Source organism: Humibacillus sp. DSM 29435 (assembly GCF_001758225.1).
Classification (GTDB): domain Bacteria; phylum Actinomycetota; class Actinomycetes; order Actinomycetales; family Dermatophilaceae; genus DSM-29435.
In genome coordinates this window covers 1-57,671 of the sequence record NZ_MAST01000015.1, presented here as the reverse complement: position 1 = coordinate 57,671, position 57,671 = coordinate 1, and the positions used below count along the sequence as shown (strand labels likewise).

Genomic DNA, 57,671 nt, shown 5'->3' with positions numbered 1-57,671 from the left:
CCTGCGCACCATCAACGGGCTGGTGCCGCACTTCACCGGCGGCACGCTCTCGGGCAGCGTCGTCGTCGACGGCCTCGACACGGCCGAGCACCGACCCCGCGACCTCGCGACCATGGTGGGTCTCGTCGACCAGAACCCGACCTCCACGTTCGTCACCGACGTCGTCGAGGACGAGGTGGCTTACGGGATGGAGACGATGGGCCTGCACCCGACGACGATCCGGCGCCGTATCGAGGAGACGCTCGACCTGTTCGGCCTGACCCCCCTCCGGTCGCGTCCGCTGTCGGCCCTGTCGGGTGGGCAGCAGCAGCGGGTGGCGATCGCGTCGCTCTTCGCGGCCGGCCCCAAGGTGCTGGTTCTCGACGAGCCCACCTCAGCCCTCGACCCGGTCGCGGCCGAGGAGGTGCTGGCCTCGCTGCAGCGCATCGTGCACGACCTGGGGGTGACGGTGGTGCTCGCCGAACACCGGCTCGAGCGGGTCGTGCACCACGCCGACCGGGTGGTGCTCGTGTCGCAGGGTCGAACCTCGGGCCTGCTCGACCCGGCCACCGCCATGGCCACCTCGACGATCTTCCCCCCGGTGGTCGGGCTCTCACGACTCGCCGGATGGACCCCCACGCCCCTCTCGATCAGGGACGCCCGCCGCCACGCCGCCACGTTGCGAGCCACCCTCGGCGACCTGGGTGGGGCCCCCACCACCCCCCTGCGCGGCATCGGCCCGGCGGATGCCGTCACGGTCCGCGGCGCCCGCATCAGGCGCGGTTCGCGCGTCGTGATCGAGGGCCTCGACCTCACGGTGGCGCGGGGTTCGGTCACCGCGTTGATGGGACGCAACGGCGCCGGCAAGTCGACCCTGCTCGGGGCCCTCGCCGGTCAGCATCCACTCACCAGCGGCAGCATGCGCCTCGGCCGCCGGGGTCTCGACCCCCACGACGTCCGGGCCCGTGAACGGGTCGCGGTCGTGGGTCTCGTGCCGCAGCAACCCGAGCTGCTGCTCTACGCCGACTCGGTCGAGGCCGAGTGCGCCGACGCAGACCGTGACTTCGGGGTCGAACCAGGCACGACCGCGCGCATGCTGGCCCGCATCTCCGGGCCGATCGACGGCGGTCTGCACCCCCGTGACCTCTCGGAGGGACAGCGTCTCGAGCTGGCCGTGTCGGTGATCCTCGCCGGCGCCCCCGAGGTGCTGCTGCTCGACGAGCCGACCAGGGGGCTCGACTACGGCGCCAAGCAGCGGCTCGGCGCCACCCTCACCGAGCTGGCCGCCCGGGGCACGACGGTTGTCATCGCCACGCACGACGTCGAGCTGTGCGCTGAGGTGGCCGACCGGGTCGTCATCCTCGCCGACGGCGAGATCGTCAGCGACGGGCCGGCCCGTGAGGTGCTCTCCTCCTCCCCCGCCTTCGCCCCCCAGGTGACCAAGGTGCTGCTGCCGCAGACCTGGCTGACCGTCGCCGAGGTCGCCGCCGCCCTGGAGCGGTCGGCATGACAGCGGGCACGACCCGCCGGGCGATCCCGCTGCGCTGGCCGGCCGCGGTGGCGGTGTCGCTCGTCTGCACGGTCGGGCTGCTCGCCTTCGTCTGGCCGTTCGTGGTCTCGGCCGAGTTCGCCACCTCACACGGCAACGACGCCCCCTGGTTCTTCGCGGTGCTGCTCGCACTGCTGGCCCTGGTGTGCCTGGCCGAGCTGACGTCCGGGCGGCTCGACGCCAAGACGATCGCCGTGCTGGGCGTGGCCGCCGCGGCCGGGGGTGGGATGCGGCTGCTCAGCGCCGGCACCGCGGGCCTCGAGCCGATGTTCTTCGTGGTCATCGTCGCCGGTCGCGTGCTCGGGCCGGGCGTCGGCTTCGTCTCGGGCTCGCTGGCCGTCACCACCGGCGCCCTGCTCACCGGTGGGGTGGGTCCGTGGCTGCCCTTCCAGATGATCTGCGCGGGAGCCGTGGGCCTCGGGGCCGGCCTGCTGCCGGTTGCCGCGGGTGCCCGCGCCGAGCGTTGGGTCGTGGCCGGTTACGCGCTGCTCACCGGCCTCGGCTACGGCCTGCTGATGAACCTCTGGTTCTGGCCCTTCCTCGGCGCCAACGCCCCCACCGGCATGGGCTTCGTTCCCGGCGCCCCCGTGTCCGAGAACCTCAACCACTACGGCGTGTTCTACCTGGCGACCTCGCTCGGGTGGGACCTCCCGCGTGGGGTGCTGAACGCGGTCTTGGTGCTCGTGGCCGGCCCGGCCCTGCTTCGCGTCTTCCGCCGGGCGGCGCGTCGGGCCGCGTTCGACGCCCCGGTGGCCTTCGAGCAACCGCCCCTTCGCACCGCCCTTCCGGACGACCCCCGGGTCAGGGCACCGAAGCCGCCCGAGGTGGTGGGGCGATGAGTGTCACGCTCGTCACTGGCCCCGTGCGCAGCGGCAAGAGCCGCCACGCCGAGAGCCTGCTCCGGGGCCATCTCGAGGTGACGTACGTCGCGACGGGGCCTTCCGCTGACGACGCCTTCGAGACGGATGCCGTTGACACCGAGTGGGCGCACCGGGTGCGGCTCCACCAGGAGCGACGCCCCCCAGGGTGGCTGACGCTCGAGACGCACGAGGTGGAAGCGGCGGTCAGGGAGGCCACGACCCCGGTGCTGGTCGACTGCCTCGGCACCTGGCTCACCGCCGTCGTCGACGAGATCGGTTGGGACGACCTCCCGGCGGCCGACCGCATGCTGTCGACCCGGGTGCGCACGCTGACCTCCGCGCTGGTCGCTGCCCAGGTTCCGGTCGTGGTGGTGAGCAACGAGGTGGGCTGGTCGCTGGTGCCCACCACGGCCTCGGGCCGCTTCTTCCAGGACCAGCTCGGCCTGCTCAACGCCGCCGTCTCAGCGATCGCGCACCACGTGCATCTCGTCGTCGCCGGACGCGTGCTCGACCTCAGCGGTGCGGCGTTGGTTCCGCTCGGGTCTCGCCGCGGCGCGCCCGATGCGTGACGGTTGGCGACTCGCCTTCGGCACCTTGACGGTGATCCGCGTGGCCCCTCCGCGGGTCGTCGATGCGCGTACCGCAGGGATCGCGATGCTGCTGGCGCCCGTCACTGCCCTTCCGGCGCTCGTGGTGTGGGCGGCTTTGGCGGCCCTTGTGGTGCACGGCCTGCTGCCCGCAGCAGTCGGCGCCGCTCTGGCACTGGTCGGCACGGCGTTGCTCTCGCGAGCCATGCACCTCGACGGGCTGGCCGACACCGCAGACGGGCTCACGGCCAGCTACGACCGCGGCCGCGCCCTCGAGGTGATGCGGCGAGGCGACACCGGCCCAGCGGGTGCGGCCGCGCTGGTGCTGACCCTGTTGGTGCAGGCGGCGGCCCTCGCGGCGCTGATGCCGTCGACCGTCGGGGTGGCCCTCGCCGGGGCCGCTCTCGTCGCAAGCCGGCTGGCGCCGGCGGTCTGCGCGCGCACCGGCATCCCCGCGGCCCGTCCGGAGGGCCTGGGCCACACCGTGGCAGGGTCGGTGCAGACCGGTCGGCTGCTGGGCGTAGGCGTAGGCGTCGTCGGGGTCGCAGCACTCGGCGCCGGTCTGATGGGCTCGACCCAGGGGCTGGTCCTGCCTGCGGCAGCGGCATCCGTCGCTGTCGTGCTCGTCTCCTGCGCTGCGACGGAGGCAGTGCTCCGGCGCAGCGTGCTCCGTTTCGGCGGCATCACGGGCGACGTGATCGGCGCGTCGATGGAGATCGCCCTGGCGGCAAGCCTCGTCGTGGGCACGTTGGCCCTCGCCCTCGTCTCCACCTGAGCCGGTTGGCGGCAACGGTCGCTGTTCGACCACCTGGTTCGGCAGCGCCGAATGCGTGACCGCGACCCGCCCACCGCCTCCGGCCGCACCAACTGCGCGACGCGCGGCGCGACGCGCATCAAGGGTCGAAACCTCGACACCAACTGCGCGACGCGCGGCGCGACGCGCAGAAAGGGTCGGGAGGCGGGCAGGTGGAGGGCAGGTGCGGGGCGGCTTTCGAGACCCCTACGGCTGGCGCACCTGCACCTGCACGAAGGGCGGCTTGACCACCGTTGCGGCGACCGCGCGTCCACGCACGTCGATCTCGACCGTGGCACCGTCGGCAACCGAGGGAGCCAGCAGGGCCAGGGCGATTCCCTGCTTGAGGGTCGGCGAGAACGTGCCCGACGTCACCTCACCCACGTTGGCTCCGTCGGCGCTGACCGCGCAGTGCGGCCGTGGGATGCCGCGGCCGTCGACCCGCAGACCCCGGATCAGCCGCGTCGGGGCCGCCTTCTGCGCCACGAGCGCCTCCTTGCCCCAGAAGCTCTCTTTCTTCCAGCCGACGGCCCATCCCGCCCGAGCCTCAACGGGTGAGATGTCGAGGGAGAGGTCCTGGCCGTGCAGTGGGTAGCCCATCTCGGTGCGCAGCGTGTCGCGAGCGCCGAGCCCGCACGGTTTGCCGTCGAACGGGGCCATGGCCTCGACGAGGGCGTCCCAGACAGCAGGGGTGTCGTGCCACCGGGGCACGATCTCGTAGCCGCGCTCGCCGGTATAGCCGGTTCGGCAGACGATCACCGGGCGGCCCTGCCAGTCGGCCTCGACGAACGACATGTAGTCGTGACCCGTGGGCAGACCGAGGGTCTCGAGCACCTCGTCGCTGCGGCTCCCCTGCACCGCGATGACGCCGTAGTCCTCGTGCTGGTTGGTCACCTCGATGCCGTCGGGCGCGGCCGCCTGCAGCCGTCGCACCACCTCGGCCGTGTTGGCCGCGTTCGGGATCAGGAAGAGCTCTTCGTCGCTCTTGAGGTAGACGATGAGGTCGTCGACCACGCCTCCCGACTCGTCGCAGCACAGGGTGTACTGGGCCGACCCGGGCTGGATGCGGCGCACGTCGTTGGTCAGGCACGCGTTGACGAAGTCGGCGGCGCCCGGTCCGGTGACGGAGGCCTTGCCGAGGTGGCTGACGTCGAAGATGCCCACCCGCTCCCGAACGGCCGTGTGCTCGGCGACGACACCCCCACCCGGATACTCGATCGGCATGTCCCACCCACCGAAGTCGGCCATCTTGGCGCCCAGGGCGGTGTGGCGGTCGTGAAGCGGAGAGGTCTTCCCCGACGTCGGTGTCGTCATGGCCGCCAACCTACCGCGCCGGCCATTCACCAGAGCGCCATGCCTGTCTGGTCGATACCATCGAGCGCCGCCACCCCCGGCCAAGAGTGGGGCGCCCACATGGAGCGCTCCCGATCGCACCGCAACCAAGGAGCCTCTTCGTGGTCAACCTGACTCTCTCGACCCGCTCGGCGGCCGACGCCCCGGGTGACGCGCTCGTCATCGCGCTGGTGTCTGACTCCGCCGGCACGAACGGTGCCGCCCTTGCGCCGGGGCACGACCTCTCGCGCAAGATCGTCACTCACCTCACGTCGGTCATCGCTGATCTCGAGCTCGGCGGGAAGGTCGGCGAGGTGACCGTCGTGGCCGCAGTCCCCTCGGTGGCGAGCAAGGTCGTGGTGCTGGCCGGGATCGGCGACCTGGGCTCGGGCAGCGACGACCTCGAGAACATCCGTCAGGGCGTCGGCACGGCGATCCGGTCGTTGAGCAAGAAGAAGAAGGCCACTGTGGTCGTGCCGGGAACCACGGCCGAGATCGTCGCGGCGACCGCGGAGGGGGTGGCCCTCGGCGCCTACGCGGTGTCGAAGGCGGGCACCACCAACCAGGATGCCGTCGACGCCGTCGTCCTCGTCGGCCCGGGGGATGCGGCATCCCGCAAGGCGGTCAAGCGCGCAGCGGCGCTCGGTTCCGCCGTGGCCTACTGCCGTGACCTGGTGAACCTCGCTCCGAACCTGCTCTACCCCGAGACGTTCGTCGACTCGCTGGCCGAGAAGACCAAGGGCACCAAGGTCAAGCTCAAGAGCTACGACATGAAGGCGCTGCGCGCGGGCGGCTTCGGTGGCACCGTGGGCGTCGGCCAGGGTTCGGCGAACGAGCCCCGCATCGCCGTTCTCTCCTACGCCCCTTCGCGACCGAAGGCCACGATCGCGTTCGTGGGCAAGGGAATCACCTTCGACTCGGGCGGCCTCTGCATCAAGCCGGCCGGCGGGATGCTCACGATGAAGTGCGACATGGCCGGTGCCGCCGCTGTGGCTGCTGCGGTACTCGCCGTGGCCGAGCTCGGTCTTCCCGTGGCCGTGACCGGCTACCTGGGCCTGGCCGAGAACATGCCGAGCTCGACGGCTCAGCGCCCGAGTGATGTCGTGACGATGCGCGGCGGCACCACGGTCGAGGTGCTCAACACCGATGCCGAGGGCCGCATGGTGCTCGGCGACTGCATCGCCCTGGCGAGCGAGTCGGCTCCCGATGCCATCATCGACATCGCCACCCTCACCGGAGCCCAGGTGATCGCCCTGGCCAACACGGCTGCCGTGATGGCCAACGACGACGCGCTGCGCAGCCGAGTGGTCGACGCCTCGGCCACCGTCGGTGAGGCGATGTGGCCGATGCCGTTGCCCAAGGAACTGCGCTCTGCCCTCGACTCGATCAACGCCGACCTGGCCCACAAGGGCGGCTCCGAGGGCGGCATGCTCACCGCCGGCATCTTCCTGAGCGAGTTCGTCGGCAAGGGCATCCCCTGGAGCCACATCGACATCGCCGGACCGGCGTTCAACGACAAGGGCGCCACCGGCTACTCACCCAAGGGCGGCACCGGTTTCGGGGTGCGCACCCTCGTGGGGCTGGCCGAGTCCTACGTGTGACGCCATGACCCCGTGACCCCATGACTCATGACGCCGAGAGGGCAGTCCGTGTCGGTGAGCGTGGCCCGACGGCGACGCTTCACAGCACGAGCTGCCCTCTCGGCGGATCAGGAGTCGCTCAGCCGCCGGACTTGCGCCGGAACATCTGCTGCGCCTTCGCGGGCCCGTGCGAGCCGTGCACCTTGGAGCGTTCGGTGTCGTCGGAAGAGACGTCCTTGCCCCCGTGCGAGTGCTTCTTGTCGAGGGCTGCGCGGAACTTCGCCTTCATCTCTTCGCTCGGCGCGTTCGCCCCGTCATCCTGCTTGGGCATCTGCCTACCTCCTGCTGCTGAAACGTTCGGTGTGGGTCTCGACCCTCTCACCATCGCAGCCCGGAGGCGTACGTGCCACGGACTTATCGGTGTTCAGGCCTGTGCCGGGATGCCGCTGTGCCACGTTTCGAGCGGCCTCGACTCACGCGTCACCCTTGCGCTTGCGGGAGTTCCACTCGCGCATCCGGTTCGGGTAACCCGTCTGGTTGACGTCGTAGGCCGGCACTCCCAGCTTCTGGCTGAGCGAGAACGCGTCCTTCGGCGTACCGACGGCACGACGGGTCCACTCGCCGTCCCAGGCGATGAGCACGATAGTCGTGGTGGTCACGCTGGTGGCGGGCTCGACGTAGGCCTCGACCCCGCGGTGGGTCTCGACGAACGTCGTGAAGTGCTCGACCACGGCCTTCCGGTCGATCTCCATCTGAGGGCCGTCAGAGCGCAACGCCGCCTTTCCGAGGCCCGCTGTCGAGCCGCGACCCTTGCCACGAGAGAACAAACCCATGGCGGCACTTTACGTGCCCAGACCATGGCACCGGGACAACAGGTGAAAGAGGCGCGCAGCAAACGGACCGGTCTGCTTGTGACGTCGACCACGATCAATGACAAGATGCTCTTGCTGTCGCCCGTTACCTCGCCAACGCCCGAAGGAGCTCCATCACATGCCGGCTGGTGCCGCTGACGACTATGACGTCGTCATCCTCGGTGGGGGCTCGGGTGGCTATGCCTGTGCACTGCGGTCGGCCGAGCTCGGGTTGTCGGTGGCTCTCGTCGAGAAGGGCAAGCTGGGCGGGACCTGCCTGCACGTGGGGTGCATCCCGACCAAGGCGCTGCTCCACGCCGCCGAGGTGGCTGACGTGGCCCGCGAGGGCGCGAGCTTCGGCGTGCACACCCGGCTCGAGGGCGTCGACATGCCGGGCGTCAACCGCTACAAGGACTCCGTCGTCGCCCGGCTCTACAAGGGCCTCCAGGGCTTGGTCAAGGCCGCGAAGATCGACTTCGTCGAGGGCGCCGGCCGGCTCGACGGCCCTACCACCGTCGTCGTGGGCGAGCGTCGCATCACCGGTCGCAACGTCGTGCTCGCCACGGGCAGCTACCCGCGTACCCTTCCCGGCCTCGAGATCGGGGGCCGGGTCATGACGAGTGAGCAGGCCCTGCGACTCGAGGAGGTTCCGCAGCGGGTGGTCGTGCTCGGTGGCGGCGTCATCGGGGTCGAGTTCGCTTCCGTGTTCAAGAGCTTCGGCTCCGCCGTCACGGTGGTCGAAGCGCTGCCGCGGCTGGTGGCCGCCGAGGACGAGGCGCTGAGCAAGCAGCTCGAGCGGGCTTTCCACAAACGGAAGATCACGGTCAAGACCGGAGCGCGCTTCGCCGGCGCCACCCAGCACGCAGGCGTCGTGACCGTGTCGCTCGAAACCGGCGAGACCATCGAGGCCGATCTGTTGCTCGTCGCCGTCGGGCGCGGGCCGGTCACCGAGGGCCTGGGCTTCGAGCAGGCGGGTGTCAACATCGATCGCGGCTTCGTGCCCACCGACGAACGGCTGCGCACGAACGTCGCCGGTGTCTACGCCGTCGGCGACATCGTTCCGGGCCTTCAGCTCGCCCACCGCGGCTTCGCCCAGGGCATCTTCGTCGCCGAGCAGATCGCGGGTCTCGAACCAGCCGTCATCGACGAGTCGGGGATCCCCCGCGTCACCTACTGCGACCCCGAGGTCGCCAGCGTCGGCCTGACCGAAAGTCAGGCTCGCGACAGGTACGGCGACGTCGAGACCTACGAGTACAACCTCGGAGGCAACGGCAAGTCACAGATCCTCGGCACCCAGGGCTTCGTCAAGCTCGTTCGCGCCACGGGCGGCCCGGTCGTCGGCGTCCACCTGATCGGGGCCCGAATGGGTGAGCAGATCGGGGAGGCGCAGCTCATCGTGAACTGGGAGGCTCATCCCGAAGACGTCGCTGGCCTGGTCCATGCCCACCCCACCCAGAACGAGGCGCTCGGAGAGGCCCACCTGGCCTTGGCCGGGAAGCCCCTGCACGCACACGCTTGAGCCAGAAACTCGGAAGAGGAGAGAACACGACATGTCAGAACGCGTGACCATGCCGGCCCTGGGTGAGTCAGTCACCGAAGGGACCGTAACCCGCTGGCTGAAGAACGTCGGTGATCAGGTCGAGGTCGACGAGCCGCTGCTCGAAGTCTCGACCGACAAGGTCGACACCGAGATTCCCTCGCCGGTCGCCGGCACCCTTCAGGAGATTCTGGCCCAGGAGGACGACACGGTGCCGGTCGGAGCCGACCTCGCCGTCATCGGTGACGGCGCGGCCCCAGAAGGCAGTGGTTCATCGTCCGACGGTGCTGACGAGAGTGCCGCCGACACACCGGCCGAGGCGCCCAGCACCGAGGCCGAGCCCGAGGTCGGAACGAGCGAACCAGAGACCGAGAGCAAGACCGAGCAGGCACCGGCCGCTGCCCCCAAGGGCGACTCCAGTGAGTCTGGTGGCTCCGAGGGCGAGACGGTGACGATGCCCGCCCTCGGGGAGTCGGTCACAGAGGGAACCGTGACGCGCTGGCTCAAGGCCGAAGGTGACGACGTCGAGCTTGACGAGCCCCTCCTGGAGGTCTCGACCGACAAGGTCGACACCGAGATCCCCTCCCCGGTGGCCGGCAAGCTGACGAAGATCATCGCGGCCGAAGACGAGACCGTCGAGGTGGGCGGCGCCCTGGCCATCATCGGCGGCAGTGCCGCCGAGGCGGCCCCGGCCGCCGAGCCTGAGCCGGAGAAGGCGCCTGAGCCGCAGGCCGCACCCGCCGCGAAGGCCCCGGAGAAGGCAGCCGAGGAAGCACCCGCCCAGGCAGCGCCGGAGAAGGCGACCGATGCCGCAACCGGCCAGCCGGAGTCGCAGGCGGAGAAGACGGGCGTGGCGCCGACCGCGCCCGAGCCGGCATCCTCGTCTGGGTCATCGTCTGAGTCGTCATCCAACGACTCAGCGGCCTACGTCACGCCGCTCGTGCGCAAGCTCGCGACTCAGCACGGTGTCGACCTCGGCGCCCTCAAGGGCACCGGTGTCGGTGGCCGCATCCGCAAGCAGGACGTGCTCGATGCCGCTGAGGCGGCCAAGACGCCCGAGCCCGCCCCGGAGCCCGCAGCACCGGCGACTGCGCAGGCCAAGCAGGAGAGCGCCGCTCCGGCACGACCCGCGGCCGCGGCACCCCAGGTCTCGGCCAAGCGCGGCACCCGCGAGAAGATGTCGCGACTGCGCAAGGTGATCGCGACCCGGATGGTCGAGTCGCTCCAGGTCTCGGCCCAGCTGACCACGGTCGTCGAGGTCGACCTGACCAGGGTGGCTCGCCTGAGGGCCCGCGCCAAGGCCGACTTCGAGGCGCGGGAGGGCACCAAGCTCAGCTTCTTGCCGTTCCTGGCCCTGGCCACGACGGAGGCCCTCAAGGCCCACCCGAGCCTGAACGCGAGTCTCGACGGAGAGGAGATCGTCTACCACGGCAGCGAGAACCTCTCGATCGCGGTCGACACCCCGAAGGGGCTCATCGTTCCGGTGGTCAAGAACGCCGGTGACCTCAACATCGCCGGACTGGCCCGCGCGATCTCTGACGTGGCGGCCCGTACCCGCAGCAACAAGATCACGCCCGACGACCTGGCCGGTGGCACCTTCACCATCACCAACACCGGCAGCGTCGGTGCGCTCTTCGACACCCCGATCATCAACCAGCCGCAGGTGGCCATCCTCGGAACGGGGGCGATCGTCAAGCGGCCGGTGGTGGTCGCTGACGCCGACGGCGGCGAGACGATCGCGGTGCGTTCGATGATGTATCTCGCGTTGTCGTACGACCACCGCATCGTCGACGGGGCGGATGCCGCTCGGTTCCTCGGCACGATGAAGGCTCGCCTCGAAGAGGGTCAGTTCGAGGCCTCGCTCGGTCTCTGACCGAGAGCCTCAGGGCGCTGCTGTTTCCTGCTCGACACCGTTCCACCAGATGAGGTTCAACCATGGGCAAGCGCGTCGCCGTGACCGGTTCCACTGGACTGATCGGCGACGCGCTCTGTCGTCACCTCGTCGCACGAGGTGACAGCCTCGTGCGTCTCGTTCGACGTCCGACCGAAGCGGCTGACGAGCGAGAGTGGGACCCGGCCCAGGGGCTGCTCGAGCCGACAGCGCTCGAGGGCGTCGACGCGCTCGTCAACCTCGGAGGCGTGGGGATCGGCGACAAGCGCTGGACTGAGGAGCACAAGAAGGCGGTCGAGCAGTCTCGCGTCGACGCGACCGACACCGTCTCGCGAGCGCTCGCCCAGCATCTGTCGAGCACCGGGCGTCGCATTCGTCTCGTGAGCGGCTCGGCCGTCGGCTTCTACGGTGACCGAGGCGACGAGGTGCTCACCGAGTCGAGCCCGGCCGGCGACGACTTCCTCGCTGGCGTCGTGACGAGGTGGGAGGCGGCGGCCGACCCGGCCCGCGACGCCGGGCTCGACGTGGCGCTGGTCCGCACCGGCCTGGTGATGAGCCGACGTGGTGGCGCCTTCGAGCCGATCCTGCGTCTGGCCCGGCTCGGGCTGGGAGGGCCGCTGGGGTCGGGAAAGCAGTGGTTCCCCTGGATCACGTTGGTCGACGAGGTTCGCGCCATCGTTCACCTGATCGACCACCCCGACCTGGCCGGGCCCTTCAACCTGTCTGCGCCCGGCGAGGCCCGACAGAAGGAGGTGGCGACCGCCCTCGGGCAGGCCCTCTCACGCCCGGCGATCCTGCCCGCCCCGCGCTTCGCCATCCGGGTGGCCATCGGTGAGTTCGCCGACTCGGCGCTGGCCAGCCAACGCATGCACCCCGTAGCGCTCACCGCCAGTGGGTTCACCTTCGAGCACCCTGACCTCGCTGCCGGGGTCACCTGGCTCGTGAAGCACTGAGCTTCGGATCGCTGAGTGACTCGAGCCGCCAACCCTGTGGTAGCCACACCAACGAGAAGTCGAGGGTTCGGCCGGGGTCGGCTGATCGCTGCTGCCGCGCACCGTCAGAGGTGACGACCTCGTAGGGAGCCCACCTGACCTTGGCCCGCACGACGGCGTGGGTTCCTACCGTCTCGATGAGCCGCGCCGACTCGACGGACGGACGAAGCGACTCCCAGCGCACGTGCTGGGCCGACAAGGTGTCGATGAGCTTCTCGTCGGCCACCCACGAGGGCGACTGGGTGCGATGCACCTGAGCCAGCCCGGCGCGGTTCTGCCGGGTGAGGGCCTCGGCGCGGGTCGTGGACAGGGCCGCGACGAGCGCCCTGCCGCTCGTCGCGGGCGCCTGTCGGTCGATGCGGACGTCCACCGACGGTGCGGTGGTGGGGGCCGCCAGACGGATGGCCGAGGACGTAGCGGTCACGGTCGGAGCCGAGCTCGATGCCGTGCTGCCGGCCGACACGGCCCAGACAGCTGCGGCGCCTGCGAAGACCACAACTGCGCCGAGCGCCAGAGTCAGCGGCACTGCGCGAGAGGGCTGACTGGTGGCACCGCTCGAGGGTTCACGCTCGATGACGGGCGCCGCAGCGCCCGATCGACTGTCGACACCGACGGCCTCCACCGCAGCGCCGGGCGACCACGCACGCGAGCGACGAAGGATGCGCCTCCACCGGCTCGGCGTGGCGACAGCGGTGGGCGGGTCGTCGGCTGCCTGCACGCGCAGCCGGTGGGTCAGGGCAGCTGCGTCGTCACCGCCCACCACCACCTCGATCGGGTCAGCCCGGGTGGCGTCGTAGAAGAGGCGTGCAAGCGCAGCGGCGTCGGGTCGGCGAGCCGGGTCGGGGTCGATGCACGCTGCGACGACGGTCGCCAGCTCGTGGCCCACGTGGCTGCTCACGATCTCGGGGTCGAGTCGCTGGTCGGTGTCGGGCGCTCCGTTGCCCGTGGAGCAGAACCAGGCCAGCGCGCCCAGCGCGAAGACGTCGCTGCGGGCATCAGGTAGACCGCCCCGCCGCACCTCGGGAGCGATGAAGCCGGCGGTGCCGTAGACCGCTCCGGAGGCCGTGGCGATGACCTGGGCCGCGCCCAGGTCGAGCAGCTGCGGCACCCCCCTCTCGGAGATCATGACGTTGCCGGCGGAGATGTCGGCGTGAACCCCGCCCGCAGAGTGCAGGGCCGTCACGGCGTGACAGAGCGGTGTGAGCACCGTGACCACCTCCCCCGGACGAAGGTGCCCTCGACGACCGACGATGCTCGACAGCGAAGCCCCGCTCACCAGGTCGAAGACGAGCGCGATACGTCCGTCGGTGAGCGGAACGACATCGCGAAGACCTACCAGATGGTCGTGCTCGACGGCCATCAGCACGTGCCGCTCGGTGCTTGCCTGCTCAAGAGCCACGGGGTCGAGGCGGGCGTGCGGCACCTTGATGGCGACGGCTCGGCCCGTCGCGTCACGGCCTGACCAGACGACGCTCGAACCGCCGGAGCCGATGACGGCCTCGAGACGATGCCCGGGCACCACGGGAGGCTCCGGAGCGGGCTCTCGTGCCGGTCGGGTCGGTTGGCTCACACCCCCATGGTGCCCAGGTCGTCGGCGCTCGCGTTCGCGCCATCCACAGGGCAACGGCGCGACCGACTCGACCGGAATGACCGGAGTTACCAGCGTGATCGGCGGTGAAGGCAGCGGGGGCCGACCACACCCGCGGCCACACCCCTGGCGCAGACGGGCTAGGGGGCCTCCCCCGGCGTGATCACCGAGACCACCTGTTGGCCCCGCGCGCTGACGCGCGCCGCGTCGATCACGGCCAGCACGTGAACGGCATCCGACGGGTCGACCGGCATGGCCGACTGCGCGTCGGGGCCGGCCAACGCTCGCGCCACGCTGCGGTAGAAGTCGGCCTGGTCGGCGTCGGTCACCACCGGTCCTGGCTCCCGCTCGTCTCCGCGCACGATCCAGCCGACCGCGTCACCGTCGTTCTCGAACTCGGTGAAGGCGCTCACGTCGTCGACCTGTCTGCCGATCACGTAGGCGCCGGCTGAACCGGCGACCCGGGCCCGGGGACCGGGTGCGCCGTTCACCGAGCTGGCCATCAGATGGCTGACCACCCCTGACGTGTGATGGCACGCCAGGAAGGTGTCGTCGTCGGCGACCGTGGTGCGCTCGTCGATCTCCGCGTAGACACGCTCGATGCGCCCGTGCAGCACGACGGCCTGGTCGACGAGGTGGGACTGCAGGTCGAGCATCAGGCCGCCCCCCTCGCTCGCCGAAACCTGTTCTCGCCACCGCTCCTTCGGAACGGGGCGCCAACGGTCCCAGCGGTACTCGGCTCGCCAGATGTCGCCGACCAGGCCCTCGTCGCGAACGCGCAACAGCGCCGCGTGCTCGGGGTCGAACCGCCGGTTGTTGAACACCGTGAGTGGTACGCCCGCTCGCGCCGCCGCGTCGACGACCTCGATGGCCCGGCTCGCGTCGACCGCGAGCGGCTTGTCGACGACGAGTGGGATGCCGGCGTCGACCACGCGTTCGGCCTGCTCGGCGTGCACCCCGCTCGGGGAGGCCAGCACCACGAGGTCGATCCCCGGAAGGCCGAGCAGCGCGTCGAGGTCGGTCACGACCTTCGTGCCGGGGTGGTCGGAACGCACCTGCTCCGCGCGATCGCCGTTCGAGGTCGACACGGCAGCCAGCTCCAGGCCGGCGCGCACGATGAGCGGCGCGTGGATGCCGCGGCCTGCGGAGCCGTAGCCGACGAGCCCGACACGGATCGGGCGAGGTGAGGAGGCGGGGCTGGGAGGCATACGGCCCAGCCAACCACAGACCGCCTGGGCCGCCCGTGCCGGCGGCGTACCCTGACGGAATGCGCTTCGTGCACCTGGGTCTGAGCCCTGACTTCGTCGACTACGAGGCGGCCTGGCAGCTCCAGCGCGAGACCCACGCCAAGGTGGTGAGCGGTGAGGAGCCCGACACCGTCTACCTGCTCGAGCACGCCGCCGTCTACACGGCCGGCAAGCGCACCCAGCCGCAGGACCGCCCGACCGACGGCACCCCGGTCGTCGACGTCGACCGCGGCGGCAAGATCACCTGGCACGGTCCCGGACAGATCACCGGCTATCCCATCGTGCGTCTCCCCGCCCCCATCGACGTCGTCGGCTACGTCCGCCACCTCGAGGAGATGATGATTCGCGTCTGCGCCGACTTCGGGGTCGACGCCGGTCGCATTCCGGGTGAGAGCGGCACCTGGATCGCGGCCGACGAGCGCGGGCCACGGCGCAAGATCGGAGCGATCGGCATCCGGGTCAGCCGGCAGGTCGCGATGCACGGCTTCGCCCTCAACGCCGACCCCGACCTCTCCTGGGGCAAGGTCATCATCCCGTGCGGAATCGTCGGCGCCGGCGTCACCTCACTCTCCTTCGAGCTCGGCCGCGACGTGCCCGTCACCGAGGTGCTCCCCCACGTGGAACGCCACCTGCGCGACATCCTGCCCACCCTGAAACCGAACCGGCGCGCCATCGCAGTCGGCTCGTGATGACCCTCTAGGGTTTGGCCACCGACCCGCATCGAAACGTCACGGCTCGGCCGGCCAGACTCGACAGGGGAGCTCATGGACGTCGCGGTCCGCACCGTCAACCTTCGCAAGACCTACTGGACCCGCGGCGGCCGGCGCGTCGCCGTCCAGGGACTCAGCATGAGCGTGCCGTTGGGCGGTGTGCACGGCTTCCTCGGGCCCAACGGGTCAGGCAAGACCACGACGATCCGGATGCTGCTCGGGCTGATCCGCGCCGACAGCGGCACGGCCGAGGTCTTCGGCAGCCCCGTGCCCGGCAACCTGCCGGCGGTCATCGACCGGGTGGGCGCGATCGTCGAGTCGCCGAAGTTCTTTCCGTCGTTCACCGGGCGTCAGAACCTCAGCCTGCTCGCCAGCGCGATCGGCACCCCGAACGCGCGCATCGACGAGGTGCTCGAGGCGACCCACCTCGGTGATCGTGGTCGAGACCGCTTCGCCTCGTACTCCTTGGGCATGAAGCAGCGTCTGGCCATCGCGGCCACCCTGCTGAAGGACCCCGACCTGCTCATCTTCGACGAGCCGACCAACGGCCTCGACCCGGCCGGCATCCGAGAGGTCCGCGACACGATGCGCAGCCTCGGCGAGCAGGGCAAGACGGTGCTCGTCAGCTCGCACATCCTCGCCGAGGTCGAGCACGTGGCCGACACGGTGTCGATCATCGGTCACGGCGCCCTGCTCGCCGAGGGGCGGGTCAGCGACATCCTCGGCGACTCCGGTTCCGCTCGCGTGCGGGTCACCGTGGCCTCCCCGGAGCGCGCCGAGCAGGTTCTCGAGCACGACGGGCTCACCGTGAGCCGTGACGGCGAACGCCTGGTTGTGACCACGGAGGACCCCGCGGCGATCACACGGGCGTTGGCCGGGCACGGGCTCTACCTGAGCGAGCTGACCCCGATCCGGGCCGACCTCGAGTCGGTGTTCCTAGCCCTGACTGCCGAGGAAGGCCTGGGTAGCGAGTCAGACCGGGTGGCCGGTGGCGCGAAGGAGGGGGCGGCGTGACGAACCAGACCATGGTTCCGGCTGACCCGCGGCCGCGCGCCCAGGTGCGGCCTGGCGGCATCAGCTTCATCGGCCTCGTGGGGGTCGAGCTGCGCCGCCTGTGGTGGCGCCGGCTCACCAAGGTCGCCATCGTTGGGGTCATCGCGTTCGTCGGGCTCGCCACCTACGGCGTCTACGAGCAGACCAACCCCGAGGCCGTCGCCCAGCGCATCGACAGCTACAACTCGATGGTCGCCGAGATGAAGCAGCAGCAGCAGTCGATGACGGCTGAGGACAAGGCCGCGCAGATCTCCGGATGCCGCACCGACGAGGCTGCGCAGAAGGCGGTCGACCCTAGCGCCGACTTCAACTGCGAGCAGGTCTTCGGCCCGCCCAGCCCCGAGGATTTCGGCCTCACGAACCCCGCGACCGACGAGCTCATCCGCGGGGTGGCACAAAGCGCCGTCTACCTGCTGGGTTTCCTCTCGTTCCTGCTTGCCGCGAGCTTCATCGCAGCTGAGTTCTCCTCCGGCTCGATGGGCAACTGGCTCACCTTCCAGCCGCGGCGCCTGCGCGTGGCCGCCTCGAAGCTCACGGCGAGCACCATCGCCGGCGCCCTGCTGGCAGTGTTCGGCCTCGCGCTTACGGCCCTGGCCGTCAGCGGGGTGGCCACGGTCAACCGGCCCGATGCCTCACTGAAGCTGCCCGAGGCCCTGCCGTCGAACCCGGAACCGCTCGCCCTGGCTCTGCTACGCATCGTCGCGGTGGTGGCGCTCGGCGGGCTCGGCGGGGCTGCGATCGGGCTCATCGCCCGCAGCACAGCCGCCGTCGTGGGGCTGGTGCTCGGCTACGGGGTCGTGGTCGAGGGGTTCATCGCGAACGGCATCGGAGACGGACGCCTGAGGCCCTGGTTCGTCAGCCTCAACATCGACGCCTTCGTGCAGAACGGCGCCACGTACTACGTCAACGTCTGCAACGCCGACGGCTGTCAGGGGCTGCAGCTGAAGAACAGCTTCACCCATGGCTGGGTCTACCTGCTCATCGTCGCCGTCGTCGGGGTGGTCGCCGCCCTGGCCATCTTCCGGCGGCGCGACGTCACCTGACCGGTCACTACGCCGCTGAACCGCCCCACGCATCAGTGACGTAAGAACCCGCCCGCGCATACCCCTGGCTTACTCTCAACGCGGCTGCAGATCAGTCTGGATGCCGGGAGCGGCATCCCGTCGGTTCGGCGCCCGTCTGCGCTCGGGCGTAGGCTGAACCCAGCCCAAAGACCTGGCCCCAAGACCCCTTGGGCATCCGACTCAAGGAGCACCTCTGTGACTGTCGCACCCGACGGCCGCCGCATGCTGCGCGTCGAGGCGCGCAACGCCGAGACGCCCATCGAACGCAAGCCCGAGTGGATTCGCACGACCGCCAAGATGGGCCCCGAGTTCACGGCCCTGCACTCGATGGTCAAGAGCGAAGGACTGCACACCGTGTGCCAGGAGGCGGCCTGCCCGAACATCTTCGAGTGCTGGGAAGACAAGGAGGCCACCTTCCTCATCGGGGGTGACACCTGCACCCGGCGCTGCGACTTCTGCGACATCGCCACCGGTAAGCCCCAGATGCTCGACCTCGACGAACCGCGACGGGTCGCCGAGTCGGTCCAGAAGATGGGTCTGCGCTACTCCACCGTCACCGGGGTCGCCCGCGACGACCAGCCCGACGGCGCGGCCGGCCTCTACGCCGAGACCATTCGCCAGATCCACCTGCTCAACCCGAACACCGGGGTCGAGATCCTGCCGCCCGACTTCGGCGCGATACCCGAGCTCGTCGGGCTGGTCTTCGACGCCCGGCCCGAGGTGTTCGCGCACAACCTCGAGACGGTGCCGCGCATCTTCAAGCGCATCCGCCCCGCGTTCACCTACGAGAAGTCGCTCAAGGTGCTCTCGATGGCACGTGAGGCCGAGCTGGTGACCAAGAGCAACCTGATTCTCGGCATGGGTGAGACCGATGACGAGATCGAGGAGGCCATCGGTGACCTCCACCACTCCGGCTGCGACATCCTGACCATCACCCAGTACCTACGCCCGTCCAAGCTGCACCACCCGATCGACCGATGGGTCAAGCCCGAGGAGTTCGTGCACTGGTCGAACGTGGCGGAGGAGATCGGCTTCAAGGGCGTCATGGCCGGCCCACTCGTGCGCTCCTCCTATCGCGCCGGCCGCCTGTGGGCCACCGCGATGCGCAAGTGGGGGCGCGAGATCCCCCCGCACCTCGCTCACCTGGCGAAGGCGGCCGAGTCGCCCGCCCGCCAAGAGGCCGCGTCGCTGGTGGCTCGAGCCGCCAGCGCCGTATCCTGACCGCATGGCACGCAACCCGTTCGCACGCGGCAAGAACACCGACTCAGGGGCTTCGACTCCCAAGGTGAAGAAGCCTGGGCGCCTTGCGCAGATCCTTGACGTCTACAAGGTCTCCAAGAAGGCCGACCCGGTCATCGGCTGGTGGATGCTGCTGGCCCTGCTTGGCACCTTCGCCGTGTTCCTCGTTGTCGGCGTGCTGATCAAGCTGCCGTGGATCTTCGGCTTCTTCGGTCTGCTCTTCGGCATCCTCGCTGCCACCGTCACGCTCAGCCGCCGGGCCGAGCGGGCCGCCTACTCACAGATAGACGGGCAGGCGGGAGCGGCCGGGGCGGCGCTCACCTCGATCCGTCGGGGCTGGTACACCGAACGCGAACCGGTGGCGGCCGACGTCGCCCGGCCGGGCGACTTCGCCTCTGCCGCGATGGTCTACCGCGCTCTGGGGCGCCCCGGCGTCGTGCTCGTCGGAGAAGGGCCCACGGCCCGGGTGCAGAAGTTGCTGGCTGCCGAGAAGAAGCGCGTGGAGCGGGTCGCCCCCGGCGTTCCCGTCACGCTCATGCGGGTCGGCAAGGGCGAGGGCGAGATCCCCCTGCCCAAGCTGTCGAGCAAGGTGCAGAAGCTCAAGCCGAAGATCACCAAGGACGAGATGTCACTGGTCAACAAGCGGCTCAAGGCCCTCGGCGGCCTCAAGGCCCCGCTGCCACCTGGCGTCGACCCCACGCGCGCCCGGATGGACCGGAAGTCGCTGCGCGGCCGGTGACCCGAGCGCTGGTCAGGTGAGCTGAGCGCTGGTCAGCGAGCACGCACGATGACGGTGTTCGCGGCCTTGTCGTGCAGGCCACGCCCGTCCTTGTCCCAGATGACGGCCGGGATGAAGAGGCAGAGCAGCACGGTGCGGGCGAAAGCCTGCAAGGGCAGCACGCGGCCGCTTCCCGAGAGCGAGCGCACCTGCAGCCCCACCATGCGGTGGCCGATGGTGAAGCCGAGCGTGGCGACGAGCAGCAGGTTCATCACAGCGAAGACGCCCAGCACGGTGAAGCTCTCACCGCCGTTGGTGGCCTGAGCCGAGAAGGGCAGTGGCGCGCGGAACAGGCCGGCGGCGATGACGGTGGCGATGGCCCAGTCGACGATCACGCCGACCAGCCGGCGGCCGAACGAGCCCAACGAGCCCGGCCCGTGCTGCGGCATCCCGAGTCGTTGGCCACGCCATTCCCCGGCCGCCGTGCGTGACCGGGGGCCGTCGAGCCACGAGCCGAAGTCTTCGCGATCCACCACCTGACAAGCCAACCACGACCCGCCCGGCGGCGCTGCACCGACCCCGCACTGTGGGCCATGGGTGAGCCGCCGCTTAACACCGCGGAAACACCCGGGTCATGCACGAGAAACGGCTGCTCGCTACAGTTTCGAACGACAGCACAGGGGTTGTCGTCGGCGCCTGGCGATTCTTGGCGTGTGCTGGCGGCGCCCCTGGCCCCACATCAGGAGGTTGGATGTTCAGCTCAGCTGAAGAAGTGCTCGCGTACATCAAGGACGAGAACGTCGAGTTCGTCGACATTCGTTTTTGCGACCTGCCCGGCGTCATGCAGCACTTCAACGTGCCCGCTGAAACCGTCGACGAAGACTTCTTCACGGTCGGTCAGATGTTCGACGGCTCGTCCATCCGGGGATTCCAGGCGATCCACGAGTCAGACATGAAGCTGATTCCCGACCCCGCGACCGCCTTCATCGACCCGTACCGCACGGCGAAGACCCTGGTCATGAACTTCTCCATCCTCGACCCCTTCACCGACGAGCGGTACAGCCGCGACCCGCGCAACATCGCGACCAAGGCCGAGGAGTACCTGAAGTCGACCGGAATCGCCGACACCGCGTTCTTCGGGGCCGAGGCCGAGTTCTACGTCTTCGACGACGTGCGGTTCGAGACGAAGGCGAACGCGTCGTACTACTACCTCGACTCCATCGAGGCGGCCTGGAACACCGGCCGCGAGGAGGAGGGCGGCAACAAGGGCTACAAGACCCGGTACAAGGGCGGGTACTTCCCGGTCTCCCCCGTCGACCACTTCGCCGACTTCCGCGACCAGATCTGTCGGGAGCTGAAGGACGTCGGCCTCAACGTCGAGCGGAGCCACCACGAGGTCGGCACCGCAGGGCAGATGGAGATCAACTACCGCTTCAACACGCTGCTGCACTCCGGCGACGATCTGATGAAGTTCAAGTACGTCGTCAAGAACTCGTCGTGGGCGCAGGGTCACACGGCCACCTTCATGCCGAAGCCGCTCTTCGGTGACAACGGGTCGGGCATGCACACCCACCAGTCGCTCTGGAAGGACGGCGAGCCCCTCTTCTACGACGAGCGCGGCTACGGCGGGCTGTCCGACCTCGCGCGGTGGTACATCGGCGGCTTGCTCAAGCACGCTCCGTCGCTGCTCGCCTTCACCAACCCGACCGTGAACAGCTACCACCGCCTCGTTCCGGGCTACGAGGCACCGGTCAACCTGGTCTACTCCGCCCGCAACCGTTCGGCCTGTGTGCGCATCCCGATCACGGGCACCTCGCCGAAGGCCAAGCGCATCGAGTTCCGCGTGCCCGACCCGTCGGCCAACCCCTACCTGTGCTTCGCCGCTCAGCTGATGGCCGGGCTCGACGGCATCAAGAACCGCATCGAGCCCCCGGAGCCGGTCGACAAGGACCTCTACGAGCTGCCGCCCGAGGAGCACGCCGCCATCGCGCAGGTTCCCGGGTCACTGCCGGAGGTGCTCGACGCGCTCGAGGCTGACCACGCCTACCTGCTCGAGGGTGACGTGTTCACCTCCGACCTCATCGAGACGTGGGTCGAGTACAAGCGCAAGAACGAGGTCGACCCGATCCGCTTCCGCCCGCACCCGCACGAGTTCGAGATGTACTTCGACATCTGAGCCGAGGAACGAGGCCAGAGGTCGAACGGAAACGCAGCGACATCTGAGCCGAGGAACGAGGCCAGAGGTCGAACGAGAACGCAGCGACATCTGAGCCGAGGAACGAGGTACCACCTTGTGCGCCTGGCACCTTCGAACGTTCGGAGGTGCCAGGCGCACAGCCGTTCGCGCGGTTGGCACCCCTGACGCCTCAGAGGTGTCGGGCGCGCAGCAGACGAGGAACGTGGGCTCGCTGCCAGCCCCGATCTGGATGCCGCTGGGCCAGCGATCGCCGCGTCCGTGATCGGAGCAGAGCGTCAGAGACGGCGCGAGAACACCAAGGGCAGCCGGCGTCGGGCCCCGACTGGGGGTACAGCGGCATCCGTGACGGAGGCACTCGAGCCGCCCGAGCCGGCCGACGTGACCGAGCGCAGCTGTGGGTAGCGGGCCCGTACCGCGATCTCGAACCGGTCGCCCAGTGTCACCCGGGAGGCCGGGCAGTGCGTGCAGGCCCCGTTCATCCGCACCCTGACGTCACCGTCGTGCACGTCGACCAGCTCGATCTGGCCCCCGTGAGAGCGCACGTAGTCTCCGACGTCGCCGTCGATGACCTCGACCACGGCCATCCGCAACACGTCGTCGGGCGTGCCGTCGTAGGAGGGTTGCCAGTGCTCAGGCTCCGCGAGGGCGGCCTGCAGCGCGGTGCGCACCCCGGCGCCGTCGCGGCGCCACGTGAGCCCGGGCCGTAGGCGCAACCGCACTGCCGCCGGCTCCACTGACACGGCGTCGATCGTTCCGTCGTCGAGCAACGACTGAAGCACTCGAGGGAGTCGGGTCGTCGCTCCGACGAAGCCCAGCACGTCGGGCGGCACGATCCAGCGCATCGAAAGGGGGTCACCGTCGACCGGCTCGGCGTGGAGGGGAACGAGGGGAACGAGGGGCGGTACGCCGGCCCGGAGGGCGGCCATGTCAGGTCACCGCCTCGACGACGAGCTTGGTCAGGAACGCCATCCCCCACGCGAGCACGAACATGTAGCCGAAGGCGATCGCCGGCCATCGCCAGGTGCCCGACTCGCGGCGCATCACCCCCACCGTCGACATGCACTGCAGGGCGTAGAGGAAGAAGACCAGCAACGCCGCCAGCACGGGCGCCGTGAACAGCGGTTGACCGGCACGCGGTCCGTCGGCCACGGTCATCGCCTTCAACGCCTCGCTGGGGTTGTCGGGGTTCTCGGCCGAGGCCACCTGGCCGAGCGTGGCGACGAAGACCTCGCGGGCCGAGAGCGACGCGAGGAGGCTGACGTTGATGCGCCAGTCGAACCCGAGCGGCTCGAACACGGGAGCCACGGCCCGGCCGGCGTCGGCGGCCAGGCTGTTGTCGAGCACGTAGGCCGCCACGGCCGTGTCGTTGCTCGTGTCGACCCCACTGGCCTGCATCTCGGCCAGGCCGCGACCAGGAAGGTTGAGCAGCAGCCAGAGGATGACGGTCGTGACGAGAATGATCCGCCCCACCTTGCGCAGGAAGGCCCGGCACGCCTCCCACACCGACAGCCCGACAGCACGCGCCGACGGCATCCGGTAGCTGGGCATCTCCATGTAGAAGGGCAGCAACGGTCCGCGGCCGCGGCCGATCCGCGAGAACACCCACGCCGCGAGCATCGCTGACACCGCGCCCACGAGATACAGCACGAACATGATGGCGCCCTGCGCCCCGAAGGGGCCGAACCGGGTGCCGGGGTCGACGAGCAGACCGATCAGCAGCACGTAGACCGGCAGCCGCGCTGAACAGGTCATGAGGGGCGCGCCCATCATCGTGGCGATGCGGTCGCGGGCCGAGGGAAGGGTGCGGGTGGCCATGATGCCCGGGATCGCGCAGGCCATCGATGAGAGCAGCGCCACGAAGGCCCGCCCTTCGAGCCCGGCCTTGGCCATCACCCGGTCCATCAGGAAGGCGGCGCGAGAGAGGTAGCCGACGCCCTCGAGCAACGCCACCATCACGAAGAGCAGGGCGATCTGCGGCAGGAAGACGAGCACCCCACCGACGCCGCCGAGGAGGGCGTTCGACAGGAAGCTGCCGATCCACGGGTTCGAGACGTGTTCGGAGACCAGCGAGCCGAGGTAGCCGAAGAACTGCTCGACGTAGTCCTGCAGCGGAGCGGCCACGGTGAAGATCACCTGGAAGAAGGCGAACATCGTGACGAAGAAGACGAGCGAACCCCAGACCGGATGCAGCAGCACGGCATCGATGCGCCGGGTGCGCTCGTCGACCTGCGGCACGTCATACCGAGCTGCGGCGAGAACCGAGGTGATCCAGGCGCTGGTCTCGGTCGTGTCGTGGGTAGGGGGCAGGATCGCCGGCGTGGCCCACGACTGCGGCGCGGCGAGCAGCTCCCGCAGCTCGGCCAGGTCAGTGCGCCGGCCGGCGATGATGCTGACCACCGGCACACCCAGGGCGCGGCGCAGGGCCTCGACATCGAGGGAACCCGAACGACGAGCGAGCTCGTCGGCGAAGGTCAGCACCACGCACACCGGGAGCTCAGTACCGAGCACCTGGCTGAGCAGGCCGAGCGAACGGCGAAGCGAGGTCGCATCGAGCGTGACCACCAAACCGTCGGGGGTGGCGACCGCGTCGTTCTGAGGGTCGAGCAGATCGGTGACGATCTGCTCGTCGGGGCTGATGGGGTCGAGGCTGTACGTGCCCGGCAGGTCTTCGACCGTCACAGAGAGGCCAAGTGCCGTGGTGGTGCCCTCGTAGCGCGCCACCGTGACACCCGGGTAGTTGCCCGTCTTGGCCCGCAGGCCGGTCAGTGCGTTGAACAGCGTCGACTTGCCGGAGTTGGGGCTACCCACCAGCGCGATGCGGATGCCGCCGGGCAACGTCGACGACCTCCCACCCGCCGCGCTGTGGCAACCATCACCCGCACCAGGACGATCGCCGGTCACAGGTCGGCAGACACCCCGACGCAACGGGCATGGACACGGCGCAGCGCCACCTCGTAGCCGGCCAACCGGAAGATCACCGGGTCGGCCATCGGGGCTCGTCGCAGCATCTGCACCGGGGCGCCGGGCGCGAAGCCCAGGTCGAACAGCCGACGGGCCGTCGCGGGGTCGGTGCTCGTGCTCAGCTCGACGATGTGTGCGGTGTCGCCCGCGCGCAGATCGGCCAGGGTGAGCCGCCGACCGTGGTCGTTCGCCGGACACGGCTCGATGACACGCTCGCGCAAGGCGGTGGACACGAGGGACATACGGTTGCCTCCGGTGCGGAAATCAGGCAGGGATCGTGGGTGTGCAGGTCGGCTTCGTCGTCGGGCCCGTTAAGGTGAGGCTAACCTCATGGACGAGCCGTCGTCAACCGGTGCCGACGCAGGAACCGCGTCGACGGGAGAGACTGGAGTGTGAACGACTCCGGCGGCCAGGCCGCCCCCTCCACGACAGGTCGCGACGCGTTCGGCGACCGCCCGGCGGGCAGCAGCCCCAGCGAGAGCGTGAGCAGCAGCGACGCCGAGAGCGACCGGCCCACGCCTGCCACGCGAACCGAGACCCCCGACCCGAGGCGCTGGAAGGCGCTGGCCGTCTGTCTCGTCGCCGGCTTCATGACCCTGCTCGACGTCAGCATCGTCAACGTCGCGCTGCCGTCGATCCAGACGGGGATCGGTGCCTCCCCGAGCGACCTGCAGTGGGTGGTGTCCGGATACGCCCTCACGTTCGGGCTGACCCTCGTCGGCGCCGGCCGCATCGGCGACGCGATCGGGCGCCGCACCGTCTTCATCATCGGGGTGGTGCTCTTCGGACTGGCCTCACTGGCCTGCGGCCTCGCCGGGAGCGCGGGGCTGCTCGTGGTGGCCCGGCTCGTGCAGGGCGCGGCGGGCGGCATCCTCAACCCGCAGGTGTCGGGCCTGATCCAGGAGCTGTTCAGGGGCCGCGAGCGGGGCCGGGCGTTCGGCCTGCTCGGAGCCACCATCGGCATCTCGACCGCCGTCGGCCCGATCGTCGGGGGCCTGATCATCAGCGCCCTCGGGCCGGCCGCGGGCTGGCGATGGATCTTCTTCGTCAACCTGCCCGTGGCGGTCGGCGCGGTCGTGCTGGCCCGTCTGTGGCTGCCGGCTCCGAAGCCGCGGTCGCAGAAGTCACGCCTTGACCTCGACCCGGTGGGTGTCGTGCTGCTCGCCCTCGCCGTGGTGACGCTGCTGCTGCCGCTCGTCGAGACCGGTCGAGGGGGCACCCCCAGCGTTCCCTGGTGGGTCGCCCTGATCGGGCTGGGAATCACCGGCGTCTTCGTACAGTGGGAGCGTTTCTACACCCGTCGGGGGCGCAGCCCGCTCGTCGACCTCGCGCTGTTCCGGGTTCCTGGCTACTCCCCCGGCGCGGCGGTCGGCACCATCTATTTCGCCGGCTTCACCGGAATCTTCTTCGTGCTCACCATCTACTTCCAGCAGGGTCTGGGCTACACCCCGCTCCTGGCCGGCCTCGCCGTCACGCCGTTCGCTGCCGGCTCGGCCGTGTCGGCCGCTGTCGGGGGCAACCTCGTCGACCGCTACGGCCGGGTGCTCGTCACGGCGGGGCTGGTCACCGTTCTGGTCGGCCTCATCGCCACCGACGTCGTGCTGGGGCTGGTCAGTGGGCCCTCGCTCGGTTGGGCGCTCGCTGCACCACTGCTCGTGGCCGGCGTCGGCAGCGGCATCGTCATCTCCCCGAACGTCACGCTGACCCTCGCCGACATCCCGGTGGCGCGGGCCGGCACGGCGGGCGGGCTGCTCCAGACCGGCCAGCGGATCGGCACGGCAGCCGGCATCGCCCTCATCGGCGCGGTCTTCTTCGCCTCGAAGGGGGCTGACGGGCCCGGCGGCGCCGGCGGTGCGACCTCGGCCCTGCGCGTCGCCGCGGCGCTCGTCACCGTGGCTCTGGTCGCCAGCCTGCTCGACCTCCGCGGTCGCCGACACCGCGAGACCGTCTGAGGGCGGCACCGGCCGCCATCGGCTCATCCGGCCGGATGCGGCTCGGGAGGGTCGGTGTAGGCCTGCTCGACGGCCGTCTGCATCCGTAGGTGCGGCCACGAGATCGCAGCAGCGGCGATGAGGGCCAGGCAGACTCCGGCGCTGGCGGCGACGCCGACATAGGGGTCGGTGTGCTGACCTATCCAGCCTGCCGCCAGGAAGGACCCGCCGGCGCAGGCGACCGAGACGGCCCCCGCGAGGCTGTACACCCGCCCGCGCAGCTCCGGCGTCGTGACGAGAGCGAAGGTCGACTGCAACGGCACCATGAACGCCTGAAGCATGCCGCTGACGAAGAACAGCAGAGCCACGAGGATCTTGGGTGGGTAGAACGCCGTCATCAACAGCGGCACCGGCATCGCCAGGGCGAGCGGAACGATCAGGCGGTTCTGGGCCTGCACACCACGGCGGGAGATGAGCACGATGCCGACCACGGCGCCGATGATGGGCGCTGCCATCAATGCGCCACCCCATCCGTTCTCACCGGCGATCGGGATGGCCAGAGCCTCAGGGGCCGCGATGCCCAGGGTGGCACAGGCCCCCAGCAGCACGAGGCGAGCGAGCACCGGATGTCGGACAAGGTCACCGACGGCGTCGCCGAGGTCACGCGCGAAGCCCCAGAACCCGCGTCCGCGCTCACCCCGAACGGGCCGCATCTCGACGACCACGGCAATGACGCCTGCAGCCACCACGAAGGTCGCCAGGTCGAGCAGCAGGCCTGTTTCCGGGCCGAGCAGGGCCACCAGCCCCCCGCCCAGGGCCAGCCCGATGGCCTGGTTGACCTGTTCGGACATGGCCCGCAGACCGACCGACCGGGCGTAGAGGTGCCGGTCCTGGAACAGGTCGGTGTAGAGCACCTCGTTCGAGGCCGAGGCGGCTCCACCGATGGCCTCGAGGGCGACGAGCACGCCGAAGATCCCCCACAGCGACGACTGCGTCTTGACGAGCAAGATCAGCCCGACGACACAGATGGCCCGCAACAGATGGGCGAGGATGAGCACCCGTTTGTACGGGATGCGGTCGACGAGCGGGCCCAGCAGGCTGCGACCGAAGAAGGTCGGCAGGAGGCTGACGGCAAAGGTGGTGGCGGTGGCGAGCGGTGAGCGGGTGCGTTCGAAGACGACCGCCGCGATGGTCACTCTCGCGATGTAGTCGCCCCACATCGACAACGCGTTGGCGACGAAGACGGGCAGGAAGCGCGGTGCGCGGAGCACCGCCACAAAGGTCGGCTCCCCACTCTCCCGTCTCTGAGCCGTCGTCACGACTCGACGCTACCGTGCGGTCGGGAGGCGTAGAAGTTGAAATCCGTCGCCTGCCGCGACCGGCGGGCGACCTTGCGCCAGAGGGGTTCGAGCTGGTGCCCGCTACCGGCCGTTCGGCCCATGAGCCGGCTGACCCCCTCAAGGTCACGCAGGTCGGAGGGCACGCTGTCGACGGCTCGTCCCCGCCAGAGCACCGAGGCGTTGCGGATCAGCGATCCGAGCACCCAGGCCTCGCGCAGCGCCCTGGCGTCCTCGACGGGCAGGAGCCCGGCTGCCGTCAGCGCCTCGAGGCCGGCCATCGTGCCCACCACCCTGAGCGTCGGGGTGTCGTGGGCATGCCTCAGCTGCAGCAGCTGCACGGTCCACTCCACGTCGGTGAGGCCACCCAGCCCGAGCTTGAGGTGCTTGCGCGGGTCGGCCCCCCGCGGCAGTCGTTCGGCCTCGACGCGCGCCTTGAGCGTGCGGATGTCGCGCGTCTGCTCTCGGGACAGCCCTTCGGCGGGGTAGCGAAGGGGGTCGATGAGGGCGACGAAGTCTGTGGCCAGGTCGGCCGGCCCGGCGATCGGGCGCGCTCTGAGCAGCGCCTGGAACTCCCACGTGAGCGCCCACCGGTCGTAGTACGTGCGAAAGGAGTCGAGACTGCGAACGAGGGGGCCGGCCTTGCCCTCCGGCCGGAGGTCAGCATCGATGCCCAACGCGGGGTCGGGGCCCGGGCCGGACAGCAGCTTCTTGAGGTTCTGGACCACCTGGGTGGCTCGAGCCGCAACGGCGGCCTCATCTCCGTGCGACCGCAGCACGAACATGACGTCGGCATCGGAGGCGTAACCCATCTCGGCGCCGCCGAAGCTGCCCATCGCCACGACGAGGATCTCGCCGCCCAGGGCGACCCCTTCGTCTCGCTCGACCTGGGACACGGCGGCAGCCAGCGACACCTCGATGGTGGCCGCGGCCAGGTCGCTGAGCGCCGCCCCCACGGAGCGCAGGTCGAGCTCGCCCACGACGTCGGCCATCACGATGCGCACCAGCTCGTGCCGCCTGATGGCCCGCACGGCCGTCACCGCCTCGGCACCCGTCTCGCGCCGGTTCACCGCGGAGGTCATGGTGGCGACCAGCGCCTCGCGGGTGCGAGGCACCAGTCCGTTGGCATCGCCGAAGATCGAGACGCTCTCGGGTGAGCGCACGAGCAGGTCGGCCGCGAAGCGGCTTCGAGCCAGCCCGTGGGCGAGACGGTCGGCGGCCCGGCCCTCGTCGCGCAACATCTTCAGGTACCAGTGCGTCGAACCCAGCTCGTCGGACACGCGCCGGAACGACAGCAGCCCGGCATCCGGGTCTGCCTCATCTGCGAACCAGCCGAGCATGACGGGCAGCAGGGTGCGCTGGATGGCGGCGCGTCGGCTGACCCCGGTGGTGAGCGCCTCGATATGGCGCATCGCGCCCGCTGGGTCACCGAACCCCAACGCCGAGAGTCGCGCCCGGGCGGCCTCCGGCGTGAGTCCGACCTCTTGAGGGGTCAGCTTGGCGGCGGCGGCCAGCAGTGGTCGGTAGAACAGCCGCTCATGGATGCGGCGCACCTCCCGAGCGATCGTCTGTCGGTCGGCGACGACCTGCTTCTCGGGGTGCGTGCGATGGCCCATCAACCGACCCAGACGGCGCAGGTCGGCCGGCGTCTCGGGCATCAGGTGGGTGCGGCGCAGCCGGTGGAGCTGGATGCGGTGCTCGAGGCAGCGGAGGTGTCGGTAGTCGCGGTCGAGGGCCGCAGCGTCGTCGCGCCCGACGTACCCACCCCGGGCCAGTGAGGCCAGCGCCTCGAGCGTGGTGGCCGAACGGAGCCTGGGGTCTGAGCGCCCGTGCACGAGCTGGAGCAGCTGAACGCTGAACTCGACGTCACGAAGCCCACCGGGGCCGAGCTTGAGCTGACGCGCGGCCTCGTTGGGGGGAACGTGGTTCTCCACCCGACGACGCATGGCCTGGACGTCCTCGACGAAGTTCTCGCGACCGGCCGCCTCCCACACGAGCGGCCCGATCTCTGCCTTGTAGCGCAGCCCGATCTCGCGGTCGCCGGCCGAGACCCAGGCTTTGAGCAGCGCTTGGAACTCCCAGGTCTTGGCCCAGCGCTCGTAGTAGGCCCGATGACTCGCGATGGTGCGCACCAGAGGGCCTTGCTTGCCCTCGGGCCGCAGCGCCGCGTCGACGGGCCACAGGCTCCCCTCGGGCGTGGGCGCCGAGCAGGCCCGCATCGTGGCGGCAGCGAGGGTCGTGCCGACGCGCAGGGCGATCTCCTCTTCGACCCCGTCAGCAGGCTCGGCGACGAAGATGACATCGACATCGCTGACGTAGTTGAGCTCGCCACCGCCTGTCTTGCCCATCCCGATGATCGCGAGGCGGCACTGCTCGTGCCCTGGCCCGAACTCCTCGCGCGCGATGACGAGAGCGGCCTCCAGCGCGGCCTCGGCCAGCTCGGCCAGCGCCTCGCCGACGGCCGGCATCTCGGCGAGCGGGTCGGGTGCGGTCACGTCGAGCGCGGCGATGCGCAGCAGACCACGCCGGTAGGCCACTCGCAGGGCGTGCAGAGCCGGTACCTCGCCGCGCCCCGTCCCGACCGCCGCGACGAGGTCGGCCCGCACCTGCTCGCCGGTGGGCCGCGTGGCCGCAGCTGCCAACAGCCAGTCGGCAGGGTGTTTGACGAGGTGGTCGACGATCGCGGTGGAGGCCCCCAGCAGGCCGAGCACCCGGGACCGGGCGACGGGGTCGTCGGTGAGCGCGGCGGCGAGCGCTGTGACCCCGTGACCGGGTGCGTCGGGCCGGGTGGCCAGCGACTCCATCACCCGCACCAGCCCGAGCAGCGCCTGGTCGGGATCGGCGGCCTCGCCAAGCGCCGAGAGCAGCACCTCCGGCACCCCGTCGGGCTCGTGCTGACGACGAAGCAGGGCCAGCGCCGGGTCGCCGAGGAGACCGGCGGCGCGCGGCACGTCGGCGAAGCCGACCCTGGCGAGGGCAGCTTCGACGGAGGAGGTTCGCGATGCCATTCTCGTCAGTGTCGACTCTCAGGATGCTCGGGAGCCGTCACAGGCGCGGGAGGTAGCGGTCGAGCTCGAACTTGCTGACCTCGTGGCGGTAGTCGAGCCATTCCTGACGTTTGTTTCGCAGGAAGAAGTCGAAGACGTGCTCGCCGAGGATGTCGGCCACGAGGTCGCTCTGCTCCATCACCTCGAGCGCTCGACCCAGCGAGGCCGGCAGGGTCTTGATGCCCATGGCTCGTCGCTCGGCATCGGTGAGTCCCCACACGTCGTCCTCGGTCTCCGGAGGCAGCTCATAGCCCTCCTCGATGCCCTTGAGCCCGGCGCCGAGGATGACCGCGAACGCCAGGTAGGGGTTGCAGGCAGGATCGAGCGAGCGCACCTCGATGCGGGTCGACTGGCCCTTGTTCGGCTTGTGCATCGGCACCCGCAGCAGGGCCGACCGGTTGTTGTGGCCCCACGTCAGGTGCGCCGGCGCCTCGCCGCCGCCCCAGAGGCGCTTGTAGCTGTTGACCCACTGGTTGGTGACGGCGGTGATCTCGGCGCCGTGCACGAGCAGACCCGCCATGAACTGCCGGCCGACCTTGCTCAGCTGGTACGGGGCGCCGGGGCCGAAGAAGGCGTTGGTGTCGCCTTCGAAGAGCGAGACGTGGGTGTGCATGCCCGAGCCCGGGTGCTCCGAGAACGGCTTCGGCATGAAGGTGGCGTAGACCCCCTGGGTGAGGGCGACCTCCTTGATGACGGTGCGGAAGGTCATGACGTTGTCGGCCATGCTGAGGGCGTCGGCGTAGCGAAGGTCGATCTCGTTCTGACCGGGAGCTCCCTCGTGGTGGCTGAACTCCACCGAGATGCCCATGCTCTCGAGCATCGTGATGGCGGCCCGCCGAAAGTCATGACCGGTGCCGTGCGGAACGTGGTCGAAGTAGCCGGCGTCGTCGACCGGCACCGGGCGGCCGTCGGGGCCGCGGCCCGGCTCGAGCAGGAAGAACTCGATCTCGGGGTGGGTGTAGAAGGTGAACCCGAGGTCGGCGGCCTTGGTCAGTCCCCGCTGCAGCACGTTGCGCGGGTCGGCGATGCTGGGGCTCCCGTCGGGCAGCTGCAGGTCGCAGAACATCCGAGCCGTGCCCGGGGGGTCACCGCGCCACGGCAGGATCGAGAAGGTGGACGGGTCGGGCTTGGCCAGCATGTCGGCCTCGTAGACCCGGGTCAGCCCCTCCATCGCAGACCCGTCGAACCCGATGCCCTCAGCGAACGCCCCTTCGAGCTCGGCCGGGGCGACGGCCACCGACTTGAGGGTGCCCAGCACGTCGGTGAACCACAGACGGACGAAACGGATGTCGCGCTCTTCGATCGTGCGCAGCACAAACTCTTCCTGACGGTTCATGGGTCGATCCTGCCGCATCGAGGTTTCATCGGTGTGACGGCTCTCCTAGCTGTTGCTCTGTGAGTTTCACCCTGCGACCGCCTGCTGCCAGCCGGTCGGATGCCGGCCTGCCGGCACGGCCGTGGGCCCCCGGGAGTGATCCCGGGGGCCCACGGCGCTGATGCGGTTCGGACCTGGTCCGGCGCCGTTCAGGTCACTTGGTGGTGACGCGAACGAGCATGTTCTCCTTGTTGCTCGAGGTCTGCACGACCTTCATCGTGACCCCCAGCCCGCTGACGGCCGTCGAGGCCCACGGGTTCGAGGCGTCCCAGTAGCCCAGCTGGTTCGTGTCGTCGAACGTGGGGATCGCCGGGGCCGACTTCAGCGTCACGCCGTAGCCGTTGCGGTGGAAGGTCACCATGTCGGTGCGCTCCTGACCGAACGTGGCATCGAACGGCTGACGTCGGTTGCCCAGCAAGGCACCGTCCGGGAACTTGACCGCCTTCGGACGAGCGTCGACCGGCAGGATGAGCCCACCGCCCGGGTGCGCCGAGGTGTTGTTGTCGGCGTACTCGCCGTTGCTGAACCAGACGAGCAGACCGTTCTGGTACGGGAAGCGCTCAACCCACTTCGGCCGGGTGTTGGCCCAACCGAAGTTGTACGGACCCGCCTTGAGACCCTTGTCGTAGTTGCTGTAGACCCGGTTCTCGGCGTAGTAGACGTCTTGGACCTGCTTGGACGTCGTGCCGTCGATGATCGAGAAGCCACTAGCCACCCACGCTCCGGCGCCACCCTCGACGTCGTCGATGGTTCCTTCGACGCCGTCCTTGGTGACCGAGATGTCATCGAGGTAGGCCTCGCTCGCCACTCCGCCGTCGGTGGAGACCCGGAAGCGGAACTGCACCGACTGGCCCTGGTAGGCCGAGAGGTCCCAGCTCTTCTGGGCCCAGGCGAACGCACCGTCGACCGGATCGCCGACCTTGGCCCAGGTGGCGCCGTTGTCGGTCGAGACCTCGGCGTAGAGGAAGTCGTACTCGGGCTCGAGGTTGCCTTCGACCCAGGCGTTGACCGAGGCCGACGTGGCCGCGCCGGTCAGGTCGATCGTGGTGCCGAGCGTCGAGTTCATGTCGTTGCCGAGGCCGCTCCACCATTCAGCGGAGCCCGAGTGCGGGGTGTTCTTCTCGGTGAAGACATCGCGCTTCGGGAGGGGGACGACGATCGCCTGCGGCTTGACGCCGTAGGAGTTCTCGTCGGTGTTCGTCCTGTCCTTGACCGCGCGGTCGGCGGGGCCGAGGTTGACGAGCTTGTTCTTGCCGTAGTCGACCGTGGTGTAGTCGAGCCAGCCGAGCTGCAGCTTCTCCCACGGGCCCATGTAGCCGGGCTTGGTGCCGATGGCGTCCCTGCTCTGGTTGAGCCACGAGCCACCGCTCATGATGGTCCAGAACCCGGTGCCGTTGTCGCCGCCCGCGGTGTCGTACAGGTCGGGCAGGCCGAGGTCGTGGCCGAACTCGTGCGCGAACACGCCCAGGCCGCCGTTCTCGGGCTCGGTCGTGTAGTCGCCGATCCACATGCCGGAGTCACCCAGCGGCACACCACCGAGCTTGTTGAAGCCGGGGCCGGTGCTGCCCTGCCCGTTGGAGTAGGCGTACCAGCGGTGCGACCAGATGGCGTCGGTGCCCTGTGCGCCGCCACCGGCCTCCTCGCCCTCACCGGCGTGAATGGCCTGGAAGTGGTCGATGTAGCCGTCGGGCTCGTTGAAGTTGCCGTCGCCGTCGTAGTCGTAGCGGTCGACCTTGTCGAACTGGGCCAGGTAGGTCTTGATCTGGGCATCGCTCTGCCCGGCGGCCTTCTGCGTGTTGTACCAGGCGGTCGCGGTGTCCTTGATGTAGCTCCAGTAGCCGTCAGTCTGCGCCACCGTGTTCGACCCGTAGCGGGCCTCGTTGTAGGGCACGGTCACCCAGTCGGACACATCGCCCTTGGCCACGAAGCGGCCGTTGCTCTGCTTGAGGTAGAAGTCCCTGAACGAGTCCTTCGCCCCGAACATCAGGTTCAGGAAGTGGTCTCGGCTGAAGTCGGGTACCCAGTAGGTCGAGTTGTCGTCGGTGGCGTTCTTGTCCCACACGCGGTCGGGCGAGGCGATCTCGTTGTGCACCGGGCCCGCGGTGGCCGTCTGGCCGGCCATGGTCTGAGTGCCGAAGTCGGTGAGGATCGTGAAGATGTCCTCCTCGCGGTCGACCGGGTAGTTGATGAAGCGCGACTTCTTGGCGTTCTTACCGCGCTTGTCCTTGACCGTCGAGTCAACCTTGATGACGCGGTTGCCGTTGATCGTCGTGGTCGTGGCCTCGCCCTTGACGAGCTTGGTCACCGCCTCCTTGCGCTCCGCGGCAGCCTTGTCGGCGAGCGGGTTGGGCAGGTTGTCCGACCGGGAAGCCTGAGCGGCAGCAGGATCGCTGCTCACCGGGGCCTTCGGGCTGGGGGTTGCCTGAGCCTGGATCGGAGCGGTCAGACCGGCGGCGACCAGCGCCCCGACTGCCAGTCCCGACACCGCGCTCCATTGGCGCTTGTTCAAGGTTCGTCCTCCTGGTTCCGAGCGCCGACGTGACGCCCCCGGAATAAGACCACGACGAAGGGTCGAAATCGAGGTTCCTTACCAAGAATTTGCCAAGATTCCCTGTTCGCAGCCTGTCAGTTGCCCGACAGCCCCGCCCCACACCGCCAGATATGTTGTGATCACGGCCTTTGACGCCCAGCCTGCGGTCAGGGTGTCGACCCGCGTCGGCGGTGCTCCGCTGCAGCCGGTGGTGGGCCTTGCCATCGCGATCACCGTTGCTCGGTCTCGGAGGCCGTCTCACTATGCTCGGCCGCATGGCCGACGAGACGAGGCAAGGGTTGCCAACGGGTTCCAGAGCGAGAGACGTGGCGCCAGCCGAAGGCGAGGAGCCGGAAGCACCCAGCCCGTACGGCTCCGGGTCTCGCTCGGCCACCCCCTTCTCCACGCCGAGCACGCCGAGCACGCCGAGCACGCCGCGCCGCAAGGTGCGCATCCCGCACCTTCAGGCGATGAAGGCCGACGGTCGCAAGTGGGCGATGCTCACGGCCTACGACATGTACTCCGCCGAGATCTTCGACGAGGCCGGCATCCCCGTGCTGCTCGTGGGCGACTCCGCCGGCAACAACGTCTACGGCTACGAGACGACGGTGCCGGTCACCCTCGATGAGATGGTGCCGCTGGTGCGCGCGGTGGCGACCGCCGCCCGCTACGCCTTCGTCGTGGCCGACCTGCCCTTCGGCTCCTACGGCGGCTCGGTGGTGCAGGGGTTCGACTCGGCCGTGCGGATGATGAAGGAAGGTCTCGCGCACGCCGTCAAGCTCGAGGGCGGCGAGCGGATGGTGCCCCTGGTCGAGACGCTGACCGGTGCCGGAATCCCCGTCATGGCCCATCTGGGCTTCACCCCTCAGAGCGAGCACCAGCTCGGGGGATACCGGGTGCAGGGCCGGGGTGACGGGGCCGATGTGCTCGTTCAGGCGGCGCTCGCGCTCGAAGGTGCTGGTGCCTTCGCCGTCGTGCTCGAGATGGTGCCAGCGCCGGTGGCCGAGCGCATCACCCGCGAGCTGACCATCCCGACGATCGGGATCGGGGCGGGGCCGGGAACCGACGCCCAGGTGCTGGTGTGGAGCGACTTCGCCGGGCTGCGCGCCGGCAGGGCGCCGCGCTTCGTGAAGCGGTACGCCGACCTTCGGGGCACCCTGCTCTCGGCGGCCCGTGCGTATGCCGCCGACGTGGGGTCGGGGGCCTTTCCCGGCGCCGAGCACTCGTTCGACAACTGAGACCCCAACCAGACTGAGGGCGGGGTGGCCTCAGTCGCTGTCGTGGGCGCCCTTCTCGTTCCAGGCCCGGTCGTCGCTGTCCCACTTCTCGGTGTTGGCCCGGGCCTTGTCGAGCGCCGCCTGCGCGTCGGCCTCGGTGGCGTACGGCCCGAGCACCTGCTCGCCTCGACTGCGGTTCGCGTCGGTCTCGACCTGGCCGCTGTCGACGTTGTACCAGAAGCTCATCTTCCGCTCGTCCTCTCCGACCCAGCCGCAGACCGTCCCTCGTGAACGCTGTCGGCTGACACCTAGACTCCACCGTATGCCGCTCCTGCACGCCAGTGTGTCCCCGCACGCGATCAGTCCCCGCCGCTCCGTGCCCAGCTCGATCGAACGCCCGCACTATGTCGACGTGGCGAACCCGCGTGAAGACGGCGACGTGAAGACCAAGAACGCCGAGCTCATCGAGAAGATGCGCGATGCCGGTCGCATCGCAGCGCGAGCAATGGCCGCCGCCGCCGCCGAGATCGCCCCTGGCGTCACCACCGAGCACCTCGACGCCGTCGCGCACGAGTATCTGCTCGACCACGGCGCCTACCCCAGCCCCCTCGGCTACAAGGCCTTTCCCAAGTCGGTGTGCACCAGCGTCAACGAGGTCATCTGCCACGGCATCCCCGACGCTCGCCCCCTGGACGATGGCGACATCGTCAACATCGACGTCACGGCCTTCATCCACGGCGTACACGGCGACACCGATGCCACCTACCTGGTCGGTGCGGTCGACGACGAGTCGCGGCTGCTCGTCGAGCGAACGCACGAGGCGATGATGCGCGGCATTCGCGCGGCGCGACCCGGCCGCGAGATCAACGTGATCGGTCGCGTGATCGAGAGCTACGCGAAGCGCTTCGGCTACGGGGTCGTGCGCGACTTCACCGGGCACGGCATCGGTCTCGAGTTCCACTCCGGCCTCATCGTGCCGCACTACGACGCCGCCCCTTCGTACGCGACCGTCATCGAGCCTGGCATGACCTTCACGATCGAGCCGATGCTGAACCTCGGCACTGCCGAGTGGGAGATGTGGGACGACCGCTGGACCGTCGTCACCAAGGACCGGCGCCGGTCGGCCCAGTTCGAGCACACGATCCTGATCACCGACGACGGGAACGAGATTCTCACCCTGCCGTAGGGTGTGGCGCGACGGCACCGGGGCCCAAGGCCCACCACCTGCGAGGAAGGTCGGATCAATGGCCAAGCACGGCAAGCCCCTGGGCATCGACATCGGCGGTAGCGGCATCAAGGGCGCGCCGGTCGACCTCGACAAGGGAGACTTCGCCGAGAAGCGTCTGAAGATCCTCACGCCCCGACCCGCCACACCGGATGCCGTCGCCGCCGTCGTCGACCAGATCGTCGACCACTTCGCGGAACAGACCGGCGACTCCCCCATCGGGGTCACCGTGCCGGCCGTCGTCATTCGCGGCACGGTGCTCTCGGCCGCGAACATCGACCCGGCGTGGCTCAACACCGACGCCGAAGCCCTGATCCAGGAGCACACCGGCCGTTCGGCCACGGTGCTCAACGATGCCGACGCCGCCGGCCTGGCCGAGATGTACTACGGGGCCGCGAAAGGCGTCAGTGGAGTCGTCATCCTCACCACCCTCGGCACCGGGATCGGGTCGGCCTTGATCAGCGACGGCAAGCTCGTGCCCAACACCGAGCTCGGGCACCTCGAGATCGACGGCTACGACGCCGAGCGACGCGCCGCCTCGTCGGTGAAGGAGAACGAGGGTCTCTCCTGGGAGGAGTACGTCGAGCGCCTTCAGGTCTACTACAACACCATCGAGAAGCTCTTCTCCCCCGACCTCATCGTCGTCGGCGGTGGCATCAGCAAGGACGCCGACGACTTCCTGCCGAAGCTGAAGCTGCGGGCTGCCATCGTGCCGGCCCAGCTGCGCAACAAGGCCGGCATCATCGGTGCTGCTCGCCTCGCCGCCGACCTCGCCTGAGGCGGGCATTCCCGACCTACACCGGGCTGGGGACCGCGATCTGGGCAGCAGAGCGTGACCGGATCGCCGGCCACAGGGCGAGGCCGGCCGCCACGAGGAAGACCCCACTGACGGCTTCCGACCACGGGGTGGTGTCGTACGACAAGCCCAGCAGTGCTCCGGCGATGAAGAACTCGCCGAGAGGTGTACTGACGCTGACCAGACCGACGACCAACAGTCGCCACTCAATACCGGGGCGCGGATCAGCGATCTGGAACGCGAAGACCATGAGGAGCAGGGCGATCGGGGTGAGGATCCACAGCCAGTAGACCCACTCCAGGCCTGGGCCCGCGACCACCCGACCCGAGAGACCCGAGCGCCCGGTCATCACGGCCAACGTCAGCAGCGGGGCAACCAGGACGGCGCCCACGAGCAGCGTCACGACCGGCCGCTGGGCGCCGCCGAGCAACCAGGGCAGAAAGAGCAGCGCAAGACTCAGGAGCACCATGCTCCCAGCCCCGACCTGAGCCGCCGCTCCGACAGGGACCCACGGCTCGGTCGGCGGCAGGAAGTCGAACCGATGGTCTTGAAGCGTGAGGCAGTCGGGGGCATCGAAGTCTCCGAGCCGACAGGCGGGCCACCACCGTTCCCGCGACGCCATGATCATGAGAACCCCCGACCCCGACAGCAGCACCGGCGCCAAGCCCTGCAGCGCCGTTCTCGCGGCATCGGTAGCGCTGCGTGACATGGCCGTGACGGTACGGGAAGCCGGGCCGACAGGTCTGCGAAACGCACGAACTGCGTGACGTGCAGCCGGTGACGTGCTCTCAGTTGGCCGTCAGGCTCGCGAGCAGCTCTGGCGCACGCCGTTCGTAGACGCGCGCCCCGACTCGCACGCCGATCTCGAACAGCATGACGCCCCAGACGAGCCCGACGACGGCTCCCGCCCACACCGCCCACACCGCGCCCGACCAGGCGAGCAGCGCGAGAACGATCGGTGGCGCTGAGAGCACCACGCTGCTGATGGCTGCCACCGTCTGGGCTGCGAGCGTGATGCCGGTGGCGCCGGGCGGTGTCGAGAAGGGGCTCTCCCCCGGCTTCGCCACCGGGTAGGGCAGCACGACGCTGAGCACGCTCGAGACGGCGTAGGCCGTGCCGAGCAGAGCCACTGACAGGCCCAGCACCACTGCCAGCAGGTCGAACCGGGCGGCCAGGGCGGCGCCCGCCACCGCGTAGACGATCACCAGCGGAACCGCGACCAGCAGGCTCGGCACGAGCCGACCGCGACGGTCGGCCAGGCCGGGCGTGCCCGCGGCCACGTGCATCCAGAACGCGTCGGCCTCGTACGCCACGGCATTGTGCTCACCCCAGGCCATCATGAAGGCGAGCAACGGCGCCATCAACAGCGTGACCCACCGCACGTCGGAGGTGAAGTACGGGATGAGCAGGGCGAGCGGAACGAAGGGCGTGAGCAGCATCCCGGCCTGGTAGCGCGGGTCACGCCACCAGTAGACGAGCACCCGCATCGCCACCGCTCCCGTCGGGGTGTCGGGCCCTCGGTCGAGCAGGCCGAGGTCACCATCAGCGGTCGTGGCGGACCCCGAACGTGCCGCCGACCTCGGGTTCTCGACCTGACGAGTCAGCGCACGCAGCCACAGCACCCCCAACGCCCAGAGGAAGGCGACGCCGAGTGCGAGTCGCAGCAGACCGACGACGGTGTGCCCGAGGGCGATGTCGCCGGGGGCGGCCCAGGCCCAGCCCAGGGGTGTCCAACCGGCCACCGAAGAGACCGACCGCACCACCGCCAGGTAGTCACCGCCCGCGTTGGACAGCACGATCAGAACCGGTGAGAGGAGCACGAGGAGGATGAGGGCGAGCACGCCCATGACGTCGTTGCCCCGACGGCTCGACAGCGCGGCGGTCGCGACTGCCGACACCCAGCGGCTCATCGTGACGGCGGTCAAGACCGCGACCGCCGTCGACACGATGCCGACGAGCGTCGACAGCACCGTGTGCGACCACGCCACCATGACCCCCGCAGAGATGAGCATCGTTGCGATGGCCGGCAACCCGACCAGCGCCCCGGCGATCAGTCCGATGGCCAGCTGTCGAGGAGGCACGGCGAACGTGGCGAAGCGCGCGGGGTCGAGCGTGGGGTCAGAGCCGAAGGAGAAGAGCGGAACGAGAGACCAGAGCACCACGGCCACCGCCCCGGCCACCGGGATGATGTCGACGGCGAGACCGAGGTCGACGCGAAGACTGGCGGCCCCGAACGCCATGGCCACGACGAGAAACCCGAAGTAGACAACCGCAAAGACGACCCCGATCGCCTGGGCACGGCTGCGCCGAAACATGTTCCGCAGCAGGGTGAGCTTCAGTCTGACGAGGTGCGCAACCACGAGAGCCCCTCCACCTGGGTCGTGCCGCCGACGAGAGAGACGAAGCGCTGCTCGAGGCTCTGGCCCTCACGCACCTCCTCGATACCTCCGTGGGCCAGCACCCGCCCGTCGGCGATGACCGCTACGTGGGAGCAGATGCGTTCGACGAGGTCCATGACGTGGCTCGAGAGGATCACGGTTCCGCCCGAACCCACGAAGTCGGCGAGGATGCTGCGGATCGTCGCCGACGACACCGGGTCGACGGCCTCGAAGGGCTCGTCGAGCACCAGCACCCGTGGGCCGTGGATCAGGGCTGAGGCCAGGGTGACCTTCTTGGTCATGCCCGCCGAGTAGTCGACGACGAGCTTGCCCTGCGCCGACGCGAGGCCCAATGCATTGACCAGCTCGGTGGCCCGCTCGGCCGCGAGCTCGCGTGGCATTCCCCGCAGCAGACCGGAGTAGGTGATCAGCTGCAGGCCGGTCAGCCGGTCGAAGGTGCGCAGCCCGTCGGGCAGGATGCCGAGCAGCCGCTTCGCCGCGACCGGGTCGGCCCAGACGTCGTGGCCGAGCACGAAGGCCTGCCCCACCGTGGGACGGAGCAGGCCCGTGACCATCGAGAGCGTCGTCGTCTTGCCGGCGCCGTTCGGGCCCACCAGGCCGAAGAACGAGCCACGCGGAACGTCGAGGTCGATGCCCTTCACGGCGATCACGTCGCCGAAGCGCTTGCCCAGGCCACGGATGGCCACGGCCGGCCCGGCGGCGGGACCGCCTCGAGGGGCGGGAAGGTCGGCGGGTGCGGAGGCTGCGGTGGAGGACGTGCCCCTTTCGGTGGTCTGCGACTCGGTCATGCTCGGCTCACTCATGGCTTCCCCTGTCTCGCTCTACCCGTCAGAAAGTGGCCGACTCGTCGTCCCTGAGGTCGACGTAAGTCAGCCCGTCGACCCCGCTGAACGTCTCGATGTGGGTTGCGTACATGCGCCGACCCGCCTCGGACAGCAGCGCGTCGTGGATCGGGATGAAGACCTTCGGGGCGATGCGCGCGACGAACGCGATCGAGTCACGGCTGGCGGCCCACGGCGCGTTGAGGGGGTGGGCGAGCACGTCGACCTCGCCCGGTTCGGCGTCGTAGGCGTCACCGGGGTGGAAGAGGGTCGGCTCACCGTCGGCGCGGAAGACGAACCCGACGTTGGGGATCTGCGGCATGGCCTCGTGGTTGAAGGCGTGCAGCACTCCCACCGGCGACACCGTGACATCACCGACGGCGAACGGCTCGCCCTCGGCGGTGGGCACGGCAGCCAGGCCTTCTTCTCGCAGCTTCTGGGCGGTGAGGGGGTCGGTGTAGACCTCGGCGCCCGGGTTGGCCCGGATGAGCGCCGCCGCCGGCCCCGGGTCGAAGTGGTCGCCGTGGTTGTGGGTCACCACGATGGCGTCGAGGTCGCGCAGCTCGGCGAAACCCTTCGAGAAGCTGCCCGGGTCAACGAGCACCCGGCGGTCGGCCGCCTCGATGAGAAGGCAGGCGTGTCCGAGATGAGTAAGGCGCATACCTCCACCTAATCACGGCACCCGCGCCACGCCGGTGACGCGAGAGCCGACGCTCGGGTATCGACTGCGACACCCCGGGGTGGGTGACGACTCAGACCAGGAGCTCGACCGGCCGAAGGGCATCGTGGACCAGAACAGTCGTCAGTGCGCTGGTGATCGTGCTGTCGGTGGAGGCCTTCGCTCGCGGACTTCCTCGCGTACGTCGTGCGCGGGCTGTTCGTATTCGCGCGCGCCGTTGACAGCCGGCTGACGCTCGCTCTCAGACGTCGATGCTCGACAGGTCACCGTAGCGGTCGCCTGACACCGACTCCCTCGGCACGGCGGCGTCGATGGCGGCCACATCGTCGGTCGTGAGCTCGATGGCGACCGCCCCGACGTTCTCCTGCAGGTAGCGCACCCGCTTCGTGCCGGGGATGGGCGCGATGTCAACGCCCTGCGCCAGCACCCAGGCCAGTGCGAGCTGTGCGGCCGTAGCGCCTTTTTCCTCCGCCAGTGCCCGCAGCCGCTCGACGAGGGCGAGGTTGGCCGACAGGGCCGCCCCCTGGAAACGTGGGAAGTAGGCGGTGCGACGCGAGTCGGACTCGTCGAGGTCGTCGGGCGAGGTGATGGCACCGGTGAGGATGCCGCGGCCGAGGGGCGAGTAGGGCACCAGCCCGATGCCGAGCTCGCGCAGCGTCGGCAGGATCTCGTGCTCGACGTGGCGGGTGAAGAGCGAGTACTCGGTCTGTAGCGCGGTGATCGGGTGAACCGCGTGGGCGCGTCGGATCGTGTTGGGTGAGGCCTCCGAGAGACCGAGGTGGGTCACCTTGCCCGCCGCGACCAGCTCGGCCATCGCGCCCACGGTCTCCTCGATCGGCACGTTCTGGTCGACGCGGTGCTGGTAGTAGAGGTCGATGTGGTCGACGCCGAGCCGCTGGAGGCTGGCCTCGGCGGCGCGGCGCACATACTCCGGTCGGCCGTTGACACCGAGTCGGGTACCGTCCTCGGCGCGCTCGTTGCCGAACTTCGTGGCGAGCACGACCTGGTCGCGGCGATCGGCGATGGCGCGCCCCACCAGCTTCTCGTTGGTGAACGGGCCGTACATGTCGGCCGTGTCGAGAAAGGTCACCCCGAGCTCGAGGGCACGGTGGATCGTCGCCGTGGCCTCGGCTTCGTCGCCGGTGCCGTAGAACTCCGACATCCCCATGCAGCCGAGGCCGATGGCCGAGACGTCGAGGGGGGCTGCGGTGCCGAGCGTGCGGGTGGGGAGGCTCTGCTGGTTCGTGGTCATGACCACCAGTCAAGACCTTCTGGTGCACGTTCGGGCAAGCGGGGGCCCGGATGCCGCCTGGCTCGGGCGGCATCCGGGCATCACCTCAGGCGCGGTCAGGTCTGGTCAGGTCTGGGGCCGCCAACCCCTCGGTGACAGCCTCGATGATGCGTGGGCGCAGCTCGTGCGGGTCGATGACCGCGTCGACCGAACCGACCGAGACAGCGCGGTGGATGCTGTGCACCCGGTCGAACTCCGACGCGACCTCGCCCAGCTTCTCGGAGCGCACCCCACCCCGCAGCTCGGCCATCTCGGCCACGAGCGAGGCCCCCTCGACACCGGTCGACCCCGCGATCCTCGACTCGAGGTCGGTCACTCGAGGGTCCGCGGCCGTGCGCGAGTCGACGACTCGTGCGAACACCACGGCTGCTGCCGGGGCCCCACCGATCACCGAGGCGAACGAGCCCTCGACGGCGAGCACGGTCATCCGCGGGTTGAGGGCCTTCGAGAACACGACGAAGGCGCCGCCGTGGTAGCGCGAGACGACCGTGAACACGATCGGCCCCTCGAAGTTGACGATGGCCCGGCCGATCTCGGCGCCGTACTCCAGCTGAAGGCTGCGCATCGACTCGGGCGAGCCGTCGAACCCAGACAGGTTCGCCAGCACCACGACCGGCCGGTTGCCGCTCGCGGCGTTGATCGCCCTTGCGACCTTCTTCGACGACCGCGGAAAGAGGGTGCCCGCGGTGTAGGTGTCAGGCCCGTCGGTGGGTGGGAAGCCCCGGCGCGGAACGTTTCTCGACTCGATGCCGATGAGGCAGACCGGGATGCCACCCAGGTGGGCGTCCTGCACCACGGCCGTCTCGGCGTCAGCCATGCCGGCCCACCGCTCGAGCGGCTCGCGGTCCTGGTCGGCGACCGCCCGCATGAGGGTGCGGATGTCGAAGGGCTTCTTGCGGTCGGGGTTGGTGCTCGCCGCGAAGATGTCGCCCACCGTCGCGAAGCCCGACTCTGCCGGGTCGTGGGGGTAGAGCGTCACGTCGCGGTCGGTGGGGTCGTCGCTGGTGGCGTTGCGCGGGCGGCTCTCACCGGGGGCGATGTAGGAGTGCTCGTAGTGCGTCATCAGGATCTCGCGCGCACCGGCGAGGTTCGGGGCCCAGTACTGTGCCTGGCCGTTCGGCCCCATCACCCGGTCGTAGCCGCCGATACCGAAGTTGTCCTCGGCCGAGACCCCGCCGGAGAAGTCGAGCGACTGCTTGCCCGTCAGCACCATGGCGCTGTCGGGGGTCATGATGAGCACACCCTTCGTGTGCATCAGCATCGTCGCCTCGGCGTTCCAGTAGGGCTGGGCGCCGACGTTGATCCCCGCGACGATGATGTTGATCTCGCCACCCGTCTGGGTGAACTCGATGATGCGCTTGAGGGCGCGGGCCACCCAGTCCATGTTCTCGGTGCCCGAGTCCATCGAGATGCGCGCTCCGGCCGAGAGCGAGTACCACTCGAGCGGCACCTGCAGCCGTTCGGCGAGGTCGATCGCGGCGATGACGCGTGCGCACTCCGCCTCGGCCACCGACCCGAGAGAGCGCAGCGGGTCGCCGCTCAGCACGACCCGCTTGACCCCCTCGGGATGCCGCACGGTCGGTGTGGTGACGACGGCGACGATGATGCCGGCCTTGTTCATGCCAAGAGCCCGGTCGACCGGAACGAGCACCCCCGCGTCGTCGAGGTCGTGCTCGACGACGGAGCCGCCGTCGCCCGCGATCATCGACTGCACCTCGTAGGGGTAGACGAGCCCACGACGACGCAGGCGCACCACCTTCGAGGTGTAGTCGTCGAGCGGCTTGAGCGGCTCGGTCGGCGGCGGCCCGACCGTGGCCACGACACCCGAACCGGGCTGGTAGTGGAAGCGCCCCGCGATCGGGGAGGGCGCCTCGCCCGGGGCTGCTACCAGCTGGGCCTGCACGAGCACCTCCTCGATGCCGGCGCCGGCCGTGCCGGGCGCGATCTTGCCCTGCAGCGCCGTGAGCTGGCGCAGGTCGGCCTCGATCTCGGGCCAGATCTGCACCCACACGTGGTTCATGTCGAGCTTGCTGCCGCTACTGCCTCGGCTGTTGCGCACGCGGCGGATGGCCTCGAGGCAGTTGGCGATGGCCCGCTCGACGTGCGGGAGCCCTGTCACCTCGCCCGTCTCGTCGCGCACCACGACGATCTGACGCACCTGGGCCAGTGCGACGAGGCGTCGGTCGTCGGCGTTCTCGCGAGCCACGCACTCGTAGAGCAGCACATCGTCGGGGGCGTCGAGGCGGGTGATATCGAAGGCGCGCAGCCGCCACAGGTTGAGGCGCCGTCCGACCATCGGGTGGACGCCGCGAACCAGGGGGTCCTCGGTCAGCTTCCCCTCGTGGTTGGAGTCGGGTCGGAAGGTGAAGTAGCTCACCGGTCGACCGGCGCCCGGGCTGACGGCCACCGCCACCCGTCGCACCTCGTGCGCGAACGGTAGGGTCTCGAGCAATCTGGCCAGCCCTTCGGCCTGCTCGTCGGTCGACTCCGGCCCGTCGCTCCAGCTGAGGTAGAGGTCGACGACCGCGTGCTGGTTCTCGGAGCGGGCGCTGACGTCGGCGGTGACCGAGGCGACGAGGTCACTCCCCGGTACCAGCTCGGCCACGGTGCCGATGGTCGAGGTCAGGTGGGTGGGCCGGTCGTCGAGCGTGTAGTCGGCGACGGCGAAGGGCCGACCGCCGGCCGTCAGGGTCGCCACCCCGTGCAGCCCGTGTTCGCGGTAGTGCCGCTTGATGAGCACCTCGAGCATCGGCTCGTGCTCCGGCATCTCGCGCGTGCCGTCCGCCGGCAGACGCTCGGCGAGAAAGCTGACAATCTGCTCGGGAATGGCCACGAGCTCGTCGATGCGGTCGCCGTGGTCAGCGGCATCCGGGCTCGCGGCGAGGCTGGCAACCTGGTCGCGGACGCCGGCCAGCACGCTCTCGCGTTCCTCGTCGACGAGCGGCTGGTCGAACCAGCGGAAGCGCACGCTACGGGCCATGTCGCCGATGACCGGAAAGCGCAGCTGCATCGCCACGACCAGGCGGTCGAGCACCTCCCGGGCCGCAGTGTCGAGCGGCGGCTCCGGCGCCGGCTCGGAGAGCCAGCGTTGGAGCAGGGAGGTGGCGAGCGCCACCTCGGGCGCGGAACGCTGCTGGGCCAGGAAGATGCGAAACACCGCCTCCTCGAGGTCAGGGGTGCGCTCGAAGTCGGTGATGCCGTAGTGACGCAGCACCCGGGCCAGCTTGTCGCGGAAGTCGGCGGACAGCCCCGCCCGGTCGATGTCGAGACTCTGCAGGAAGGAGTGGAAGTGCTCTCGGGGGCTGTGCACGAGCAGCTCGGTGTGCCGCTCCTCGGCCGCCGGGCGGTTGCGGCTCAGCTCGGCGAAGTCGGTCAGCAGCTCGAGGATGTTCAGCTCGTCGGCGAGCGGAACGACGCCCTCCGCCACCGCCTCGGCTCGGGCGTGGAGGTACTGAGTGAGCCGACGCCGGTCAGACGTCGGGTCGAGGTCGAAACCGAGCACCCCGGCCGAGAGGTCTTCGACCCCGCGGGCCACCCGCTCGCGAACGGTCTGCGCCTGCGACCCGGCGTCGGGTAGGTCAAGGTCGACGGATGCCGGCGGCTCGACCGGCGCTGTGTCATCGGCATCCGCGGTGGGTTCGAGACGCACGAGCGGGGCGCCCGTCTCGACCTGGCTGCCGATGGTCACGAGCAGCTCGCGCACCCGGCCGGCGACGGGGGCGACCAGCACCGTCTCCATCTTCATCGACTCGAGCACCAGCACCGGCGCTCCGGCGGCGACCTCCGACCCGACAGCAGCGGGCGTGGCCACGACCAGGGCCGGAGCAGGCGATCGCACCACACCGCCCTCGTCGCGGGTGACCCGGTGCGTCACACCGTCGACCTCGACGAGGTGCACCGGCCCGTGCGTCGCGGTGATGAGGCGGTGCGTGCGTCCCTCGACGGTGATGCGGCCGGAGTAGTCGTCGATGCGGTCGATGGAGGCGTCGACGACGTGCTCGGCGCCACCGTTGACGATGGACACTCGGAACCGGTGGCTCGCGGTGCGCAGCACCATGACCTTGTAGGCCGTGCCACGCAGCTTCAGGTCGATCGCTCGACCGACGGTGTGCTGCACCTGTGGACGACCTCCGCGCGCAGACTCGAGCAGCCGCGTCAGCTCGATGGCCTCGGCGTCCTCGTAGGCCTCGATGCCGGCGGCGACGAGCGCGATGCCCGAGTGGCGATGGCTGACGAGGCGACCCTCGGCGCGGACCCGGTCGATCCAGCCGGTGTCGGCCGACCCGTCGATGATCTCGGGCTGGGCGAGCAGGTCGAGGATGAAGCTCTTGTTCGTCGAGCCTCCCTCGATGACGACCACCGTCTCGCCCAGCGCTCGCCGCAGCCGGGCCAACGCCTCGTCGCGGTTACGCCCGTAGGCGATGATCTTGGCGATCATCGAGTCGAAGTCGGCGGGGATCGAGTCGCCCTGCGCCACCCCGGTGTCAACGCGGATGCCGGGCCCGGCCGGGAAGCTCAGCAGCGAGATGCGGCCCGGTGAGGGCGCAAAGTCGCGGTCGGGGTCTTCGGCGTTGAGCCGGGCCTCGATCGCGTGGCCGCGCTCGGTCGGGCGACCGGGCGAGGCGCCGGGCCGCTCGTCGAGCCGGCCCCCGTTCGCCACGTGGATCTGTAGCTTGACCAGGTCGGTGTCGGTGACCACCTCGGTGATCGGGTGCTCCACCTGAAGCCGGGTGTTGACCTCGAGGAACGCGAAGAACTTCTCGCCCGGGTGGTAGAGGAACTCGACAGTGCCGGCCCCGGCGTACCCGACGGCGACGGCCAGTCGCTCGGCGCTCGCCTTGACCTCGTCGGCCTGCTCGGCGCTCAGCACCGGCGAGCTCGACTCCTCGATGACCTTCTGGTTGCGTCGCTGCACTGAGCAGTCGCGCACGCCGATGGCCCAGGCCGTGCCGTGCGTGTCGGCGATGACCTGCACCTCGATGTGACGCGCACCGGTGACGAGACGCTCGAGGAAGACCACACCTGAGCCGAAGGCCCGCTGCGCCTCGTCGCGGGTTCGTTCGTAGGCGTCGGTGAGGTCGGCGTCGGAGTCGACCCGGCGGATGCCTCGACCGCCACCACCAGCGGTCGCCTTGAGCATGAGCGGATAGCCGATGCGGGCGGCAGCAGCCTTGGCGAGCTCGAGCGTGTCGACGCCGCCGCCGCTCCAGGGGGCGACGGGAACGCCGACCTCCTCGGCGATGAGCTTGCTGCCGATCTTGTCGCCCAGCTTCCGCATGGCGTCGGGGCTCGGCCCGATGAACGTCACACCGATGCGGCCACACAGCTCGGCGAACGCGGCGTCCTCGGCGACGAAGCCCCAGCCGACCCAGGCGGCATCCGCCCCCGTCTCGCGCAGCGCCTTCTCGAGCACCGCGTGGTCGAGGTAGGGCCGGGCCGAGGCCGGGCCGAGGTCGTAGGCCTCGTCGCTCTCGCGCACGAACATGGCCCGGCGCTCCCCCTCGGTGTGCAGCGCGACCGTGACGATGCGGTGGCCCTCGGGGCCGCTGGCTGCGTTGATGTCACGCACGGCGTGGATGAGGCGCATGGCAGCCTCACCTCGGTTGACGATCGCGATCCGCGAGATCATTCGAGCAGCACTCCTTGTCGTCGCCCCGGTGGGCTCGCGACGCCGGTGGGGGCGTCACCCCGCCACCCTTCCACCCTTGCCCCCCGACTCGCGAGTAGCCACCCCGAAGATCTGCACCGGGTCGTGCGCCCTTGTCGGCGTGCGACAGCGTTGAAGCACCTCGATCAGCGGCAGGCGACCACCGGGGCCGACCTGAGTGCGGATAGGGACGCTCGTCAGCTCGGAGCGGCGGGCGATCAGGTGCCCGAAGGCAACGGCCAACATCCGGTTCGACTCCGCAACGCGGTTCGGTACGTCGTTCGACCGCGACTTCGTCGCCCTGATGGCCAGGGTCGCCGCCGGTTGCGTGGTCACGATGCTGATGTGGGTGAGGGCGTCTCACGCCTCCAGGGCGGTGTCGCGGCTGTGACGAGCCAGGCACCGAGCAGTTGCCGAGCAAGCCCCGTATGGACCGCACTGGCGACGGGTGACTCGACGCTGCAGGCAGAATGACCTCGTGACGCCGCCGCCGATTCCCCCCGACCGGATCACGATTCCGCGGGAGATCTGGATTCTCGTCGGTGCTGCGTTCGTCATCGCCATCGGCTTCGGCATCGTCTCGCCGGTGCTGCCGGCCTATGCGCGTTCCTTCGATGTCGGGGTCGCAGCGGCGTCGGTCATCGTCTCGGCCTTCGCCTTCTTCCGCCTCGTCTTTGCGCCCGTGGGCGGCGAGCTCGTCAGTCGCCTCGGCGAGCGGCCCGTCTACCTCGCCGGGCTCATCATCGTCGCCATCTCCTCGTTCGCCACAGCCTTCGCGCAGTCGTACGTTCAGCTGCTCGTCTTCCGGGGGCTCGGCGGCATCGGATCGACGATGTTCACCATCTCGACCCTGACCATGCTGGTGCGTCTCGCGCCCCCGACAGCACGGGGACGGGTCTCCTCCACCTACGCGTCAGCCTTCCTCATCGGCGGCATGATCGGCCCGGTGCTCGGCGGGGTGCTCGCCGGCTGGGGCCTGCGGCTGCCCTTCATCGTCTACGGTGTGGCGCTCGTGATCGCCGCTGCCGTGGTCGCGGTCGGGCTGCGCGGCGCCCGGCTGCGCCCCGTCGACAGCCAGGGCCAGCGCGAGGTGATGAGACTCGCCGAGGCGTGGCGCTCACCGGTCTACCGGGCCGTGCTCGCATCAGCCGCCGCCAACGGCCTGACCAACTTCGGGGTGCGGTTGGCGGTGCTGCCGTTGCTCGCCGTTGCGGTGCTCGACGAGCCGTGGGTGGCCGGCGCCGTGCTCGCGGCCGGCGCGATCGGAACCGCGATCACCCTCCAGTTCTCAGGTCGACTGACCGACCAGGTCGGCCGGCGCCCGCTGGTCATCGGCGGGCTCGTCGTCATGGGTCTCTCCATGGGGCTGCTCGGCGTCGCGCAGAGCCCCGGACTGTCGGTCGGGCTCGGGCTGGCCGTGCTGTTCGCGCTGTCGCTGGTCTCCGGAGTCGGCGCGGGCCTCGTCAACCCCGCGCAGCAGGCTGCCGTCTCCGACGTGATCGGCCGAGACCGGAGCGGAGGCCGGGTGCTCTCGACTTTCCAGATGGCGCAGGACGGCGGCGCCATCGTCGGCCCGATCCTTATCGGCCTCGTCGCCGACCGTTTCGGCTTCGGCCCCGCTTTCGCGGTGACGGGCCTCGTGTGTCTCGTCGGGGTGCTGCCCTGGCTGGCCGCGCCCGAACCGCTCGTGCACCATGCGACTCCCCCGGCGCAGCCCGACACCGAGGACTGACGGGCTGCCGACGGTGATCGGATGCCAGCAGGTACCGGCACCGGCACCGGCACCGGCGGTCAGCGTGCGTCGAACTTCTGACGCGCGACCGTGAGACCGATGAGCGAGACGACGGCCACGACCATGTAGTAGACGCTGGGCGCGTTGAGCGACCCGGTGAGACTGATGAGCCAGGTGAGCACGAGGGGGGCGATACCGCCCATTACCGTGACTCCCACGTTGTAGGCGACCGAGACGCCGGTGGCTCGCACCTCCCTGGGGAACAGGGTCGTCAGCAGGGCGGGCAGCGGGCCGAAGTAGAACGCCATGATGACGCCGAGCACGCCGATGGCCACCACGAGAACCGGCACGGTCGGTGAGGCGATGACCACGGCGAACAGGGGCCAGGCCAGCACCAGGGCACCGACGGCGGCCCAGAACATGATCTTGACCGGCCCGACGCGGTCGGCCAACCGGCCGACCAGCGGCACCCCGATCATGGTGACCAGACCCGCCACGATGCCACCGAGGTAGGCGGCGCTGGCGGGCACGCCGAGGTTCTTCACGGCGTAGGTGGGCATGAAGAGGATGAGGTAGACCGAGATGGTGGCCACTCCGACGCAGGCCGAGCCGGTCAGCACTCGTCCGAGGTGCTCGGTCAACGTGGCGCGGATGGGCGACTCGTGGGGGGTGCTCTCGGTGAACTCCTTCGTCTCCGAGAGGCGCGCCCGGATGTAGAGGCCGACCGGGCCGATGAGGCAGCCGATGATGAAGGGGATCCGCCAGCCCCAGGTGTAGAGGTCCGCCTTCGACAGGTGCGTGAACAGGAGGTACCCGAAGGCCGAGGCGAGGAACATCGAGATGCCCTGGGCCGCGACCTGCCACGACGCGTAGTACGCCTTGCGGTTGGGGGCGACTTCCACGAGATACGTGGTGGCCGAGCCGAACTCGCCTCCGGCCGAGAAGCCCTGGACGAGGCGCGAGATCAGAATGACGACACCCGCCCAGGCCCCGACCAGTGCATGTGTCGGCGCAGCAGCCATGAGGATGGTCCCCACCATCATCAGCAGCAGGGTGAGGCTCAGCGCCTTCTTGCGACCATGACGGTCGGCATAGCTACCGATGATCATTCCCCCGATGGGGCGCACGAGGTAGGAGATGGCGAAGGTCGCGAAGGTCAGGATCAGGCCCAGCGTCGCGTCGCCCTCGGGGAAGAAGTTCTCCGCGATGATGATCGCGAACGAGGCGTAGACGATGATGTCGAACCACTCGAGCGCGGCTCCGATCGAGCTGCTGAGGACCGCCTTGCGGGCTTCGGCCAGGCGTTCGGGGGTCACGTCTTCGTGCGTGACGGTGTCGAGGGACATGGTTCTCCTTGGGTCGGTTGAGCGGGTCAGCCGCGAAGGTGGGATAGCAGAGCGTCGAGCAGGGCGTCGCAGCGGTGGAGCTGGTCGATCTCGACGAACTCGTCCGGCGCGTGGGCCTGCGCGATGTCGCCGGGACCGCACACCACGGTCGGGATGCCGGCCCGCTGGAACAGCCCGGCCTCGGTGCCGTAGGCCACCTTCTCGGAGCTGGCGGCCCCTCCCAGCCCGGACACGAACTCGATGACGTCCTCGCCCTGCGGCGTGTCGAGGCCGGGTGCCTGGGCACCGATGGACACCTCCACCCGCGCACTGGGGTTCTCCTGCTGCATCGACTGTTCGATGCGCCGCGCCTCGGCGTAGAACTTCTCGATGGTGGCATCGACGTCCACCCCTGCGATGGCGCGGAACTCGAAGGTCAGCGTGCAGACGGCGGGCACCGTGTTCACCGCGATGCCGCCCTCGATCTGGTTGACGGTGGCCGTGGTGAAGGGCACGTCGTGGTGCTCGTCGAACGGTCCTTCCGTGCGGAACTGGTCGGCGACACCTCGCACGAACCGAACCAGCTGTGCCGCATGCTCGATCGCGTTGACGCCGTGCGGGGTTCGTGAAGAATGCGCCGCCACTCCGTGGAACGCGACGCGGATCATCGTCAGCGACTTGTGCCCGGTGATGACGCGCATGCTGGTGGGCTCTCCCACGATGCATGCGCGGGGTCGTAGCTCGCGCCGCACGATCTCGTCCACGAGGGAGATGGCGCCGACGCAGCCGACCTCCTCGTCGTAGGAAAGGGCCAGGTGCACCGGCTCCCGCAGCGGCGCGTCGGCCAGCTCGGGCACTCTGGCCAACACCGACCCGATGAAGCCTTTCATGTCGCACGTGCCGCGCCCGTAGAGACGACCGTCGCGGATCTCAGGGGCGAAGGGGTCGCTCGACCACTGCTGCCCGTCGACCGGAACGACGTCCGTGTGCCCGGACAGCACGATGCCGCCGGTGGTCGTGCCGTCGGCGGCCGGGAAGGTGGCGAGCAGGTTGGCCTTGGTGCCGTCCTCGTTGTGGACGAGCGCCGACTCCACGCCGTGGGCTCGCAGCTCGGCCACCACGAGGTCGATGAGCGGGAGGTTGCTGTCGCGGCTCGTCGTGTCGACGCGCAGCAGCCTGGTGATCCAGTCGAGGCCCACCGGGTGACCGGAAAGGGAACGAGGCTGTGAGGTGGTGTGGCGGGTTGCGCTTTCGGGGGACATGCCCGGCTCCCTGTCTCGAGGTCTGCGTGCAGGCAGTTGATTCGCGTGCACCAGTCGTCGAGACTGACACTTGTGCCAGAAAGCCGCCAGCGGATGCAGCATCGCGCGTCGAATCGTGAGATGACGCAGGAATCCGCCATCGTCGCCGACGAGGTCGACCTGGCGATCGTCAACTGCCTGCAGCTGCAACCGCGCGCGTCGTGGACCGTGCTTGCCGAGGCCCTAGACATCGACCCGGTGACCGTTGCTCGCCGGTGGCAGCGTCTATCGTCGACCGGGATCGCCTGGGTAACGGGCCGAGCCACCGGGCAGGGCACGCCCGAGTCGTGTCTCGCCGTGGTCGAGCTCAGCTGCAGCGCCACCGAGACTCTTGCCATTGCCGAGCGCGTCACCGAACTTCCCCACGTGCTCAGCGTCGAGCACACGAGCGGACCCCGATCACTCACCCTTCTCGTCGAGGTGCGAGATCTGGCGTTTCTGTCCCAGTTCCTGCTCGACTCGGTCGGATCGATACCCGGGGTGGTGGCGACGAGCAGCTACGCCGTGACCAAGGTCTACTCGATGGGCGACCACTGGCAGCTTCACGTGCTCGATGCCGCCCAGCAGGCGGTGATGATGCGGGCCCCGCAAGCGCGGCTCGACGGGCTCACGTCGGCTCAGGCGCCCCTCTCACGGCCGTACGACCTCATCGACCGGCAGATGATTCTGCTGCTGGGTGAGGACGGTCGGATGCCGGTCGCCACCATCGCTGCCCGAGCTCGTCTCAGCGAGAGCACCGTTCGGCGCCGGCTGACCGACCTCGTCAGCAACGGCCGGGTGGTCCTCCGCTGCGACATCGCGCTGCCCGACTCCGGGTGGCCCGTCATCAGCTGGCTGTGGGCGCAGGCCGACGCCCACGACATCGACGCGGTCGCGACGCGGCTTCGACAGATTTCCGGCATCCGGGTGTGCTGGCGCATCTCGGGAGGCCCCGCCAACCTCATGCTCGCGCTCACGACCCACTCGCTGCACGAGCTCTCGCTCGTCGAGGCCCGGCTGGCCACCGAGGTGCCTCAGATGCGGATTCTCGACCGGTCGATGGTGCTGAGGTCGATCAAGCGCATGGGCCGTCAGCTCGATCTGAGCGGCCGCAGCATCCGCTCGGTGCCGCTGGACATCTGGGCCGACCCCGCGAGCCACCAACACCCGTAACCGGAGGCCAGTGGTGACGCGCCCTCGGGCCTCAGGTCGTCAGCCGGTGAGTGGATGAGTCGGCCGATACGCCGGGTTCTGTTCCGCACCTTCGTTGCCGAGTGGTGCGGCGACGGCCATCCATCTAGGCCGACCATTGCTGGCCGGCTCGAGCGTCCTACCCGTGCACTCGACCGGGCCGGCCTTCGCATGCTCGAAAGCACCACGTGCACTGTCTGGACTTGCTCCAGGTGGGGTTTACCGAGCCGCTCCAGTCACCTGGAGCGCTGGTGGTCTCTTACACCACCGTTTCACCCTTACCGACTGCCGAAGCTGCCGGCGGTCTGTTCTCTGTGGCACTGTCCCGCGGGTCACCCCGGGTGGCTGTTGGCCACCACCTTGCCCTGTGGAGCCCGGACGTTCCTCGGCAGAGGTTGCCCCCTGACGCGGCCGCCTGGCCGACTCATCCACGCCAGAGCCTAGCGTCCACATCCCGGTTCGAGGTATTCCACGGCCATGGGCGGTCGCGGAACACCTCGAACCACAGCAGACGGATGCCGGTCAGTCGTCAGTCAGTCACCCTTGACGTTGACGATCTGGTGCAGCGTGTGGCGCACCTCCACGAGATCGGCAGCGTCGAGCATCACCTGGTCGATGTCCTTGTACGCCATGGGGATCTCGTCGATGAACGCGTCGGTGTCGCGGTACTCGATGCCCACCATCGCCTCGCGCAGCTGCTCGCGGGTGAACCGCTTGCGGGCCGCCGACCGAGAGAAGGCCCGCCCCGCCCCGTGCGGCGACGACATCAGCGCGACCGGGTTGCCCTTGCCGGTGACCACGTAGGAGGCCGTGCCCATCGAGCCGGGGATGAGGCCTGCCTCGCCGTGCCGGGCCGAGATCGCCCCCTTCCGCGAGAGCCACACCTGCTTGCCGAAGTGCTTCTCCTGCTCGGTGTAGTTGTGGTGGCAGTTGATCTCCTCCTGCCGCTCCACGCCCTCCCCCACCCAGGCCTCGAACGCGGTGACGACCCGGTCCATCATCTCCTCACGGTTCAGCAGCGCGAAGTGCTGCGCCCACCGCATCTGGCGGATGTAGGCCCAGAACTCGTCAGTGCCTTCGACGAGGTAGGCGAGGTCCTTGTGCGGCAGCGAGATCCACCACTTGGTGTTCAGCGCCTGCGCCACCTTGATGTGGTGCTGCGCGATCTTGTTGCCGACGCCCCGCGAGCCGGAGTGCAGGAACAGCCAGACCCGGTCGGTCTCGTCGAGCGTCACCTCGATGAAGTGGTTGCCCGACCCGAGCGTGCCAAGCTGAAGCCGCCAGCTGCCCACGAAGGATGCCGGGTCGAACTCGGCCCGCATCGCCCGCTCCTCGAGGTCGGCCACCCGCCGCTGCGTGTGCCCGAGCTCGACCGACTCGTTGTAGACGCCGGCCGAGAGCGGCACCGCGGCCTCGATCGCCCGGCGTACGGGAGCGGCATCCGTCGGCAGCTGGTTGCGGGTGAGCTGGGTGCGCACCGCGATCATGCCGCAGCCGATGTCGACCCCGACAGCCGCGGGCATGATCGCGCCGAGGGTCGGGATGACCGAGCCGACGGTCGCGCCGAGACCGAGGTGGGCGTCGGGCATGAGGGCCACGTGCGGGTGGATGAACGGCATCGTGGCCGTGGTCAGCGCCTGCTCACGCGTGGCGGGTTCGAGGATCGATGCCCAGTTGAGCAGCCGACCGTTGATCTTCTCCATGGTTCCTTCTCTTGTGGTGGGAGCCTCGAACCCTAGGCGGCGACCCCATCCCGGTCGATGCATTTGACGGTCGCGCTCGACCGTGGAACACATCGAACCGAGGCGCGAAGCCGTTCAGCGGCACCACACCGGGATGCGGTTGGCGCCCGGACCTCCGTTCACGTTCCTGAGGTAGCGAGCCGAGGCCCAGCTGTCGCTCTCGAGGTAGTACCAGAGGTCGTTGCTGTCGACGCTCTGGGACCGCACCTTGCAGCGGGCCCAGACCGAGCTCCCTGACTGCAGGGGAGCCACGACCTGGTCTGAGGTGGATGGCCCCGATCTCAGAGTGAGTCCGGTGGTGGCGACGGCCTTGGCGTCTCCGGTGGCTCCCGACGGGCACCTCGGAACCGGGCCGGACGCATCGACGTACGCGCCTGTGACCCAGCGGGTTCCGGAGGAGTTCGTCGAGTACCACACGCGGCTGCCTCCGACGCTCGTTCCGGTGGTGCGGCAGTAGAGGCCAACCGTGACCCCACGCTGGTAGGCGAAGGTCTTGGTGGCCTGCGTGGTCGGCGCTTGCCGAGCGTTGAGCCCGCTCGCCGCCGTGACCACACCGGTCGGCCCCGGCCCTGAGGCCTGCGCCGAGGTGGCGGCGCCCACCGTGGCGGCGATGGCCACCGCCGCTGCTACCGCACCGAACCGGATCGCTGTCTTCGAGCTGCCCATGATGTCCCCTGGTGTACGTGGGGCCCTCGGTCGGGGCCCAGTACTCGCAAGAACGCGCTGCGGCCACAGATCCGTTGGCAGCCTCGGGTCACGAACTGGTCACAACGCCAACCTGACGCCGCCTAGCTGTTGTGCCCACAGAGGTTGGGTACGCGCTCGGCTGGTGAGGCGCCCTTGAGTGCGGTGTGGCCGCGGTGGTGATTGTAGGTGTGCAGGAAGCTGGGGAACGCGGCGACCCGCTCGGTTTCGGAGCGGTACGGGCGGGCGTAGGCCCATTCCTGTTCGAGGGTTCGGTTGAACCGTTCGACCTTGCCGTTGGTCTGGGGCCGGTACGGGCGGGTCCGTTTGTGTACTACCGGGCCGAGCGCGGCCGCGAAGTCCTTGGAGCGGTAGGCCGACCCGTTGTCGGTCAGGTCCCGTTTGACCGTGATCCCGCAGGAGGCGAAGTAGGCGTTCGCCCGGGCCCAGAACGCGCAGGCGGTCTCTTTGCGTTCGTCGGTCAGGATCTCGCAGTACGCGAGCCGGGAGTGGTCATCGACGGTGTTGTGGATGAACGCGGTACCCGGCCGGGTGTTCTTCTTGATCCGGTTGCCTTTGGCCCGGCCGTGGATGCGGTGCCCGCCACCGTCGGGGATCCGGCCGAGCTTCTTGACATCGACGTGCACCAGGTCACCGGGGGCCTCGTGTTCGTAGCGTCGCGGCGCGGGTTTGG

At 69.6% G+C, this 57,671-nt stretch carries 46 protein-coding genes and 1 other RNA gene (1 of these 47 running past the window's edge); 20 read left to right on the top strand and 27 right to left on the bottom strand.

Annotated elements, in window-relative coordinates:
* The 4 genes in view from BA895_RS12095 to BA895_RS12080 are tightly spaced (each overlapping or abutting the next) and all read left to right on the top strand, a layout consistent with a single transcriptional unit that may run on beyond the window.
* Window positions 1-1,489, top strand: the 3' portion of a protein-coding gene (locus BA895_RS12095) for an ABC transporter ATP-binding protein (RefSeq protein WP_070192160.1). It extends 134 nt beyond the left edge of the window; the window shows 1,489 of its 1,623 coding nt (coding positions 135-1,623); the start codon falls outside the window, past its left edge; its stop codon occupies window positions 1,487-1,489.
* On the top strand, window positions 1,486-2,367 hold the full coding sequence (locus tag BA895_RS12090) for an ECF transporter S component (protein ID WP_070192159.1): 882 nt from the start codon (window positions 1,486-1,488) through the stop codon (window positions 2,365-2,367). The genes BA895_RS12095 and BA895_RS12090 overlap by 4 nt, the downstream gene beginning before the upstream one ends.
* A complete protein-coding gene (locus tag BA895_RS12085; RefSeq protein WP_070192158.1) occupies window positions 2,364-2,957 on the top strand; it encodes a bifunctional adenosylcobinamide kinase/adenosylcobinamide-phosphate guanylyltransferase in 594 nt (197 codons plus the stop codon). Before BA895_RS12090 ends, BA895_RS12085 begins: the two co-directional genes overlap by 4 nt.
* Complete coding sequence (locus tag BA895_RS12080) at window positions 2,950-3,750, top strand: adenosylcobinamide-GDP ribazoletransferase (RefSeq protein WP_070192181.1); 801 nt, start codon at window positions 2,950-2,952, stop codon at window positions 3,748-3,750. The genes BA895_RS12085 and BA895_RS12080 overlap by 8 nt, the downstream gene beginning before the upstream one ends.
* 225 nt (window positions 3,751-3,975) lie before the next feature.
* Here the strand turns inward: BA895_RS12080 and gcvT are convergent, their stop codons facing one another.
* On the bottom strand, window positions 3,976-5,082 hold the full coding sequence (gcvT, locus tag BA895_RS12075) for a glycine cleavage system aminomethyltransferase GcvT (protein ID WP_070192157.1): 1,107 nt from the start codon (window positions 5,080-5,082) through the stop codon (window positions 3,976-3,978).
* 140 nt (window positions 5,083-5,222) lie between these two features.
* Here gcvT and BA895_RS12070 point away from each other — a divergent pair, with 140 nt between their 5' ends.
* A complete protein-coding gene (locus tag BA895_RS12070) occupies window positions 5,223-6,701 on the top strand; it encodes a leucyl aminopeptidase (protein ID WP_070192156.1) in 1,479 nt (492 codons plus the stop codon).
* Between the two features lie 118 nt (window positions 6,702-6,819).
* Here the strand turns inward: BA895_RS12070 and BA895_RS12065 are convergent, their stop codons facing one another.
* Together BA895_RS12065 and BA895_RS12060 are read right to left on the bottom strand one after the other, a co-directional pair.
* Entirely contained in the window at window positions 6,820-7,011 is a 192-nt protein-coding gene (locus tag BA895_RS12065; RefSeq protein WP_070192155.1) for a DUF5302 domain-containing protein, read from the bottom strand.
* Window positions 7,012-7,153: 142 nt separating this feature from the next.
* Window positions 7,154-7,513 (bottom strand): hypothetical protein, encoded by a 360-nt coding sequence (locus BA895_RS12060; RefSeq protein ID WP_070192154.1) that lies wholly within the window; start codon window positions 7,511-7,513, stop codon window positions 7,154-7,156.
* A gap of 157 nt (window positions 7,514-7,670) precedes the next feature.
* Between BA895_RS12060 and lpdA the strand changes: the two genes are divergently transcribed.
* From lpdA to BA895_RS12045, 3 genes are all read left to right on the top strand, one after another.
* Window positions 7,671-9,050, top strand: coding sequence for a dihydrolipoyl dehydrogenase (gene lpdA / locus BA895_RS12055; protein WP_070192153.1), 1,380 nt, complete (start codon window positions 7,671-7,673; stop codon window positions 9,048-9,050).
* A 31-nt stretch (window positions 9,051-9,081) separates the two neighbouring features.
* Window positions 9,082-10,941, top strand: coding sequence for a 2-oxoglutarate dehydrogenase, E2 component, dihydrolipoamide succinyltransferase (gene sucB, locus BA895_RS12050; RefSeq protein WP_070192152.1), 1,860 nt, complete (start codon window positions 9,082-9,084; stop codon window positions 10,939-10,941).
* A gap of 62 nt (window positions 10,942-11,003) precedes the next feature.
* On the top strand, window positions 11,004-11,912 hold the full coding sequence (locus tag BA895_RS12045; RefSeq protein WP_070192151.1) for a TIGR01777 family oxidoreductase: 909 nt from the start codon (window positions 11,004-11,006) through the stop codon (window positions 11,910-11,912).
* Here the strand turns inward: BA895_RS12045 and BA895_RS12040 are convergent.
* Window positions 11,890-13,521: a serine/threonine-protein kinase gene (locus tag BA895_RS12040; protein ID WP_175442303.1), complete on the bottom strand. Its 1,632-nt coding sequence runs from the start codon at window positions 13,519-13,521 to the stop codon at window positions 11,890-11,892. The two genes, BA895_RS12045 and BA895_RS12040, sit on opposite strands and share 23 nt — an antisense overlap.
* Before the next feature lie 158 nt (window positions 13,522-13,679).
* The gene (locus tag BA895_RS12035; RefSeq protein ID WP_070192149.1) at window positions 13,680-14,747 is read right to left on the bottom strand and encodes a Gfo/Idh/MocA family oxidoreductase; all 1,068 of its coding nucleotides are present in this window, start codon (window positions 14,745-14,747) and stop codon (window positions 13,680-13,682) included.
* A 59-nt stretch (window positions 14,748-14,806) separates the two neighbouring features.
* Here BA895_RS12035 and lipB point away from each other — a divergent pair, with 59 nt between their 5' ends.
* The 5 genes from lipB (at window position 14,807) to BA895_RS12010 (ending at window position 19,591) form a co-directional block, all read left to right on the top strand.
* The gene (lipB, locus tag BA895_RS12030; RefSeq protein WP_070192148.1) at window positions 14,807-15,475 is read left to right on the top strand and encodes a lipoyl(octanoyl) transferase LipB; all 669 of its coding nucleotides are present in this window, start codon (window positions 14,807-14,809) and stop codon (window positions 15,473-15,475) included.
* Window positions 15,476-15,550: 75 nt separating this feature from the next.
* Window positions 15,551-16,510 (top strand): ABC transporter ATP-binding protein, encoded by a 960-nt coding sequence (locus BA895_RS12025; RefSeq protein WP_070192147.1) that lies wholly within the window; start codon window positions 15,551-15,553, stop codon window positions 16,508-16,510.
* Window positions 16,507-17,592, top strand: coding sequence for an ABC transporter permease subunit (locus BA895_RS12020; RefSeq protein ID WP_254666444.1), 1,086 nt, complete (start codon window positions 16,507-16,509; stop codon window positions 17,590-17,592). The genes BA895_RS12025 and BA895_RS12020 overlap by 4 nt, the downstream gene beginning before the upstream one ends.
* Before the next feature lie 216 nt (window positions 17,593-17,808).
* Complete coding sequence (gene lipA / locus BA895_RS12015; RefSeq protein WP_070192146.1) at window positions 17,809-18,834, top strand: lipoyl synthase; 1,026 nt, start codon at window positions 17,809-17,811, stop codon at window positions 18,832-18,834.
* Window positions 18,835-18,838: 4 nt separating this feature from the next.
* The gene (locus BA895_RS12010; protein WP_070192145.1) at window positions 18,839-19,591 is read left to right on the top strand and encodes a DUF4191 domain-containing protein; all 753 of its coding nucleotides are present in this window, start codon (window positions 18,839-18,841) and stop codon (window positions 19,589-19,591) included.
* 32 nt (window positions 19,592-19,623) lie between these two features.
* Here the strand turns inward: BA895_RS12010 and BA895_RS12005 are convergent, their stop codons facing one another.
* The gene (locus BA895_RS12005; protein WP_070192144.1) at window positions 19,624-20,106 is read right to left on the bottom strand and encodes an RDD family protein; all 483 of its coding nucleotides are present in this window, start codon (window positions 20,104-20,106) and stop codon (window positions 19,624-19,626) included.
* Between the two features lie 215 nt (window positions 20,107-20,321).
* Here BA895_RS12005 and glnA point away from each other — a divergent pair, with 215 nt between their 5' ends.
* Window positions 20,322-21,746, top strand: coding sequence for a type I glutamate--ammonia ligase (glnA, locus tag BA895_RS12000; protein ID WP_070192143.1), 1,425 nt, complete (start codon window positions 20,322-20,324; stop codon window positions 21,744-21,746).
* A gap of 296 nt (window positions 21,747-22,042) precedes the next feature.
* Here glnA and BA895_RS11995 read toward each other — a convergent pair whose 3' ends face one another.
* The 3 genes from BA895_RS11995 to BA895_RS23105 form a co-directional block, all read right to left on the bottom strand.
* Window positions 22,043-22,693 (bottom strand): NifU family protein, encoded by a 651-nt coding sequence (locus BA895_RS11995; RefSeq protein ID WP_070192142.1) that lies wholly within the window; start codon window positions 22,691-22,693, stop codon window positions 22,043-22,045.
* Window position 22,694: 1 nt separating this feature from the next.
* On the bottom strand, window positions 22,695-24,602 hold the full coding sequence (locus tag BA895_RS11990) for a ferrous iron transporter B (protein ID WP_139142622.1): 1,908 nt from the start codon (window positions 24,600-24,602) through the stop codon (window positions 22,695-22,697).
* 62 nt (window positions 24,603-24,664) lie between these two features.
* Window positions 24,665-24,970, bottom strand: a complete 306-nt coding sequence (locus tag BA895_RS23105; RefSeq protein ID WP_083283272.1) for a FeoA family protein — start codon at window positions 24,968-24,970, stop codon at window positions 24,665-24,667.
* A 150-nt stretch (window positions 24,971-25,120) separates the two neighbouring features.
* On the opposite strand from BA895_RS23105, the gene BA895_RS11980 reads away from it, so the two are divergent.
* The gene (locus tag BA895_RS11980) at window positions 25,121-26,680 is read left to right on the top strand and encodes an MFS transporter (RefSeq protein ID WP_254666443.1); all 1,560 of its coding nucleotides are present in this window, start codon (window positions 25,121-25,123) and stop codon (window positions 26,678-26,680) included.
* A gap of 23 nt (window positions 26,681-26,703) precedes the next feature.
* On the opposite strand, the gene BA895_RS11975 is transcribed toward BA895_RS11980, so the two are convergent.
* The 4 genes from BA895_RS11975 to BA895_RS11960 form a co-directional block, all read right to left on the bottom strand.
* Entirely contained in the window at window positions 26,704-27,978 is a 1,275-nt protein-coding gene (locus tag BA895_RS11975) for an MFS transporter (RefSeq protein WP_070192140.1), read from the bottom strand.
* Complete coding sequence (locus BA895_RS11970; RefSeq protein ID WP_070192139.1) at window positions 27,975-31,004, bottom strand: bifunctional [glutamine synthetase] adenylyltransferase/[glutamine synthetase]-adenylyl-L-tyrosine phosphorylase; 3,030 nt, start codon at window positions 31,002-31,004, stop codon at window positions 27,975-27,977. Before BA895_RS11970 ends, BA895_RS11975 begins: the two co-directional genes overlap by 4 nt.
* A gap of 37 nt (window positions 31,005-31,041) precedes the next feature.
* Entirely contained in the window at window positions 31,042-32,379 is a 1,338-nt protein-coding gene (locus BA895_RS11965) for a glutamine synthetase family protein (RefSeq protein ID WP_070192138.1), read from the bottom strand.
* A gap of 193 nt (window positions 32,380-32,572) precedes the next feature.
* The gene (locus BA895_RS11960; protein ID WP_083283271.1) at window positions 32,573-34,927 is read right to left on the bottom strand and encodes an immune inhibitor A domain-containing protein; all 2,355 of its coding nucleotides are present in this window, start codon (window positions 34,925-34,927) and stop codon (window positions 32,573-32,575) included.
* A gap of 347 nt (window positions 34,928-35,274) precedes the next feature.
* Here BA895_RS11960 and panB point away from each other — a divergent pair, with 347 nt between their 5' ends.
* Complete coding sequence (panB, locus tag BA895_RS11955) at window positions 35,275-36,186, top strand: 3-methyl-2-oxobutanoate hydroxymethyltransferase (protein WP_070192176.1); 912 nt, start codon at window positions 35,275-35,277, stop codon at window positions 36,184-36,186.
* A 30-nt stretch (window positions 36,187-36,216) separates the two neighbouring features.
* Here panB and BA895_RS11950 read toward each other — a convergent pair whose 3' ends face one another.
* Window positions 36,217-36,411, bottom strand: coding sequence for a methionine aminopeptidase (locus BA895_RS11950; protein WP_070192137.1), 195 nt, complete (start codon window positions 36,409-36,411; stop codon window positions 36,217-36,219).
* Between the two features lie 76 nt (window positions 36,412-36,487).
* Between BA895_RS11950 and map the strand changes: the two genes are divergently transcribed.
* Both map and ppgK read left to right on the top strand, forming a co-directional pair.
* Entirely contained in the window at window positions 36,488-37,351 is an 864-nt protein-coding gene (gene map / locus BA895_RS11945; RefSeq protein WP_070192136.1) for a type I methionyl aminopeptidase, read from the top strand.
* A gap of 58 nt (window positions 37,352-37,409) precedes the next feature.
* Window positions 37,410-38,168 (top strand): polyphosphate--glucose phosphotransferase, encoded by a 759-nt coding sequence (gene ppgK / locus BA895_RS11940; RefSeq protein WP_070192135.1) that lies wholly within the window; start codon window positions 37,410-37,412, stop codon window positions 38,166-38,168.
* Window positions 38,169-38,184: 16 nt separating this feature from the next.
* Here ppgK and BA895_RS11935 read toward each other — a convergent pair whose 3' ends face one another.
* The 7 genes from BA895_RS11935 to BA895_RS23540 form a co-directional block, all read right to left on the bottom strand.
* Window positions 38,185-38,895, bottom strand: a complete 711-nt coding sequence (locus tag BA895_RS11935) for a hypothetical protein (RefSeq protein ID WP_070192134.1) — start codon at window positions 38,893-38,895, stop codon at window positions 38,185-38,187.
* Window positions 38,896-38,974: 79 nt separating this feature from the next.
* Window positions 38,975-40,546: a hypothetical protein gene (locus BA895_RS11930; protein WP_070192133.1), complete on the bottom strand. Its 1,572-nt coding sequence runs from the start codon at window positions 40,544-40,546 to the stop codon at window positions 38,975-38,977.
* A complete protein-coding gene (locus tag BA895_RS11925) occupies window positions 40,522-41,373 on the bottom strand; it encodes an ABC transporter ATP-binding protein (protein WP_070192175.1) in 852 nt (283 codons plus the stop codon). The genes BA895_RS11930 and BA895_RS11925 overlap by 25 nt, the downstream gene beginning before the upstream one ends.
* Before the next feature lie 40 nt (window positions 41,374-41,413).
* Window positions 41,414-42,067, bottom strand: a complete 654-nt coding sequence (locus BA895_RS11920; RefSeq protein ID WP_070192132.1) for an MBL fold metallo-hydrolase — start codon at window positions 42,065-42,067, stop codon at window positions 41,414-41,416.
* Between the two features lie 259 nt (window positions 42,068-42,326).
* Entirely contained in the window at window positions 42,327-43,337 is a 1,011-nt protein-coding gene (locus tag BA895_RS11915) for an aldo/keto reductase (RefSeq protein WP_070192131.1), read from the bottom strand.
* An 85-nt stretch (window positions 43,338-43,422) separates the two neighbouring features.
* Complete coding sequence (locus BA895_RS11910; protein WP_070192130.1) at window positions 43,423-49,005, bottom strand: carboxyl transferase domain-containing protein; 5,583 nt, start codon at window positions 49,003-49,005, stop codon at window positions 43,423-43,425.
* Between the two features lie 54 nt (window positions 49,006-49,059).
* Window positions 49,060-49,359 carry a hypothetical protein gene (locus BA895_RS23540; protein ID WP_139142621.1) on the bottom strand — a complete coding sequence of 100 codons (300 nt, stop codon included), beginning with the start codon at window positions 49,357-49,359 and terminating at the stop codon, window positions 49,060-49,062.
* A gap of 142 nt (window positions 49,360-49,501) precedes the next feature.
* On the opposite strand from BA895_RS23540, the gene BA895_RS11900 reads away from it, so the two are divergent.
* A complete protein-coding gene (locus BA895_RS11900; protein WP_070192128.1) occupies window positions 49,502-50,755 on the top strand; it encodes an MFS transporter in 1,254 nt (417 codons plus the stop codon).
* Window positions 50,756-50,814: 59 nt separating this feature from the next.
* On the opposite strand, the gene BA895_RS11895 is transcribed toward BA895_RS11900, so the two are convergent.
* Window positions 50,815-52,101 (bottom strand): MFS transporter, encoded by a 1,287-nt coding sequence (locus BA895_RS11895; protein WP_070192127.1) that lies wholly within the window; start codon window positions 52,099-52,101, stop codon window positions 50,815-50,817.
* 26 nt (window positions 52,102-52,127) lie between these two features.
* Window positions 52,128-53,279, bottom strand: coding sequence for an acetylornithine deacetylase (argE, locus tag BA895_RS11890; protein WP_254666441.1), 1,152 nt, complete (start codon window positions 53,277-53,279; stop codon window positions 52,128-52,130).
* Window positions 53,280-53,462: 183 nt separating this feature from the next.
* On the opposite strand from argE, the gene BA895_RS11885 reads away from it, so the two are divergent.
* Window positions 53,463-54,533 (top strand): Lrp/AsnC family transcriptional regulator, encoded by a 1,071-nt coding sequence (locus tag BA895_RS11885; protein WP_217493892.1) that lies wholly within the window; start codon window positions 53,463-53,465, stop codon window positions 54,531-54,533.
* Window positions 54,534-54,584: 51 nt separating this feature from the next.
* Here the strand turns inward: BA895_RS11885 and rnpB are convergent.
* The 4 genes from rnpB to BA895_RS11865 all read right to left on the bottom strand — a co-directional run.
* Window positions 54,585-54,978: RNase P RNA component class A (gene rnpB / locus BA895_RS11880), an RNA gene on the bottom strand.
* Between the two features lie 106 nt (window positions 54,979-55,084).
* Entirely contained in the window at window positions 55,085-56,254 is a 1,170-nt protein-coding gene (locus BA895_RS11875; RefSeq protein WP_070192124.1) for an RtcB family protein, read from the bottom strand.
* 114 nt (window positions 56,255-56,368) lie between these two features.
* Window positions 56,369-56,959: a hypothetical protein gene (locus BA895_RS11870; protein ID WP_070192123.1), complete on the bottom strand. Its 591-nt coding sequence runs from the start codon at window positions 56,957-56,959 to the stop codon at window positions 56,369-56,371.
* Window positions 56,960-57,081: 122 nt separating this feature from the next.
* Window positions 57,082-57,671: IS481 family transposase (locus BA895_RS11865; RefSeq protein WP_070192122.1), on the bottom strand; the 590-nt coding region annotated here is incomplete at its 5' end.

Coding starts and splice junctions, on each gene's coding strand:
- BA895_RS12090 (WP_070192159.1), top strand. CDS start 1,486: ATGACAGCGGGCACGACCCGCCGGGCGATCCCGCTGCGCTGGCCGGCC.
- BA895_RS12085 (WP_070192158.1), top strand. CDS start 2,364: ATGAGTGTCACGCTCGTCACTGGCCCCGTGCGCAGCGGCAAGAGCCGC.
- BA895_RS12080 (WP_070192181.1), top strand. CDS start 2,950: ATGCGTGACGGTTGGCGACTCGCCTTCGGCACCTTGACGGTGATCCGC.
- gcvT (WP_070192157.1), bottom strand. CDS start 5,082: ATGACGACACCGACGTCGGGGAAGACCTCTCCGCTTCACGACCGCCAC.
- BA895_RS12065 (WP_070192155.1), bottom strand. CDS start 7,011: ATGCCCAAGCAGGATGACGGGGCGAACGCGCCGAGCGAAGAGATGAAG.
- BA895_RS12060 (WP_070192154.1), bottom strand. CDS start 7,513: ATGGGTTTGTTCTCTCGTGGCAAGGGTCGCGGCTCGACAGCGGGCCTC.
- lpdA (WP_070192153.1), top strand. CDS start 7,671: ATGCCGGCTGGTGCCGCTGACGACTATGACGTCGTCATCCTCGGTGGG.
- sucB (WP_070192152.1), top strand. CDS start 9,082: ATGTCAGAACGCGTGACCATGCCGGCCCTGGGTGAGTCAGTCACCGAA.
- BA895_RS12045 (WP_070192151.1), top strand. CDS start 11,004: ATGGGCAAGCGCGTCGCCGTGACCGGTTCCACTGGACTGATCGGCGAC.
- BA895_RS12035 (WP_070192149.1), bottom strand. CDS start 14,747: ATGCCTCCCAGCCCCGCCTCCTCACCTCGCCCGATCCGTGTCGGGCTC.
- lipB (WP_070192148.1), top strand. CDS start 14,807: ATGCGCTTCGTGCACCTGGGTCTGAGCCCTGACTTCGTCGACTACGAG.
- BA895_RS12025 (WP_070192147.1), top strand. CDS start 15,551: ATGGACGTCGCGGTCCGCACCGTCAACCTTCGCAAGACCTACTGGACC.
- BA895_RS12010 (WP_070192145.1), top strand. CDS start 18,839: ATGGCACGCAACCCGTTCGCACGCGGCAAGAACACCGACTCAGGGGCT.
- glnA (WP_070192143.1), top strand. CDS start 20,322: ATGTTCAGCTCAGCTGAAGAAGTGCTCGCGTACATCAAGGACGAGAAC.
- BA895_RS11995 (WP_070192142.1), bottom strand. CDS start 22,693: ATGGCCGCCCTCCGGGCCGGCGTACCGCCCCTCGTTCCCCTCGTTCCC.
- BA895_RS23105 (WP_083283272.1), bottom strand. CDS start 24,970: ATGTCCCTCGTGTCCACCGCCTTGCGCGAGCGTGTCATCGAGCCGTGT.
- BA895_RS11970 (WP_070192139.1), bottom strand. CDS start 31,004: ATGGCATCGCGAACCTCCTCCGTCGAAGCTGCCCTCGCCAGGGTCGGC.
- BA895_RS11965 (WP_070192138.1), bottom strand. CDS start 32,379: ATGAACCGTCAGGAAGAGTTTGTGCTGCGCACGATCGAAGAGCGCGAC.
- BA895_RS11950 (WP_070192137.1), bottom strand. CDS start 36,411: ATGAGCTTCTGGTACAACGTCGACAGCGGCCAGGTCGAGACCGACGCG.
- map (WP_070192136.1), top strand. CDS start 36,488: ATGCCGCTCCTGCACGCCAGTGTGTCCCCGCACGCGATCAGTCCCCGC.
- ppgK (WP_070192135.1), top strand. CDS start 37,410: ATGGCCAAGCACGGCAAGCCCCTGGGCATCGACATCGGCGGTAGCGGC.
- BA895_RS11935 (WP_070192134.1), bottom strand. CDS start 38,895: ATGTCACGCAGCGCTACCGATGCCGCGAGAACGGCGCTGCAGGGCTTG.
- BA895_RS11925 (WP_070192175.1), bottom strand. CDS start 41,373: ATGACCGAGTCGCAGACCACCGAAAGGGGCACGTCCTCCACCGCAGCC.
- BA895_RS11920 (WP_070192132.1), bottom strand. CDS start 42,067: ATGCGCCTTACTCATCTCGGACACGCCTGCCTTCTCATCGAGGCGGCC.
- BA895_RS11915 (WP_070192131.1), bottom strand. CDS start 43,337: ATGACCACGAACCAGCAGAGCCTCCCCACCCGCACGCTCGGCACCGCA.
- BA895_RS11910 (WP_070192130.1), bottom strand. CDS start 49,005: ATGATCTCGCGGATCGCGATCGTCAACCGAGGTGAGGCTGCCATGCGC.
- BA895_RS11895 (WP_070192127.1), bottom strand. CDS start 52,101: ATGTCCCTCGACACCGTCACGCACGAAGACGTGACCCCCGAACGCCTG.
- BA895_RS11885 (WP_217493892.1), top strand. CDS start 53,463: ATGACGCAGGAATCCGCCATCGTCGCCGACGAGGTCGACCTGGCGATC.
- BA895_RS11875 (WP_070192124.1), bottom strand. CDS start 56,254: ATGGAGAAGATCAACGGTCGGCTGCTCAACTGGGCATCGATCCTCGAA.
- BA895_RS11870 (WP_070192123.1), bottom strand. CDS start 56,959: ATGGGCAGCTCGAAGACAGCGATCCGGTTCGGTGCGGTAGCAGCGGCG.